The 44,849-nt window shown below is 42.6% G+C and carries 22 protein-coding genes and 1 pseudogene (1 of these 23 running past the window's edge); 9 read left to right on the top strand and 14 right to left on the bottom strand.

Annotated elements, in window-relative coordinates; all coding sequences use genetic code 11:
* Nucleotides 1-82 precede the first annotated feature (82 nt).
* Together IEY67_RS16220 and IEY67_RS16215 are read right to left on the bottom strand one after the other, a co-directional pair.
* Nucleotides 83-2,083, bottom strand: coding sequence for a fructose-1,6-bisphosphatase (locus IEY67_RS16220; RefSeq protein ID WP_122354631.1), 2,001 nt, complete (start codon nucleotides 2,081-2,083; stop codon nucleotides 83-85).
* Nucleotides 2,084-2,392: 309 nt separating this feature from the next.
* Nucleotides 2,393-6,226, bottom strand: a complete 3,834-nt coding sequence (locus IEY67_RS16215; protein ID WP_183668762.1) for a DUF6383 domain-containing protein — start codon at nucleotides 6,224-6,226, stop codon at nucleotides 2,393-2,395.
* 627 nt (nucleotides 6,227-6,853) lie between these two features.
* Between IEY67_RS16215 and IEY67_RS16210 the strand changes: the two genes are divergently transcribed.
* Nucleotides 6,854-10,876 carry a hybrid sensor histidine kinase/response regulator transcription factor gene (locus IEY67_RS16210; RefSeq protein ID WP_183668760.1) on the top strand — a complete coding sequence of 1,341 codons (4,023 nt, stop codon included), beginning with the start codon at nucleotides 6,854-6,856 and terminating at the stop codon, nucleotides 10,874-10,876.
* Nucleotides 10,877-10,909: 33 nt separating this feature from the next.
* Here IEY67_RS16210 and IEY67_RS16205 read toward each other — a convergent pair whose 3' ends face one another.
* Both IEY67_RS16205 and IEY67_RS16200 read right to left on the bottom strand, forming a co-directional pair.
* Nucleotides 10,910-12,115, bottom strand: coding sequence for a glycoside hydrolase family 88 protein (locus IEY67_RS16205; protein ID WP_183668758.1), 1,206 nt, complete (start codon nucleotides 12,113-12,115; stop codon nucleotides 10,910-10,912).
* A gap of 7 nt (nucleotides 12,116-12,122) precedes the next feature.
* Nucleotides 12,123-14,063, bottom strand: coding sequence for a heparinase II/III family protein (locus IEY67_RS16200; protein ID WP_183668756.1), 1,941 nt, complete (start codon nucleotides 14,061-14,063; stop codon nucleotides 12,123-12,125).
* A 716-nt stretch (nucleotides 14,064-14,779) separates the two neighbouring features.
* Here IEY67_RS16200 and IEY67_RS16195 point away from each other — a divergent pair.
* Nucleotides 14,780-17,983, top strand: coding sequence for a SusC/RagA family TonB-linked outer membrane protein (locus tag IEY67_RS16195; RefSeq protein WP_122373585.1), 3,204 nt, complete (start codon nucleotides 14,780-14,782; stop codon nucleotides 17,981-17,983).
* Between the two features lie 33 nt (nucleotides 17,984-18,016).
* A complete protein-coding gene (locus tag IEY67_RS16190; RefSeq protein ID WP_007655028.1) occupies nucleotides 18,017-19,732 on the top strand; it encodes a RagB/SusD family nutrient uptake outer membrane protein in 1,716 nt (571 codons plus the stop codon).
* 157 nt (nucleotides 19,733-19,889) lie between these two features.
* On the opposite strand, the gene IEY67_RS16185 is transcribed toward IEY67_RS16190, so the two are convergent.
* Both IEY67_RS16185 and IEY67_RS25485 read right to left on the bottom strand, forming a co-directional pair.
* Entirely contained in the window at nucleotides 19,890-20,078 is a 189-nt protein-coding gene (locus tag IEY67_RS16185) for a hypothetical protein (protein ID WP_044214806.1), read from the bottom strand.
* Between the two features lie 50 nt (nucleotides 20,079-20,128).
* A pseudogene (locus IEY67_RS25485) lies at nucleotides 20,129-20,470 on the bottom strand (IS1634 family transposase); the annotation flags it as partial.
* Nucleotides 20,471-20,541: 71 nt separating this feature from the next.
* Here IEY67_RS25485 and IEY67_RS16175 point away from each other — a divergent pair.
* The 3 genes from IEY67_RS16175 (at nucleotide 20,542) to IEY67_RS25440 (ending at nucleotide 21,879) form a co-directional block, all read left to right on the top strand.
* Nucleotides 20,542-20,787, top strand: a complete 246-nt coding sequence (locus IEY67_RS16175; protein ID WP_183668754.1) for a DUF6808 domain-containing protein — start codon at nucleotides 20,542-20,544, stop codon at nucleotides 20,785-20,787.
* 165 nt (nucleotides 20,788-20,952) lie between these two features.
* Nucleotides 20,953-21,714, top strand: coding sequence for a hypothetical protein (locus tag IEY67_RS16170; RefSeq protein WP_007655034.1), 762 nt, complete (start codon nucleotides 20,953-20,955; stop codon nucleotides 21,712-21,714).
* A gap of 54 nt (nucleotides 21,715-21,768) precedes the next feature.
* Complete coding sequence (locus IEY67_RS25440; protein WP_349177040.1) at nucleotides 21,769-21,879, top strand: RagB/SusD family nutrient uptake outer membrane protein; 111 nt, start codon at nucleotides 21,769-21,771, stop codon at nucleotides 21,877-21,879.
* Between the two features lie 210 nt (nucleotides 21,880-22,089).
* On the opposite strand, the gene IEY67_RS16160 is transcribed toward IEY67_RS25440, so the two are convergent.
* From IEY67_RS16160 to IEY67_RS16135, 6 genes are all read right to left on the bottom strand, one after another.
* Nucleotides 22,090-23,994, bottom strand: a complete 1,905-nt coding sequence (locus IEY67_RS16160; protein ID WP_183668752.1) for a RagB/SusD family nutrient uptake outer membrane protein — start codon at nucleotides 23,992-23,994, stop codon at nucleotides 22,090-22,092.
* A 16-nt stretch (nucleotides 23,995-24,010) separates the two neighbouring features.
* A complete protein-coding gene (locus IEY67_RS16155; RefSeq protein ID WP_122373588.1) occupies nucleotides 24,011-27,442 on the bottom strand; it encodes a SusC/RagA family TonB-linked outer membrane protein in 3,432 nt (1,143 codons plus the stop codon).
* A gap of 688 nt (nucleotides 27,443-28,130) precedes the next feature.
* Nucleotides 28,131-29,924, bottom strand: a complete 1,794-nt coding sequence (locus IEY67_RS16150) for a RagB/SusD family nutrient uptake outer membrane protein (RefSeq protein WP_007655038.1) — start codon at nucleotides 29,922-29,924, stop codon at nucleotides 28,131-28,133.
* Between the two features lie 15 nt (nucleotides 29,925-29,939).
* Nucleotides 29,940-33,290 (bottom strand): SusC/RagA family TonB-linked outer membrane protein, encoded by a 3,351-nt coding sequence (locus IEY67_RS16145; RefSeq protein ID WP_122373589.1) that lies wholly within the window; start codon nucleotides 33,288-33,290, stop codon nucleotides 29,940-29,942.
* Between the two features lie 735 nt (nucleotides 33,291-34,025).
* Complete coding sequence (gene lacZ4 / locus IEY67_RS16140) at nucleotides 34,026-36,062, bottom strand: beta-glucuronidase LacZ4 (RefSeq protein ID WP_183668750.1); 2,037 nt, start codon at nucleotides 36,060-36,062, stop codon at nucleotides 34,026-34,028.
* Between the two features lie 414 nt (nucleotides 36,063-36,476).
* A complete protein-coding gene (locus IEY67_RS16135; RefSeq protein WP_183668749.1) occupies nucleotides 36,477-39,011 on the bottom strand; it encodes a TonB-dependent receptor in 2,535 nt (844 codons plus the stop codon).
* A 202-nt stretch (nucleotides 39,012-39,213) separates the two neighbouring features.
* Between IEY67_RS16135 and IEY67_RS16130 the strand changes: the two genes are divergently transcribed.
* From IEY67_RS16130 to IEY67_RS16120, 3 genes are all read left to right on the top strand, one after another.
* The gene (locus IEY67_RS16130) at nucleotides 39,214-39,846 is read left to right on the top strand and encodes a SagB/ThcOx family dehydrogenase (protein ID WP_122354615.1); all 633 of its coding nucleotides are present in this window, start codon (nucleotides 39,214-39,216) and stop codon (nucleotides 39,844-39,846) included.
* An 85-nt stretch (nucleotides 39,847-39,931) separates the two neighbouring features.
* The gene (locus IEY67_RS16125) at nucleotides 39,932-41,023 is read left to right on the top strand and encodes a metallophosphoesterase (protein ID WP_183668747.1); all 1,092 of its coding nucleotides are present in this window, start codon (nucleotides 39,932-39,934) and stop codon (nucleotides 41,021-41,023) included.
* Nucleotides 41,024-41,035: 12 nt separating this feature from the next.
* A complete protein-coding gene (locus tag IEY67_RS16120) occupies nucleotides 41,036-42,160 on the top strand; it encodes a metallophosphoesterase (RefSeq protein ID WP_122354611.1) in 1,125 nt (374 codons plus the stop codon).
* Between the two features lie 71 nt (nucleotides 42,161-42,231).
* On the opposite strand, the gene IEY67_RS16115 is transcribed toward IEY67_RS16120, so the two are convergent.
* A complete protein-coding gene (locus tag IEY67_RS16115; protein ID WP_183668745.1) occupies nucleotides 42,232-43,989 on the bottom strand; it encodes a S41 family peptidase in 1,758 nt (585 codons plus the stop codon).
* A 47-nt stretch (nucleotides 43,990-44,036) separates the two neighbouring features.
* Nucleotides 44,037-44,849 carry the 3' portion of an adenosine kinase gene (locus tag IEY67_RS16110; protein ID WP_183668743.1) on the bottom strand. It continues 165 nt past the right edge of the window, so the window shows 813 of its 978 coding nt (coding positions 166-978); the start codon falls outside the window, past its right edge — the gene reads right to left on this strand; its stop codon occupies nucleotides 44,037-44,039.

Here is a 44,849-nt window from a genome sequence, read left to right as displayed (position 1 = left end):
TTAAAACCGACGGCAAATGGACCTGTAACTATACCAGCCCTATTGATGACTGATGGTTTATAGATGAATAGTTCAAATCTTTCTAATACTCACTGCGTTCCTTCTCTTTGATGAAGCCATTGCGGTAAGCATATAATAGCTTTTCCAGATCATGGATCTGACGTTGCAGGTCGGCTCCCTTGTCGGTATCTTTTACCATCTGACGGTGGGAACTCAGCTCAACCACAATAGTCGTGGAACGGATATCACGGCCTTCTTTGATGGCTTGGTCGGTAGACAGGAACGGTTCGTGCTGTACCAGCTGAAACCCGCGGGAATGGTACACCAACGTATAACCGGCAATACCTGTTTCCGGGTGATAAGCCTTGGAAAAGCCGCCGTCGATGACCAACAATTTCCCGTTCGCCTTAATCGGATTCTCTCCCTGGATGGAACGTACCGGCACATGACCATTGATGATGTGGCGATGTACACCCGTCACTCCGAACTCATCCAGCAGCCTGTCACATATCTTCTCTTCTTCACGTAACGTATAATAAGCGCCTTTTTCCTCCTTCTGCACCCCTTTATCGTCGATAAAACAGCGCTCGAAGGTAGCCATCTTGCTCTTATCGAATAACGGAGAGTCTTTTCCTCCCCAGAGATACCAGATATAATCCAGCGCAAAATCTTTCTCCGGAGAATCCTCCGAATCGAAATAGGCCGTACGGATCAGCTGATCTACCTTATCCAGCAAAGCCTTTCCCTTATATTCCTGTCCTTCGATGCTGACGCTTTTCAGCGAACCGTCAGCGTTCATCGGCACAGAGGCATGAAACAAAAGGTTTGAATTACAAACCTGATACATACTTCCATGACGGAAAAGGCAACGCATATGTTTCTTCAACTTCTCACTGTATTCGAACGAGTGTTGTATCCGGCGGATCAGATCTTCCTCTTCGATCGACAAGGCATAGGGATCTTTCGGATTGAGCGTAGGCCAGTTCTTGTCTTTCAACTCGTATTCCTTTCCGTCCAGATTGATGATCCCACGCTTCAGGTCGATATGGTGAAGCAACAGGCGGTCGTCCATCTCGAACTCCGGACGACGGCGGATAATCTCCCCTTCCAGCTTGAACTGGATAATGGTAATAGCCTTATGCATCTGCGAAATCAGGCGGATTGTCTTCTCATCGAAAGTCGAATCAGATGCATTGGTCTTCGGCATGAACAGTTCGCAGGGATCGTCTCCATATACATCCATCGCAAAGGTAGCGAGCGGTAACAGATTGATGCCGTAACCGTCTTCCAGGGTTGCCAGGTTACCGAAACGCAGGCACATACGGATCACATTGGCAATACTACCCAGATTCCCCGAAGCAGCCCCCATCCATAAGACATCGTGGTTCCCCCACTGGATATCGAAATGGTGGTAGTCGCAAAGCGTATCCATTATGATATGGGCACCCGGACCGCGATCGTAAATATCACCGATCACATGTAACAGGTCGATCGTCAACCGCTGTATCAGATTACACATAGCAATGATGAAATCATTCGCCCGTCCGGTCGATATGATCGTTTTGATGATCTGGTCTACATAAGCTGATTTATTAGGCTCGTCCGACGACTCATGCAATAACTCCTGAATGATATAAGAGAACTCCTTCGGAAGCGCCTTACGCACTTTCGAACGGGTATATTTGGATGATACATTCCGGCATACCCGTACCAGTTGGTTCAGTGTGATCAGGAACCAGTCATCCAGATCCTGTTCCTTACATTTGACCAACTCCAGCTTTTGCTCCGGATAATAGATCAGTGTACACAATTCTTTCTTTTCATAATCGCGCAGCGTATTGCTGAATATCTCATTCACTTTACGCTTGATCGCCCCGGAAGCATTTTTCAGGACATGGTTAAAGGCCTGGTGCTCACCATGAATATCGGACATAAAATGTTCCGTCCCTTTCGGCAAGTTCAGGATCGCCTCCAGATTGATGATCTCTGTACTTGCATCTGCAATGGTAGGAAAACTACGTGCCAGCAATTGCAGATAACGCAGATCACCAAACACATATTCGGGTGTTATATCTTTCGTCATAAATGTTTACAAACTTTTTCCGTGCAAAGATAAACAAATACAAGCAGACAAGCTATCCCAATCCTATTATTAGGCACCACCCGGAAAATAAAAATCGATAGTTACGAATCATTTAAATACAAAGCCCCGAAAGAGAGATCTTCCGGGGCTTGTTTTTTGTCTGTCTTCACTCTTCACAGAGGTAGAACAGAAGAACTTTATTTTCATTACTTTAGTATTAATAAATATCACTTGTTCACCTGTCACAGGATAATTAACGCCGTTGCGCTGCGTGATACTCTATCAGAATTATTTGATTACAAATAATTTTTATTTTACGATTGCAGGTACTGCAGCTTCACCTTCAACCTTTACATAAACTACACCGGCAGGAACTGCGATAGTAGCTTCACTTGAAGTAATCACTGTGTTTACCAATATCTGACCAAGAACATTGCTGATAACAACCTTCTTACCATCAGCACCCTTAACTACTACAGAACCGTTGATAGTCGAAACTTCTACTGTAGAAGTAGAGATAGATTCATTATCCGTTGCTACTTTGTCAACAGTGCCTAAAGTCAGAATAGCAGCCTGGTTCAATACCTGACCAAAGTCAGTAACACCAGTCGAACCATTACCGTCAATGATATCACCTGTATTATGGTTCCCGTTAGTGTTGAAGAACTTAGCAAGTACAGGTGTACCATTTACAAAGCGTAACCAAGCACCTTCGAATGAACCAACCGATGAGAATTGACCGTCGTTTGATTCCAGTAAGAAACCTTCTTCTTCTGTATCACCTACATAACGCAAAGAGAAAGCAACATTGTTATGAGTTCCATCCAATACAACTGCGTCATAAACAATACCTTCCTGATCTTTAGCCAGATAGTCAGGGATAATCAGGATATTTCCGTCAGCATCCGCACCTGTAATAGCATTTTCGCCTTTCAATGTATAAGGAGCTTTCAATACAAACAGTGAATCACCACGGTGTACTGCTTCAACAAAAGCAAGACGAGTGTAATTGTCATACTGGAATTTGCTTGCAGCTTCTACCTTGTTGATAGAGTTCTGGATAGAGTCGTTCAGGTTAACCAGGAAGCGGCCGCTTACATAACCCGGATACGATACTTTATGATCACAGCCAGGATTCAATCCGTGAGTTGCACCATGAGCATTTTCACCACAATAGTAGTATGCCTTTACGCTATCGGCTGCTACAGCAAACAGATACTGAGGCATACGATCTTTTGATTTAGCAACGTAATCAACGTACAGACCTTCATGTTTTGTCTGAACTGACTTGTTTTCAACAGCCAGATAGTTCAGGATACCAGATCTTGAATCTTCATACAAAAATTCGTTTCCAGAGAGAGAAGACAATGTAACAGACTTCGCCAGGTTATTTACATATTCAGCTGTAGCTGCATCTGCGCTCAAAGATTTATACAAAGGACGAGGATCAACAGTCAAAGCAAATACATCAGAAGTTGTTCCACATAACTGATCGATATAACTTTCGTTAGTACCTTGTTTGATAGCCATCTTACCGGCTGTCTGGTTATTGTTCAGAACGATTTCCTTTTTATCAGCTCCGATCTTTGACCATTCGCTAGTTTCATTTACCAATGCATAATAAGGAGTACTGTCTACATTGTTATTTTCTTTCAGATAGAAGATAGCCCATGTCAGACCATTCTTTCCTGCCTGAATATCAGCTTCGTCAGCAACGATATAACGATGCATATGGTCAAGAGCAATATATTTATGGTCATTGTCGATCTTGTTTGCATCCTTTACTTTCACTGCATATACATCACGGCTCAACTGAGTTGCACCGGCTTTAGCGCTAGTATAACCATAAGCCTGAGCACCCTTGATCAGATGCAATTCATAGTAAGTCGGATCACCCGGAATACCCTTGATATAATTATCTGTTGCACTGATGCCCAGGAACAAATTATTTACGTTAGCATTATAATGCTGCAATGCATATACATTTTCAGCCAATACATCGCTGGCAATTACAGAATAACCGGCTGTATTTGGAGTTTCAATCTTTTCAAAATAAATAGTATCACCACAAGAGAAGAAGTTATTTTCAGCTGTTGCATGAACTGTACCGCTGGTAGTCATACCTTTTGCATATTCATGGTTGATAATATAATATTTACCATTTCCAGCATCATAAAGTTGTCCTTCGAAGCCAACTACACCATATTCACGGTTTGTAATTTTAACTCTCGGAGTTTTGTTATAAGTAGGATCTGCATTTTCCTTTTTAACAACATCACAACCTAACTGTTCAATAACCCATTGAGTTGCAGGCATACGTTTGAAATCCTGATCAGCTTCCAATACATCATATACCAGGTGACCACCCATATCGGCAACGATATAAGAACCGTCAGCACGTTTTTGAGTCAGCGTTACATCGTTTGCATTCGGATTAGCTGTAGACAGACGAACCAGATATACGCCATTATCAACTGTAGTGCGAACTAATGCTTTGTAAGTATTATCGAAAGTAACCTTCATCTTCATATCTGCATTATACTCAACAGCGCCTGTACCGTCACCATTATGATTGTCGCAATTGAATGTTACATAAGCAGGGTTACCAGGATATCCAACTATTCCCAATGCATGGCTGCTGGCAGAACATTTATAACCTTCTTTAGAAATAGCCATGAATTTAGCTTCATCAGCATTGATTCCGTAAGGAACGCTAACCGTCAACACCTGAGATTGGTTACCCGGAGTAGCAAAGTTTATTGCAGCCAAAGCAACCGGAACGCCTGCAGCCTTATTAGACAGACAGTTTGCAAAATCAGAACCAGCAGTTCCATAAGCGACACCAGCATTGATTGTGTTCAGATATTGAGCCGGAGTCAATGCAGCCAAAGCAGCCAGGTTAGCAGTAACATCAGCAGGAAGAAGGCTCTTGTTCGGCATAGAAGCATTCAACGGTTCGATAACCAAACTATCGTTTGTCGGATAGTAAGTTACTTTGAAGTGGAAACGAGCACTTGTAGCATCAATCTTTGCTGTGTTTACGAAAGTAGCATCTTCCAGCTTCAAGCCATTGTAATTGCTGGTAGTTGCACCTTCATGATAAGTCGTAGAAACGCGTAAATACTTGTCTGTAGTCTGATCTTTTCTGAACAGAATGCCATAACCTGCATATACAGAAGGCTGACCTGCAGTAATAATATTACTACCTTCAGCATTACTATAATTATCACGGCTTAAAGCGGCAACCTGAGTATCTTCTGCAACATAATCAGAAGCATCCAACGGATTGCTTGTCATGTTAACGTTGAATAAGAACTTCGCTAACTTTCCGGCAAGGTTTGATGCATTATTTCCAGCAGCAGGAGGGAATGTTTTATAAGAATCGTCCGCATCAATCATAGAATTGATTTCAGCAGCGCTCAATACCTTTGCTCCGGCAATTACCGGCTGGAAAGAGATAATATTCTGCAAACCACTAGCATCGACTTTAGCCAGGCTCTGAGGAGCACTTACTAAAACGACTTCATTGTTTGCATTCAAAGCCATTGCCATGACTTTTTTAGTTTTATGATAGTAAGAATAAACCAAGTGATTATCAAAACGAGTATCACCGTTATCATCATTAGAATACCAGGTCCACATATCATTGCAGCCATCCAAGATAGTTGCCTCTGCATTAAGAACAGCAGCTGCTGCATCTGCAGCAGTTAAGTTTACAGCTCTGGTATGATCGAAAGTCAGTGCATAACCTGTTTCCTTATTAATAAAGGTATAGTTATGACCGCTTACGGCATCTTCATCAAATTTGATTTTCCAAAGAGAGTGAGTCAAAGCAGCATCTTCAATTTTTTTTGCTTCCAGATGTAATGCTCCGGTAGAATAATCACGTTCCATAGTCAGAACAGTAGTGGCAGAGCCTAATGGAGCTTTTGCCTGTTCATCTGTACCGTGTTCTATTACCAACTGGTACCATTTTGTAGAGTCAATTTTGTTTACTCCGTCACAATGCACAGAAGTGACTGCACTTCTAACCATGTCAGTACGATAAGGAATTTCCCCGTTTCCAGCATGATTTTGTTGAGCAGTGACCCCTACTGCGGCTAGCATGAAGCCAGCCATCAAAGTAGAAAACTTTTTGTTCATAATCAATAAATTTAATATTAATAATAGTGTTATCTAAAACCTGTTTACACAACTCGTTCGCTTGCTCTTAAATGTTAAATGACGAGTTTAAATGTTCCTTTTTTCTAGTCATTCTTTTGTGTATGTTTTGAGTTTATACTGAAAAGGACTAATTTTGTACTAACATTGTTATTCTGTTGATAAGAAAGGATATAGAGAAAGAAAAAAATATTGCTAAAAAGAATGGTGGTTAAAAAGATTGTTGTAATTTTGTGACTAGAAAAAAGGAACCTTTAATTTAGTCAGTCATTTTTCTTACCCAAAGTATTAATTATCAACATATAAACAATGGTTATTATTCTTTTCTTCTTAGGTAAGAATGAGACTTCCTATAAATAATGTACATGTGCGTACATTTATATTATTAGTTTCCCGAAGAGAAAAAAGTCTATTTTTTAGCGACAACCGTTATAAATGAAGAAAAAGAGTAGAAATGTCACCCCAAACTACCTCTAGTACAGCCCCGGTTTCATTATATCCAGTAGCTTATTGTTCACATGATTTACAAAGAGACCGTTTTATATAACTCTCAGTGTAAAATTGTTTCGGATTTTATCTGTATCTTCGTAGGCAAATAGTGATAAAGCCATGAGAAAAACAATCATCCTTTTCATCTTCCTGCATGTCCTTTCTTACGCCTTCCCTATCTATTTTAAACATATCGGGATGAAAGAAGGGCTTTCTCAACTTTCCGTTATGTCTATCTATCAGGACGAGCTAGGGCGTATGTGGTTCGGGACGGAGGAAGGATTAAGCGTTTTCGATGGCGTTCATGTAACGACACATAAACCGACTCTGAAAAACGAAACAAATAAAGAGACTACAGTCGGCAACAGTATTGATTTCATAACAGGAGATAATCAGGGGAATATCTATTTCAATTCTGATAATTCCCTCGTACGATACAATTTGCATACACAACAATTCAGCTGCCTGAAACAATCGGGAGTCACAGCTGTCGCTTTCGGTAACGACCGGCTTTGGGTCGGAGTCGCTGATTCTGTTTTTATCTGGGACCCGCAAATAAAAGAATTGCAGTTTTGTTTTAAACTGGAATACACTTACCAACATGCCACCTGCATCTTTGTCGATTCCCAAAAACAATGCTGGATCGGCACGAATGCCGGATTATACATGAAGGAAGAGAATAAACCGTTGGCCTCCATCATTCTGAACGAAGATATTTACGGTCTGTTTGAAGACTCCCACGCAAATCTTTGGATTTCAGCCAGAATGAACGGACTTTATAAAAGAGAAACGTCCGGCAACTTTAAACGCTTCCGTTATGATCCGCAAAAAGCCGACAATATATCCAGCAACCAGGTCAGAGGCATCGTGGAAGACAACTTCGGAAATCTCTGGATAGGGACTTTTACCGGACTGAATAAATATAATCCGCATAACGATCATTTCCAGGTCTATACCCGGGATAACCTTCCGGGCAGTCTCGCCCACTCCTCCGTTTTCCCGGTTTATAAAGACCGTCAGGGAAGTATCTGGCTGGGGACTTATTACGGAGGTGTTCATTATTTCAATCCCGAAATGGACCTTTTCACCTTCTACACGGCGGATAAGTCCAGAAACGATTGCGTCAGTTTCCCCTTTGTCGGCCACATGGCAGAAGATAAGGACGAGAATATCTGGATTTGCACCGAGGGAGGAGGCTTGAACCTATTCGACCGGCAAAAGAAAACATTTACCTATTTCATGGCGGATCCCGACAAAAACTCCATAGCCCATGACAATCTGAAAGACATAGCCTACAGCGCCAAGCGCAACAAGCTTTACATAGGAACCCATACCGGCGGATTATCTATCTTCGATATTCCCCGGAAGCAATTCCGAAATCCTTATTTTGAAGATCCTTCGTATGCGGTCAAAGCCGGCGACCGTATCAACCAAATGACAATCTGGAAAGACAAATATCTGGTATTCCTGACCCAATGGGGAAGTGTCAAAATGGATCTCGACACGGAACATATCAGCCCGGTTTTCCCCAGCGGGAAACAATATGGGAATCATTGCTTCGCCATCGATTCGAACGATTATATCTGGATAACCAGCGGAAGAGTGATTTATAAGATCAACATGGAGGATGAGGAAGACAAGACAATCTTCCGTTGTGGCGAGAACGGCCTCGGGGATCAAACCGTTACCACGATCTATGAAGACAAGAAAGGACGGCTCTTTTTCGGTACCTCCGGTGCCGGATTATACCTCTATGACAAAAAGAATAACTCTTTCAAAGGATACACAACCGAAAACAGCATGATCCTCAGTAACTATTGTTATGAAATTGAAGAATCCCTGCAAGGCTACCTGATCATTTCGGGTGATAAGGGACTCTCATTCTTCGATCCGGAACAGTCGATGTTCAAAGTGGTGGAACTGGGTACCGCTCTTCCCGTATCGGGTATCAATAAAGGATGCGGACTGCTTGTCTGTAAAAACGGCGAGATCTTTGTCGGAGGAATAGACGGTTTAAGTGCCTTTTTCGAACAGGACCTGTTCCGTCCTTCCAAAGACTATCAGTTATATTTCTCAGATCTGTATATTAACAACGAGCCGGTTTACCCTAAGGATCAATCCCGCATATTATCCGAAGCACTTCCTTATACGCAGGAAATCCATTTGAACCATAACCAGAACAATCTCATTCTGAATTTTAATTCGAATAACTATATCAATACGTTAAAGGAAACGGCCTATGAATACAAGCTGGAAGGTTTCGATACCAAATGGATCAGTAACAGCGACAACAGCATTCAATATACCAACCTTAACCCCGGCGAATACACACTGATCGTACGGGAAAAACAGTACGATACCAAAATCGAACCGCAGACGATCCGGATGGGAATAACTATTCATTCTCCTTTCTATGCGACACCGTTATTCTACCTGTTGTATGTATTGGTAGGCGGAGGACTGATTTATGGCTTCTTCCGTTTCAAACAATCACAGTTGCTTTTAAGGACCTCATTACAATATGAACGAAAAGAGAAAGAGCGGATCGAGGAACTGAACCAGGCAAAGCTCCAGTTCTTCTCCAACATCTCACATGAGTTCCGCACACCGCTGACGCTGATCATTTCACAGATCGAGCTATTGCTTCAAAGTAGTTCGCTGGCGCCTTCTACCTATAATAAGTTATTGAAGATATACAGGAACACCCACAGTATGAGGGCTTTGATCAGTGAGTTACTGGACTTCCGCAAACTGGAGCAGGGACATGTCAAACTAAAAGTGTATGAACAAAATATTGTCCCGTTCCTGAAAGAAATTTATCTTTCTTTTTATGAGTATGCTTCCAGCCGGTCGATAACCTATCTTTTTACCTCTGAAAAGGAAAATATCAACTGCTGGTTCGACCCTAAACAGATGCAGAAAGTATTTTACAATCTGCTTTCAAACGCATTCAAATACACCAAACCAAGAGCGAGTATCGAGATGGTGATCGAAGAGAATGAGAACACGATCATCATTAAAATAATAGATAACGGCATCGGTATCAACAAAGAAGATATCAACAAGATATTCGACCGCTTTTACCAGGCAGGTAACCAGACATCGGATACGGCACAACCCAGTACCGGCATCGGCCTGTCGCTCACGAAGAGCATTATCGAATTGCATCATGGTAAAATACAAGTAGAGAGCACACCCGGATACGGCAGTATTTTCATCGTCCTCCTGCCTAAAGACCGGACGCATTTCAAAGAAGAAGAATGCCAGTTTGTCGAACCTGACAATGAAACCATACGCAACGAGATCCTTCCGGAAAGTATCATCAAAGAACTACCCGAAAGCACTTCCGAATTATCATTTGCAGATACAGACACGACATACACCGTCTTACTGGTCGATGATAACGAAGAGTTACTTCAGATCCTCAACTCCTTATTTTCACCGGTGTACAAAGTTTTACTGGCACACAACGGAAAGGAAGGACTCGAAATCGCACGCAACGAAAGACCGGATATTATCATAAGCGATATTATGATGCCTGAAATGTCCGGCACGGAAATGTGCCTGAAAATCAAGAATGATTTTGACATCTGTCATATTCCGGTCATTCTTCTTACAGCACTCAGTTCAACGGAACAGAGCATAGAAGGTTTGCAGCGCGGGGCTGACGATTATATCAGCAAGCCGTTCAATGCCAAAGTGCTGCTTGCACGCTGCAACAACCTGGTTCGCAACCGCATTATCCTGCAAAAGAAATTCAACGAACAAAAGGATTTCGATACGCAATCGCTTGCCAGCAATCCGATCGACCAGAAGTTTATGGATACCATAAACAAGATCATCGAAGAGAATCTGAACAATATGGAGTTCGATATGAATACACTGGCTAAAGAACTGGGATTAAGCCGCAGTTCCCTGTATGCCAAATTCAAGGCGTTGACAGGAATGACTCCGAATGATTTCGTGCTGAATTGTAAACTAAAACGGGCTGCTACCTTATTGACCGGACGGCCAGACCTGCAAATCGCAGAGATATCGGATATGTTAGGCTTCGGTTCTCCCCGTTATTTCACCCGTTGCTTCAAAGCACAATTCGATACAACACCGGCTGAATACAGAAAAAAAACAGGGAAAATGGAGTAAATCCATCTTCCCTGTTTGTAATTATCTTCACATTTACATCTTTTCGATGTCCTTTTTACGTTTCAATGCTTCGATGAAATAGTAATCGGCATAGTTCAACGGTACATCGATCTCCGAATTATGAGGAATACTGCCGACTGAATGCATCAGGATAAAGTTTCCGTTCGTGCCTAACGCAGCACGATAAGCCGGGGAAGCCAACGACGTCATTATGCTGTCGGCATAGGCTTTATACTCTGAGGCATTTTCAACATCCATCGTACTGATCTCATACAAAGCGGAAGCGATACAGGAAGCAGCAGAAGCATCCCGAGGTTCATTCGGTATATTCGGAGCATCCATATCCCAATAAGGAATAAGATCTGTCGGCATTGCTTTATGATTTTTCATGAAATTGAATGTTTTCAAAGCCTGATCCAGATACTTACGGTCGCCAGTTTCACGGTAGCAAACAACGAATCCGTAAATAGCCCACGCCTGTCCACGACTCCAGGCCGACTCATGTGCATATCCCTGTGCCGTATGACGGTTACGAACGGAACCATCTTTCAGACTATAATCGATGACATGGTAACAGCTGCCGTCCGGACGGAAATGTTCCTGCAACGTACGGTCTGCATGAGCAATCGCTATGTTATAAAAAGAGGAATCACCGGATAGACGGGTCGCTTCGAACATCAGCTCCAGGTTCATCATATTGTCGATAATCACCGGACATTCCCAACCGCGTTCCGACTGCCATCCTTTATCTACATTCCATGACTGGATTACCTGGGGAGCCTCACGAAAACGGGTTGATAATGACTTGGCAGCCTGTACCATCACATCTTTATAAGACGGATCGGCCGTCAGACGCAAACCGTTACCGAAGCTGCAATTAACAATGAACCCGATGTCATGATGCCAGGTCAGGTTCTTGGCTTCTTCTATGGCCCATGTATATTTCTGAGCGAGTGGAAGCAAGGCCGTATCGCCCGTCAATTCATACAGATACCACACCGAGCCAGGGAAGAACCCACTGCGCCAGTCTCCATAGCCGCAATAATAAACTGAGCTATCCTTTTTCAAAGTCACAGGATTCAGGCATTTGCCACTGGCTTCAATGACTTCTATCTCGTTACCGAGCTGTGCACGGGCGAAATCGATATTCTCGTCAATAAAACTCTTTTCTAATGTTTTAGGTGTTCCCCCGCAAGAGATCAGGAATGCGGAGAAAGCTAAAGCGATCCAATTTTTCATTCTTCTTTTATTTATTGTTTTGTTTAATTGTAAATGTGTAAGTACCGGATTTTACCATTTTTCCGGCATTCAAAGAGAGACGATAGATTTCTTTTCCCCATACGTTGGATAAACGCGGGTCATCCAACGCGACTGTCTCTACAGACGGGGTGAAAGTATTTTTATCATACAGCAATTCTACCTTTTCTCCGTTTACATCTATCCGGACGATTCCTTCCGAAGAGACATCGATCTTACCCCAGGTCAGGAAATTGACTTGATTCGGTTCTTTCAACTCTTTCAGGGTAAATGAATCCTGAATCTTCACTTCGCCCTTATTCTTATTTAATGTATACGAACGAACCCATTTGTCCACCCCGGCTTCTTCAGGATAAGCGGTAGCAATATTAGCGGTAAAAGTCATCCGCTTCGGGTCGAAAGAAGTCGCAGTCGCTTTATATCGGGAACCAAACGACTGGGGCACTCCGTTTATCATCGGCAGATTATGGTAGTTGCTCTGCATTGTCCAGATCGTATACCGTTCGTTACTGAATGTCTGGCGGGTATAAGTGCCGACACCTGCATCGATAAATACCGGAGTCGTATTTGAATACAAAGAGAAAGTACCGGCATCATTATGATTATGGCTTTCATTGTTATATCCACCTTTCGCAGCCAGGAAGAAACCTGCTTTATTCGTCATATAACAAAATTCCGTTTCCGGATACCAGGTATAAGCCGGAGACTGATAAGAAGGTTCCACCTCTCCCATCTCCTTTGCATACAGGAGACTTTGTAAGGTGCGGAACATATCTCTCCCGGAAGAAAGTGATTTTCTGGTTGACAGGCTGTTCAGATAAGCGGCATACTGCATCATCACATCACTGCCTACCGCCTTTCCGTAGCGGAAAATAATCGGGGCATCTCCGCCACCTTTCGCCGAGGCATCCGCGAAGTTAACCACCCAGCCATTCCCTACATAGGAGCGGGCAATATATTCACCCATATTTTTGATAATCGGCTGATCGAACAGACTGATCTTTCCACCGGTCCCGTCGTACAATAATTGCAGATAATCATACATCTTTCCCGCAGCATGTCCCCAATAAGAAGGACCTTCTTCGCAGGCACCGTCCGAATGAGTATAGTTGATGAATTTATCGACCGAGACCATTGTACGATGAACGGCTTCCGCCAGTTTCTCTTTATCGTTTTCCAACAGTAGGAAACATTGCAGTACATTAAAGTTACACCACGGATTCCAGTTGTTGACCAAAGTCCCGGGTTTGTAATTGAAGGCCATCCACCAGAAACGGTCTTCCTTCATATAAGTATCCAGTATTCTTTTCTGTAACTCATGGCGCAGGCGTTCGGAAATAACAGGATTTACTTTATCAAATTCGGTATGGAAGAAATAATAAGTCCAGGACAATAAGGAACCCAGGTCGCCGGCAGTCAGGTCGATCACATCTTCTTTATAATCGGGTAAAGAACGTTTTGAATGTTGTGCGCTCAAATGTGCCGACAATACCCAGGAAGTCATCTCACAGGACTGAAAAACACCATTGATCAGCTGATTGATAAAGCGGCCCTTTCCTTCTGCCAGTTCGGCCATTACCAGGTCGGCTATGGCTCCGTTGTTACTGCCGAAAGGATCTTCCATGATCCGCCGGTTTCCGCTACGTTCGTATTCGATATAGTCGGTTGCTTTAACAACTTTCCATTCATAATCCAAACGTTTTTCTCCTTGTTTGATGTAATCATTCCTGTAATCTCCCAGAAATTGCTCCCAGGCAGTGCGATCGGTATAATCCGGATAAGGAACCCATTGCCGGTCCATCAATAAAACGGATTTCAATTCAGGTATATCTGCCGCCTTTTGCAGCAGATCACGTTCGACATAAGCATTTGCTGATGCTATTATTCCGAATAGCAAACAAAATAAGGTTAAACATTTCTGTGTTCTCATGGTACTACTTTTTTGCTTTGATCACAAAAGTAGAAAGATTGTCTATAACAGAGGCGTCTATTTATCCATTTCATATGCACTTATCGTCCAAAGGCATGGATAAAAATAAGTCAAAAGGTTCTTTTTATTTCATTGTAAATAAAGGTATGTCTTAGTCTGTTAAGGTATTTGATACCACCTTTGAAGCAAGCTGTTTTCACATATATTAAAATATAACTTAGTCCTAATGGAACTCCAATCATACCGATGCAAATATATATGTTATTAATGTTAACGAGTGTATTAATTTATCCATTTAATATGCACTAATAGTCCAGCGCTTATTTATAAAAAACGATAATCTCCCTATTTTAAAGCCTTTGTATATTTAGCCTCCGGATAAGAATGTTAACGATATTCAATAATAATAACAGTGATGATTTAATCATTCCAAACATCTTTTCAGTATCTGCAACGCAAATACCAATGATTTGTCTTTCTCCGCTCTCCATTTATTTATCAGTGCCTTACCTAAAGTTACCCTAAAATCCACACCGTTTTCAACAGTCATTATATACTAATTGATCTTCAATCCTTTCGCCATCCAAATCAAAAAAACAGCGTAGTTCCATTAGAACTATGTGGTTTTTGCCAAATACCCAGGCTGAAACTCACGGAAAAAGAATCAGTAAACCGGGTAAACAATTAATTAATCATTAACTAAATCTGGTGTTATTATGACAAAGGATTTTAATCGTTTTTACTTATCAAAACAGATGTTCCTGGGAGCAACCCTGCTTCTAGCATCTGTAGGATTGGCAACGGCCAGTCCGGCAACAGGAACTACGGGTACAGCCTTACCGAACCCTGTTGCTGCTTCTCCTCAACAAGCCAAATACATTATTAATGGAGTAGTCGAAGATCAGTTCGGTCCGATAGCAGGCGCCAATGTAGTTGAGAAGGGAACCACAAACGGGACAATTACCGATATGGACGGTAACTTTACCCTGGAAGTATCACCTAATTCCGTACTGGTCGTTTCATTTATCGGATTCAAGGAACAACAGATTCCGGTGAATAACCAGAAATCATTACGGATTAAATTATCGGAAGACTCCCAGGCACTGGACGAAGTCGTTGTAGTAGGTTACGGTACGCAGAAGAAGGTGAACCTGTCCGGCTCCGTTACCTCCGTAAATGTCAGCGAGATGGCCGAAAGCCGCCCGTTAACTAACATCTCTACGGCTTTGGCCGGAACTGCACCGGGGGTACAGATCACATCCAGCAACAATATCCCCTCCAACAACGGAGATGCGGATATTAAGGTACGCGGACAGGGAACATTGAACAACTCCTCTCCCCTGGTTATTATTGATGGTGTGGAAGGTAATTTGAACAGCGTCAGCCCGCAGGATGTGGAAACAGTCAGCGTATTGAAGGATGCTGCCTCATCGGCCATCTACGGTTCACGTGCAGCAAACGGTGTTATCCTGATTACCACCAAGTCAGGTAAGGCCGGCAGGATGAAAATCGACTATACCGGTTATGTTTCTTTCCAGAGCCTGAACAAGCCATACGACGTAGTCACCGACTATGCCAGCTACATGGAGTATATGAATGAAGGGATGCGCAACAGCAATAAACCCGAGCCTTTCTCCCAGAACGTGATAAATTTGTGGCGTGAGAAGTCGAAAGACCCGAACGGTCTGAATGAGCATGGTATTCCGAACTATCTGGCATATCCTAACAGCGACATCTTCGATGTGTATGAAACCGGTGTTTCCCATCAACACAGCCTGTCAGCAACCGGAGGTTCCGAAAAAGTGACTTATTATACATCTTTCAATTATCTGAATAACCCGGGTATCCTGGAAAATTGCGGATACGAACGTTTCAGCCTCCGTGCCAATATCGATTCGCAGGTAAAAGACTGGTTGAAAATCGGTGTAAACCTGAGCGGATATACAGCCAATACAACTCCGGTCAGCGAGAACATCAACGATATCTATACCTACGGCTTAACCGGTGGAAACCCGGGTATCGCCTATCTGGACGACCAGAACCGGTTGGGTATCAATGCCAATAATGAAGATGACCCTCAGAACGCTACAAACAATCCATATAATCGTTTAAGGAATGTGAGCGGTAACATCGGAATAAACACGCTGAAAACCCGTATGTATGCGATTTTGACTCCGTTAAAAGGTCTGACTATCCAGGGTTCTTATACCTATGATTATTATGACAAACAAAAGGATTCGAAACCGAACTTCGTCCCGATGTATAATTTCCAAACAAATACGTTATATACGGATGGTGTGGGCCAGACAAGCATCTATAATTACAATGAAAAGACCTACAGGAATTTCATGGATGCCATCGCCCGCTACGAACGTAACTATCTGAATAACCGCCTGAGCACAAATATCATGATTGGTGCCAGCCAGGAACAATACAAACGTTCTTACTTCAGTGCCACCCGTAAGGATTTGCTCGACCCGTCACTGGGTGTAATCGGAGGAGCTATCGGTGAATCTTCCTCAACCGGTAATGTTACGGAATGGGCGATGCGCTCTTTCTTCGGACGTATCAACCTGGGTTGGGATGACAAATACTTATTGGAAGCCAACCTTCGTGCCGACGGTTCTTCCCGTTTCCAGAAAGATAACCGCTGGGGTTATTTCCCATCGTTCTCTGCTGCCTGGCGTATTTCGGAAGAAAACTTCATGAAAGACTTCACCTGGCTGGACAACCTGAAGATACGCGGTTCTTACGGTTCGCTGGGTAACAACACCCTGGGAAGCAACAGAGATAACGACGGCAACTACCTCTCGCAATCGCTGTATGCACAGACCAACTACGTATTAGGCCGTACCGTGGCAATGGGACTTTCTCAAACTGCCATCGCCAATGCCAATCTGTCTTGGGAAACGACCTATATCACCAACCTGGGGGTTGACTATAATATGTTTAGCAATCGCTTGAGCGGTAGTCTCGAATTCTTCAATAAGAAAACAGACGGCATTTTGATTGACCTTCCGGCTCCTATGGTTCACGGTAACGCGACAATTCCTAAGCAGAATGCCGCCCAGGTAACCAATAAGGGGGTTGAGTTCTCTGTGAACTGGTCCGACAGAGTCGGTAAGGATTTCGACTATAATGTAGGCTTCAACTTCACTTACATCAAAAACAATGTCGATAAATTTAAAGGAGACGAACCTTCGTACGACGGAGCCAGAATGTTGAAGGAAGGACTTCCTATCTGGTCTTTGTATGTCCGCGAAATTGACCGTATCATCCAGACAGATGCAGACCTGGCACTGGTTGAAACGATGTTGAATAACCCGGAAGTAGAAGGTAAGGTCGTATTCCCTTACGGAGTTCCTCAAAAAGGTGATATCCTGTACAAAGACCTGAATGGCGACGGACTGGTAAACGATGATGACCGTACCGTTATCGGAAATGGCAAGAACCCGACCTTCACGTATGGAGTGAACCTGGGATTCAACTGGAAAGGCATTGACTTCTCTACATTGATTCAGGGTGTAGCCGGCATTAAAGACGTATATCTGAGCAACCTGTATAAAAGTGGTGTCCGCCAGGGTTACCAGATGAACCAGGAAGTTATCGACGGACGTTGGTACGAAGGCCGTACGGATGCCAGTTATCCACGTCTGCTGGACTATAGCGATACCCGTAACGAACAGTATTCCGACTTCTGGGTTGCCAGCAAGGCGTACCTGAAAATTCGTAACATCACATTAGGTTATACCCTGCCCAGTCAATGGACCAAGGTTGCCTATATGGACAGAGTCAGAGTATACGGCAGTTTGGAAAACTTCTTCACTTTCTCGAAGTGGAAAGGATACGACCCTGAAGTGAGCGGCGTTACCTATCCGACCATGCGTCAAGCTGTAATCGGTATTAATGTTACTTTCTAATCAGAATGTCTAACTAATAAACAGAATTATAAAATGAAAAAATATATCATGTCTTTTTTAGCAGCCTTATTTACATTGACAGGCTGTTACGACCTGGACAGGGCTCCATACGACCAGTTGAGTTCCAGTACTTTCTGGCAGACGGAAGACCAGTGTAAGCAAGGTCTGATGGGAGTTTACGCCTCCCTGAAAAACACCGACCTGTACGGTAAAATGTTTATGATAGACGTCAACTCCGATGTCGCAGCCGGATATGACCAGTATGAAGCCCTTCAGCTGGGAACCTGTACCCCGCGTACCGGATTCCTGAACGGCAAATGGCAAAACGGATACAACGCCATTCAGCGTGCCAATCTGGCTATCCGCAGCATTGGCGAAGCTCCTATCGACGAAGTACCTAAAAACCAGATGTTGGGTGAAGCTCGTTTTCTCCGTGCATTAATCTATTTCCACCTGCTGGACTATTTCGGAGGACTTCCCATATACGACGAAACGACCGATCTGGAAAAAGAGTTCAACAACCTACTGAAACCCAGAAGTTCTGCAGAAGAAACACGTGCTTTTATCCTTGCCGACCTGGAAAAGGCATTGGGCGCCGGACTTCCCGACCAATGGAACGATGCAAACTACGGACGTGTTACATTGTCAGCAGCCCAGGCCCTGTTGGGTAAGGTTTACTTGTACGACAAACAATACGACAAAGCCATCGAAAACCTGGAAAAATCCCAAGCTGGACATGCATTACATGATGACTTCGCTGAGTTATTCACTCCGACGGGCCATACCAGTTCCGAAATGATTTTCTCCATCATCAACCTGGGAGGAACAGGAAACAGCTACGGTATGCCTTTATGTTTCTATGCCGGAACCCGTAACTCCTATGGCAGTTGCTGGAACAATACGGTACCTTCCACCAACCTGGTCGACATGTATGAATACAAGGACGGACGCCCGTTCGACTGGGACGAAGTATTCCCCGGCTTCAACTCCGACAACCAGGTTAAGGAACGTGTATTCAGATGCACGGTCAACAGCGACGGTTCGGAAGTACTGGATATCCCGGCTGAATCGGAAAAAGTAAAAGAGATGTACGAACAGCGTGACCCGCGTTTATCGGCCACCGTTATCGCTCCTTACACAACTTATCTGGGATGGAACCGTAACCAAGAACGTCTGATGACTTTCATCTTCGCGAAAAACGAAAAAGGTGACGTTGTTGCCGTAAACGAAAATAACGGTTTCATGCGAAACAATAAGGGGGGATGGGAAACCTATTTCTGGAGAAAATTTGTACCGGAAGGCGACTGGAACGGACAAATTACCGACCGTGCCCATACCCCTGTTAACTTCCCGATTCTTCGTCTGGCAGATGTTTATCTGATGTTGGCAGAATGTTATAATGAAACGGGCAACCAGTCAAAGGCTGTCGAATACATCAACAAAGTTCGTGCCCGTGCCGGAATCGCCCTGCTGAACAGCGGTCCTTCTTATCTGGCCGCCAATACAAAGGATGAAGTATTCCAGCGTATTTTCCGTGAGAGAGCATTCGAGTTGGCTGGCGAAGGTATCCGCGACAGTGACCTGCGTCGCTGGAAATTATCCCATACTCTATTGAACGGAGATGAATTCGGCATCACAGGAAAACGTATGCTAACCCGTGTATTCCGCGAAAACCGCGATTACCTGTGGCCAATACCCGCTACAGAAATCGAAATCAATCCGGATTTGACACAGAATCCGAACTGGTAATAACCCATCTATTTCAAAAAAAGAGGAGGTGTGTCAAAACATCCAAAATATAAAAATCCCCCCTGCTACAGCTATGTGTGACAGGGGGGATTTTGTTGAAAAGAGAGTTTTGGCACACCCTCCTCTTTTTCCTGACTTCGTCAATGCGCCACCCAAATCATTTCGGTTCATCGGCGAAGTCAAATAGTGAGCGTATCGCCCGATGTTTATCAGTCAGGAATAGGGTCTTAGTATAAATTTCTTCATTTTCAGGCATCTTCACTCTGATGGTAGTAATAGTTTTGACGGCATCAAGTACCTTTCCTACGCTCAGGTCAATGTTCTTTTCTTTGATAATTCGCTCCAATTCCTTATATATTTTATAGGCGACAAAGCAAATGCAAACATGTGTGCTTCTATTCTTCGCGCAGGCTGAGATACACGTGCGATCACAAGATGTCGCAAGATCTCGTCCGGTATGCGATTGAAGCCAATATTATCATAGATACAATCAAGCAGCAACTGAGTTCCGTTGATCAATACAGCATCCATATTGCCGACTACTCGCTTGGTCTCTTCGAGTTCTCGCTGACCTGCATAGCTGTTAATCCATCTTTAGGCGGCATCACACAAATTTTCCGTGTCTTCTATTGAGTCCGCGGTGCCAAAGCTCTTTATTTCCTCATACTTACCGGAGGATTTGCTTACTACAACGACACTGATAGTGCCAGAGCGGTTCTTTTTCTTGCGCACATACATGCCGCAAAATTACGTTTTTTAGCTTGCGCCACCTAAAACAAAAGATAACTCGTTGATAATCAATTCACGCCGTGGTAGCGCAGAAAAGTGATGAAGTCAGGAAAGAGTACGTCACACAAAATTACAGGGCGTGGGTGAGCAGATATAATGTCGCCCTGGATAGTATAGATATTTTTCCGAAGACCGTCTATATAACAAAGAAAATACCTGCCCGCCTTTGGGGATTGGGCTGTCTGTCGGTTATGAGGCAGGACGATCCGGACTGTCGCCATATGTCGAAGTGGGGGTGTATTACAGGATTTGGTAATTTGATTTGATATTAATACTAAAGTTAGCCGTCTTGCTTGTGAGAGTAGGGTGTTTTTTGTGTTTAATAACATAATATTTAGCTTTGTGGTATGTAGATAAAATAATAAATTTAAAGCATTTATTAACTCTTTGTAGTTCTATAATCCATTTGTTTAACTTATTAAATTATTATTATGAAAAATCTATTATTTGCATCAGTGGCTTTTATGTTGTTTTTTGCGTGTAGCAACGAAACAGTATTTGATGAAAAGGATGATTCTACCATAGATGTCGTTACAAAAAGCATTAACGATAACGGCCCCTTTAATTTACATGATTGGAGAATAGAGGTTATTGGGGCTATTATGTATCATGGCTTTGATATGGGTCCATATTGGTCGGATTATGAGAGTAAAGGGAAAACTACATTCTTGACCGGACCTCTAACAATCGAAGAAACAATAGCACAATTTGGAGGATGTGTAGGATATAATATTTTAGGTCTTACGGATATTTCAAACTGGCTATATTCTTATAATATGCGTTATAATATTATATCTTTTCCTGGTCCACCTGATGATTCTAACACAGAATCTGATGGCTCTAAAAAGGAAGAAAAGACTGCGTGGGAGAAGCTTAAGGATAGGTATGAAGGAGCAGCATTTATAGAAGAGAACAATTGTCCTCCAGGATCTTCTTTTACTTATGCACAAGCTGCAGCTATTATGGCTCGAATGGATAAGCAAAAAGACGATGAGTTTCTGCCTTTTGTTTATATTAAAGCATATCCCTCCACCTCTAGTTTCAGTATTATATGCTGGAGTCTTTACGGGGCAGTAAACAACAAGACGACAGGACTTATTTATAGCAATCCTTATACTAGGATAGCTAGTGGCATTTTAGAAGCTTACAATAATCATATATACTCTGGGGTTACGTGTAGCGACCTTAATTAAGAAAGAGGCAGTCTCAAGATTTGAGCAAATTATGGGTTTAAAGGTGCAAATGAAATACCAAACAGAAGTTATTCGCCAATTGATATACCATTAATTCGTTATGCGGATATAGTCCTTTCTTTAGCTGAATGTTTGAATGAACAGGGAAAAACAGATTTGGGGTGAACCTCAATATTCTTATACTTGGGGAGGTAACCATTTATACAACTGGGTTATTCCTAGGTCTGAAATTCTGATGAATGAAAACCTAAAACAAAATGAGGGTTGGATAGACTAATCCATTCTTATAAATTTCTATTTCATGAGGGTGTCAGATTACTTTGACACCCTCTTTCTATTATTCTATACAATCAACAAAGTGCGTGCTCGTATCGATTAGTATTCCCAACCCGGTGTAGGTATCAAATTCGGATTAAGCTCTGTTTCACTTTTGGGAACAGGCCAAGTATACCACTGGTCACCAATCCAATCATAAACAGTACCTCCGGTACTCTCTGTTCCGCCCCATGCATGCTGGGCAACCTTTTCACTGAATTTTGTTTCTTTCAACGTACGCCAACGCATTTCATCAAAAAAGTTTATACCTTCGTTCACAAACTCACGACGACGTTCGTCACGCACATAGTTACGTGCAGTTGTCTGATCTGAGAAGCTAGAAGCCATAGTCGGTATACCGGCACGGTCACGGACCTCTTTCACCTTGGCCATAGCACCTGCCAAGTCATTCTTTTCAACAAGTGCTTCGGCCCACATCAACAGTACATCTGCATAACGAATGATAGGTTCATCTACCGGATTCTGCTCACGACGCAGGTATTCCAACCCCTCACCGATAAATTTACGATGAATATATTTAAATTCAGCCTGTGCATTCATAAAACCGGAAGCATAATAATCGTTCGGTAACTCCGGATTGGCATTCGGTTCGGCATTTGCCTGATCTGCATAATATTTACCAGCAACAGGCCAACGAAACGTGTACCACGCTTCTGCCGTAGAATTACTATTTACCCCCAAATAATTGGCATAAGGTGTCACAACATTGTAAGCCAAGCGCGGGTCACGATTGGCATATGCTGTTTTTAAACGAGCCTCATTACCTTCCGGCAAATAAATAGCCTGAATTTCTGCGGGCAATTTGGCCAGTTCCGTATCAACTGCCTTCGTAACCGTAGAATGGATTTCCTTTCCATTCACGAACTTATCGCGAATAAAGAATACTTTGCGATATTTCGTGTGTCCTTTGGCTGTCTCCATGTCAGTCACTTTCTTCCAATCAGACAAATAGTCCTCCCAAGCAAACTTTTTAACAGTCTGCCCATTCACCTCTTCATAAAGGTTTACCAACGCAGGAGTCACCTGCAAGTCACCCCAACAGCCACGGCTATCTTTAGCTCCCTGGGTAAATGCCGCACAATACTTTTGTATTCCCGTACCATATCCCGTAGGATCTTCTATATACTGCACTGCCAAAATAATCTCTTCACAACGCTCGTTAGCAACCTTGAACAGTTGTTTGTAGTCGGGGAACAATTTGTAACCACACTCACCTACCTTAGCAAAGTCTGCTATTGCTTTATCATACTCCTTTGTCAACAGATATGCCTTACCACGCAAAGCATAAGCAGCCCCTTTACTTACTCGTCCTTCTCCTTGGATTTGATTGTCAGGTAAATTAGGCTCAGCTATAGCATCGCTTAAATCCTTAATAACTTGAGCCCATATCTCCTGTTCCGAACTTTGAGGCTTGTCACATTCAGACGGGTTCACCGGTTCCGTATACAAAGGTACCCCTATTCCGCCATTACCGAAAAGAATGTTCAAACGATCGTAAAAGAATGCACGAAGTACTTTACACTCAGCAATCAAACGAGCTTTTTTAGCTTCATTGATAGGAGCATTTTCAATACCAGCTATAGCGGCATTAGCCCGATGCACACCGTCATACATCCATTGCCATGTTTTTAAGAAAAACCCGTTACTGGGATTGACCGATTTAGTAAACAAGTTTTGCATGCCATACTCTCCCTGTCCGGTCATACCAAACGCATCATACCCATAATAACCAATCATGGCATCGGCACCAATAATTTGATTTCCATGGAAAGGTCTCTGCAAGGAGTAATACACGCCAATAACGCCCTGGTCAACGCTTTCTTCGGTAGTCCACATAGTACCACTGGAAAGCTTATCATTAGGTGCCGTATCCAAAATATCCGTACAGGATGTTGCGACTCCGAAAACAGCCGCCAATGTTAACAAATTAAATATCTTTTTCATCTTTATGTGCTTTTAATTAAAAGGTTACAGACAGACCTCCTGAGAACATACGTGCAATCGGGTATGCGGCAAGCGAGCCACCCAATTCAGGGTCTACGCCTGGGAATCTATCGGATTTGAAAGTCAACAAATTTTCACCGGATACAAATACTCTCAAATTATTGATCTTTGCAGGTGCAACCCACTTCTTAGGCAATGTATATCCGATTTGTAATGATTTCAGCTTAACAAACGACGTATTATACAAATAGAATGTATTTGAAGGGGTAGTACCACCGGAAGTAAGCAGACGAGGATACTCGTTAGAGATTCGGGCATTCGGGTCAGCTGCAGGATCGTAGGAAGAACCGATGACAACGCCCTGCTCATTTTTAATGATGCCAGCATGTGAAGCTTCCGAATCGTAGAAATAATATCTGTTCCAAGCATCGCCAGGCAAAGCATCACCGGTATTAGTAATCATAGATCCATTTGCTCCTTTTGAATTAATGTAATGATAACCTCCAAAGCGTCCTGACCACATCATATTCAAATCAAAACCACGCCAAGAGGCATTGATATTAAAGCCCAAAGTAACCTTCGGAGTCGAGCTCTTACCGGTAAATTCGCGGTCATCATCATTTCCATATTTACCATCACCATTCAAGTCGGCCATGATCAAGTCGCCATACCATAAATTGGAACCATTCGAATTAATTTGTTTCAAATTATTATTGAAAGTATATCCGGCAGCCAACATCGCAGCCACCCAATCCAAATCGGCCTTCGTACGAATCATACCGTCACGAGGTCCTCCATTCGGATTAACACTACCGTCGGCCAACTTATAAGAACCGTCACCGGAATAAGGACGACGCAAGAAAAACTCATCTATCATGTGTCCTTCTACACGACGGGTATCACCTCCGGTAGAAACATCTGCCAAATTAGTATAACGCATTGTCGGATTACCCCAGATATCTTTGACATCTTCATCCAACTCATACCGCAATTCGCCTTTAAAATCGGTTACTTTATTCTTATTGAAAGCCAAGTTGATCCCTACGCCATAACGGAAATCTTTAATCTGATCGTTCCAACCCAAGTTCAGTTCAAGACCACGGTTAGACAAACTGGCTGTGTTTGACATAGGAGCACTGATACTACCCATTGTTTTATACATAATGGAATTAGTAAGAATATCCGAAGTCTTTCGCAAATAGAAATCAGCTTCCAAACTTAAACGTTGGTTAAGGAAAGAGGCATCCAAACCGATGTTATAAGTGGTCACTTTTTCCCAAGAAAGTGCCAGGTTTTGAATAGAAGATTGTATCAAACCATTTTGTACTCTTTCGTCAAACACATTGTTCACTTTCTTATACAAAGCTTGCCAGTCATAATTACCCCCTACGGTGTTACCCAACGAACCATAAGAAGCACGAAGTTTCAAATTGTTAACTGCATTTTTGACGGGTTCGAAGAAAGATTCTTCACTGATACGCCAAGCAGCAGACCCGGATGGGAAAAAACTGCTACGATGTCCGGGAGCAAACTTGGAAGAAGCATCTGACCGGAAACTGAATTCAAACAAATAACGGTTATCATAAGCATAGTTTGCACGTCCGAAATAAGATAATATAGCATTCACCGACTTGGCACTACCACCAATGGATTGCATTTCCGCACCAGATGTTATATCAGTAATACTCCAATCTATCAAACCTTTCTTTGTTGCACTGAATCCTGTAGTTTCACCACGATACTGCTCATAACCGAACAAACCTGCCACATCGTGTTTCCCGAATGTATTGTTATAGCGTAACATCAAGTCAGCCGTATAACTGGTCGATTCATACGAATAACGATAAGTCGTAGCCTGGTCCAAGACACCCAATCCTTCTTTCGGTGTTTCAAAACTCTCGCGAAAACTATAACGAGGCAGGTTTTGAGAGTAATGTTCGTCTTGGCGGCTGTACTGGCTCCAGTTGAATTTGGCTTCGGCTACCAAACCTTTCAAAGGTAACTCGACGTTGGCATACCATGTCGTATTGAGGCGTGTATATGTATTCTGTCCTCCATTGGCTGCCACTCCTTGCAAAATATTATCCTTCTGGGTTACTTCCGGATGTTCGCTACATCCATACTTGCCATCATAGATAGGAGTCTGCCCGGGCCATGCCTGAAGCAAATAAGTCATAGACGTACTTCCCGGATCCTTGAACTCTTTGGTTCCATAGGTTTGTGTTCCGAAAGTAATGATATCTGCTATTTTTGTTTCTATATTGGCACGGATATTGAAACGTTCCATGCTTGTATTATCCAATGTACCCGGATTATTCTGATAACCCAGCGAAAGCAGATAAGTGGTATTCTTGCTACCTCCCGACACATTGACACCATATTTCTGATAAAAGGCGGGTTCAAACAAAATTTGTGCCCAGTCTGTATTCGGGTATGCCAACCAGTTTGGAATCTGTTGCCCTGTAACAGGATTCGTATAGATTCCGTTCGGATTCAAATCAGCTTGACGCCATTCTTCAATACTTTCAAGGCTATAGTCTGGTGTATTGGCAGTCGGGTTGGCATTCAGCTTAGCAATATTGTGCAACTCCATGAAATCGGCCGTACTTGACATCAATTTAAAATCGGTAATCGGCTTTTCCTGTGCAAACATAGCATTGAAAGTCACTCTTGGGCTTTCGTCTTTTTTCCCTTTTTTGGTTGTTACCAAAATAACACCGTTGGCTGCACGTGAACCATAGATTGCCGCCGCACTGGCATCTTTCAAGATTGAGATGCTTTCAACGTCATCCGTATTCAGCGGAGCCATATCAGCAGCAACACCATCGACCAATACCAATGGGCTACTATTGTTGAATGAACCTTGGCCACGCACCTGGATACCGATACTTTCGTCACCAGGGTTACCACTTCCTTGAGTAACGCGTACACCTGGAGCCGCGCCCACCAAAGCCTGTCCGAGGTTCATCACCGGGCGGTTGGCTATTTTTTCCGCACTAACGGATGCTACCGAACCTGTCAGGTTCACTTTTTTCTGTGTACCATACCCCACCACAACAACTTCGTCTAACGCCTGTGAGTCTTCCTTTAGTTTAATAGTAAATGACGTTTGACTACCTACGGAAACTTGCTGTTCCGTATAGCCGATAAAAGTTATAACCAAAACAGCATTAGGAGAAACTTCCAGATTGAATTTACCGTCCATATCGGTGATCGTTCCGTTAGTTGTGCCCTTTTCGACAACATTGGCTCCGGCAATCGGTCCTAAAGCGTCCTCAACTGTTCCTGTTACTTTTTTCTTCGCTTGTTGAGGAGAAGCAACAAGCGCATCGGAAACGGGAATCTCTATTCCCGGATTGGCTGAAGCCAACCCCACAGATGTCAAAAGCATAGTTACTCCTAAAAACATCCGTTTTGATAAATAAAAACGATTAAAATCCTTCGTCATAATAACACCAGATTTAGTTAATGAATAAATTGTGTTTGCGCACACCAAATCACTACAACTTGTTGTGCAAGAATTTTAGCCCGTTCGTTTCACATAAAAAGGAAATAGTCCTAGCTGGACTGTGTCCATTTATTCATTAACTAATCATTAGATTTTGGCTCATCAGTAATTTTTTACAAATAAGAAAACAACTGAGAATAAAGCTCTGTCTCTTTTTGTTTTTCAATAGCAGAACAAAAGTAGTTTAGAAAAGTCGTTAGAATTCTATTATTTAATATTAACAGAAAAACAGTAATTGATATAACCTAATTTTGAGAAATGAATGTTCTATTTCTACCTGTCAGAACTTCAATAGTTAGTGCAAATTGACCATAATCTATGCACTATATTCATATACAGCCCATTACTATTGTGTTAATTTTTTATTTTTGGACAATAAATGCACCAATATTAGACAAAAATGTATGTTAACAGATCATACGATGTGTTACTTTTGTGCCGTACAGTTTTGTTTCATGATATGGACACAGTCCAGCTAGAACTACACTCTCCACAAAAAAAAGGATAAGGCATTAATCAATAACACCTTATCCCATAAACATTTCCTCATCAAAAGAACTTCTTACAATTCCTGTTTAAGGATTATTCTTTTAACAGAGTAACTATTCGGTAGAACAGATCTCGATAATTAGTTTATCCAACCATCATTCTGAACCAGATTGCTATTTCTTTCACATTCCGTGCTTGGAATAGCCCAGGTATAAAGATAATCTCCACCCCATGAGAACGGATTTACGACAGTACCCCAGATTTCTTTGGAACCATCACCAGTTTTACACCAGTCACCGATCGTTCTCCAACGAATTTCGTCATACAGGTTAACACCTTCCAAAGATAATTCCCAACGACGTTCGTTACGGATACGGGTACGCATATTTTCCTGGCCACTTACATAAGTAGGTTTACCGGCATCTGTTGTCTGCAATAATGCAGCACCGGCTCTCTCACGTACAGAGTTTACCAAATCAACAGCTTCCTGCTTAAAGCCTTGTTCATTGATAGCTTCTGCCAACATTAAGACTACGTCTGCATAACGGATCAACGGATAATCCCAGGGGCAATATTCACGATTAGGAGTTTCAGACGATCCTTCCGCAACAAATTTGCGATACAGATAGTAGAACAAAGTCTGGCTATCCGTTCTCAGGTCATACGGTTCGACTTCATCCGAGTTGGTTGCCGGCCAACGCAAGGTATAAGTATATTCTTTTGAACCGATTGCCCCGTTATATTCAGCATACGGAGTAATGACAGTCGCTTCCAGACGAGGATCGCGATTTTCGTAGGCTTTACGCAAACGGGCTTCATTTCCGGAAGGTAGATATTTAGACATATCAGCTCCATTTTTCACGGCCAGTTCAAAACCTGCACGCAGTTTTGATTTTATATCTTCCGAATAAGTATCCCACTCACCGACAGTATCGCGGAGGAAGAAAACCACACGTTCTTTAGGAGTCATCTCATTATATCCCGGTAGGAAGTCATTCCAGTTAAACGGCTTACCGTCTGCACATTCAAATGATTCCACCCAGTTTACACTCGGCAGATAACTATTCCAGCAAGAACCAAAAGAAACACGTGAACCTAACCAGAATTGTGTTTTGGAACCATAATCTTTGATACCAATATTCTGTTCCGAGAAAATCATCTCATCACATTGTTCATTATCTGTTTTGAAGAGTTGTTTGTAATCCCCCTGAAACAATGCAAAACCGACATCTCCGACTTTACGCAAAGCAGCTTCCGCTTTTGCATAATCTTTCATCCACATATATGTCTGTCCCAGCAAAGCATATGCCGCACCTTTCGTTGCACGACCATAATTGGCATCACCTTTCGCATACTTATTCGGCAAATTAGCACTGTTGATGCAGTCGTTCAAGTCGGAGATAATAACTTCCCATACTTTGTCAGCCGTTTCACGTCCATTGGTACACTCGCTGTCTTCCACCGGTTCCAGATAAACAGGAACACCCTGGAATACACGGTTCAAACGGAAATAATAGTAAGCACGCAAGAATTTGGATTCAGCGATCAAACGATCTTTCTTTGCATCATCCAATGGAGCTTCCGGTAAATGGGCTATGGCATCATTTGCACGGTGAATTCCTTCATACAACTGTTTCCAGGTATCAGAGAACAAACTATTGCCGGCAGTAATTGTTCCATTCAACAAATCCTGAGGATCACGGGCCTGACCGGCAAATCCCATAGCGTCTTGTGTAAACATTTCATGTGCAACCTTTGCCTCGCGCAATGTGGCATAGATACCATTCACACCCATATCACACATCGTTTCATTTCCCCACATGGCTCCGGAACCTACCTTATCGTATGGATTCGTATCCAACAAATCAGGTTTACAAGCTGTCATAACCGAAGCAACAGCTGTAACAACTAATATTTTATTTACTAATTTCATTGTCTTTTCTCTTTTTTAGAATGTAACACTAATACCCGCAGCAAACTGGCGCAAAGAGGGATAATTTGTAGTTGCCCCCATTTCAGGATCCTGACCGGGGAATGATGTTATGGTAAACAAGTTTTCACCAGACAGATATACACGAACTCTTTCCGCAGAAACTTTTTCTGTCAAAGAGACGGGCAATGTATAACCGATTGTCAGATTCTTCAATTTCATATAAGTACCGTTGTACAAATAATAGTTGCTGGTTTGCCGACTCTGTTTTGAATTTTCCACCAAACGAGGGATGTAGCCATTCAGATTGGTTCTCGAATCAGTCGGATTTTCCGGATCATAGAAATAATGATCGTTTGCAACCCGTTCAGATGTAGCAAAACCATTTCTAATAGCGACACTATTATACGGATCTTCTTCCCAATACAGTTTGTAGCCACCGTTACCGGCCCACAACATACTCAAATCAAAGTTTTTCCAACTGGCACTGATATTTATACCATAACCGAATTTAGGCATAGCGGAGGAGCCCTGAAAATCATAGTCATAAGAACTGCCATAAATACCGTCGCCATTCAAATCGGCATAAATCAAATCACCGTAATAGATATTATTCTTACCCACACTCTGGTTGGGCATAAATTTGTAACCAGCGTCTATCATGGCATTCAACCATTTCATATCATCTTCCGTACGGATCATACCATCTTTCGGACCTCCTTTAATATCTACGGAACCATCGCTGTTGAAGTGAGAACCACTACCGGAATAGGTATTCAAGGTGTAGTATTCTTTGATCGGATGCCCTTCAACAATACGTCCTTTATCTTTATCGACTGATACATCACCGATGTTAGACTGCCATACTTTCTTTCCGTCTTTCTCTACCCAACCGGCCTCATATTTACCCAGGTATTTTGTTACCTCATTATGATTATAAGAGAAATTGGTAGAAACAGCATAATTGAAGTCGCCTACATGATCTTTCCAACCTACTGTCAATTCGAAACCACGGTTTGTAACCTCAGCTGTATTCATAGTCGGCGGAGTCTTAATACCCATTGTCAGATGCAGGTTCGGAGTTGTCAAGATACCGTCCGTTACCTTATTATATACGTCCAACTCTGCTGTCAAACGATTATTGAGGAAACCGGCATCCACACCAAAGTTCGTAACGGTTGTACTTTCCCATTCCAGACGGGAGTTGCCTATCCTGTTCTGCGCCAAGGCAGCGGCCTGAGCCCCTCCGAAAGAATAATTATAAGTCTTATAGGTAGCCTGATAACCGTAATAATCCTGATAGCCATCTTTATCTGTAATACGGTTGTTACCGATCTGTCCCCATGAAGCACGGATCTTCAGATTAGACAACCAGTCGATATTCTTCATAAATTCTTCTTCCGACAAACGCCATGCTGCAGAGAATGACGGGAAGATACCCCAACGCGAATCGGAATTGAAACGGGAAGAACCATCATAACGGAAGTTTGCCTCAAACAGATATTTGGACAGATAAGCATAGTTTAAACGGCCAAATACAGAACGAAGCGCTTCATCTTTTGCTGTACCAGTACTGGTCTGCATTTCTGTGGCAGCATCGGGGACGTTGATACTCGGGTCTATCAATCCTTTTTTCTGTTGCTTATGCTCATATTGTTTATAGAAATATTCGTTGTATCCCACCATTACATTCAAATCGTGACCGCCTTTGAAGCTCTTGTCATAACGCAAAATATTTTCCAGCGTATATGTTTCTTCTGCATACGACTTCCAGGTTGTTGTCATCTGGTCAGGAGTCGTTGCCGTAGAAGCAATCTCACCATTACTGAATGTATAGCGAGCCTGCGGGACTGTATGTGAGTTATATTCGTCGAAACGACGTCCGTAGTTGAAATTGAAGTCCCAGCTCAAACCTTCCATGAACTTGATCTTACTGTACATCGTCGTATTAAAACGGGAAGAACGGTTCTGCCCATCAGTCTGTTTCAGATATGCCCAGATATTATTAGCTGTAGAACTTTCTTCGGCAGCTTCCTTATACCCCATTTTACCATCATACATACCGATCAAACCCGGCGTAGTCTGACGGATAAAGTTCAACATACCGGTATCGGCGTAATTACCCTGCTCTTTATCGTTCATAATAGCATAGGTACGGGTTCCCAAGGTCAGCCATTTGTTTACATTTGCTTCAACATTGGCACGCAATGTGTAACGTTTTAAACCTGTATTTTCAACCAGACCCGGGTTGTCCATATAACCGGCTGACAATAAAAATGTAACTTTTTCGCTACCACCGTTCACCGAAACAACATGATCCTGAACCAGATTATTCTTATACATTTCTTTGTTCCAGTCTGTATTCGGATAAGCCAGCCAGTTAGGAACACCGTTTGCATTCAAACCGTTCGGATCAGCGTTGGCTGCTTCCCAGGCTTCGATCGTTGCAGCCGAGAATACATCATTGTAACCCTCATTGAATTTTGCTTCATTGATCAAACGCATATGCGTAGGATAATCCGTTACAAAATCCAGCAGATTGGAAGGTTGAGCCATAGAGAAAGTACCCGAATAAGTTACGCGGATCTTTTCACGGTTACCTTTCTTTGTCGTAATCAGAATGACACCGTTAGCAGCACGCGAACCATAAATAGCAGCAGATGCAGCATCTTTCAATACTGAAATAGTCTCGATATCCTGTGGATTAACGGCATCCATCGAGGCCTCCATACCGTCGACCAATACCAGCGGACTGGCATTATTCAATGTACCTGTACCACGAACACGGATCGTTGCGCCATCGTCGGTCGGATTACCTTTACTCTGCATAACCTGCAAACCGGCAGACAAACCACCCAAAGCCGATGAAACATTAGTAATAGGACGACTTGCGGCTTGTTCCGTAAAGTCGACGGAAGAAACAGAACCTGTCAAATTCACTTTTTTCTGTGTGCCGTAACCTACAACGACCACCTCATCCAAAGCCTGAGAATCTTCCTTCATCTGAATAGTAAATGAAGTTTGATTGCCTACGGGAATTTGCTGCTCTGTATAACCGATAAAAGAAACGACCAGAATAGCATTAGGAGAAACGTTCAACGTAAATTTACCTTCCATATCGGTAATGGTTCCGTTAGTGGTTCCTTTTTCTACAACATTTGCTCCTGCAACCGGGCCAAATTGATCTTCCACTACTCCACTCACCGTTTTCTGCGCTTGCTGTGGAGATGCAAGCGAAACATTGGTACCTGAAGTACCAGGTCCATAAATAGACGAACTGGCAGATGCCACTCCAACCGATGCCAGGAACATTGTCGCTCCAACAAACACCGCCCTGGGTAAATAAAAACAATTAAAATCCTTCGTCATAATAACACCAGATTTAGTTAATGAATTAATAATTATGTACGCCAAAACACCTTTTGTTTTTGAAGTACAAAGGATAATTAGTTTTGTTCGCTTAACTTAAATGCAATAGTTCTTGATGGACTATGGAGATTATTTATTAAAAAAATCCGGAGTTACTTTCAAGTTGGTATATTTCATCGAGTTCATTAAAGTTTTGGTATTTACCTGTTTATTAAATAATGTTGCCATCCGGCATGTATTTTGTTTGGATTTGCCGGGGAAACTTTCAAATAAAAAGACTCTTTTTCTATCAGAGGGAAATATTTTACCACAATAAACGGAATATAACACAAAACACTTATATATCAATTGCTCTCTGACAGATCAAAAGGTAAGACTCTGAATAGAAACTGCATTACAAAATGCAAATGCGAAAAAAGAACTAAGTTACATGTAATCAAGACATACAGCCATTGTTAATTTTCTCTTTGTGGACAATTTGTGCACTTCAATCAGACGAATTTATGTGTTCGCAAACAAAACATTCGATTACATTTGCGCCCATAATGTTTGCCTTTTAAATCTCCATAGTCCATCAAGAACTACATTCAAAACATAAAAAAAGAGATAAGGCATTAATCACTAACACCCTATCCCTTAAAGACTTTCCTACTAAAATTATTCCCAATAACCTTTATCCAATTATCATTCTTTTTGCAAGAACCACAATTTAGTAGAAAAAAACCATCTATTATATTACTTACAAGTCCAGTTCACGCTATCCGTTATACTGTTTTTCTTTTGAACGGCACGAGCTTCTATCGTATTTTCTCCATCCGCCAGATTTATTCCTTTCCACACAAAAGTTGCATAATTATCCGGTGTCTGTTTTCCCATGCTTTTGCCGTTCACAAACAGTTCTACCTCCGGCAAATTTGAGAAAACCATTACATCCGCCACTTGTGTAGTGCGATCGCGATGGCGGCGGTTAGCGATGTAAACGAATTTATCGTCTTTATTCCAGTTTGCTTTATAGTAATAGAAAGCATCCTTCTTCACTTTACGATCGAATGTAACCAATCCTTTGTCATTGATACCCGGGCGGTCGCCTTCCGTACGATGGGCAGCTCCGAAATCGAACAGGTTCCAGATAAAAGATCCCCAAACGAACGGACGTTCAGCTATTGCCTCCCAGTTTCCCATATGATAGAAAGTCTGGAAATTCTCCGGATGCCACCAACCGGAAGCTACGCCCGGCTTAATTGAATCCTGCTGATGATAAATACTGGCTCCGGCACCGTATTCACTGATAGCGATCTTATAGTCCGGATGGGCTTTATGATTGGCATCCAGCCATTTCCCCATATCAGAAGGAGAACCTCCATACCAGCCGAAATACTGGTTCCAGGCAATCACATCGGTAATTTTGCTGATATCGCTGTCATACGACAGGAAGCTGGCAGCCGTTGTCGGGCGCGTCGGATCTTCCTGATGAGCCAGTTCATTCAGTTCCTTAATATATTCTATCGGGTTATCCCCGTGTGTTTTCAATTCGTTGAACAATCCCCAGAAACAGATAGACGGATGATTATAATGCTGGCGGATCAATTCTTTCAATTGTTCTTTCCCATTCTCACGGAAAGAAGGCAGATCGTTGAATCCTCTGTCCAGATAACCGCCCGGCCCGATAAACGGGATCTCAGCCCAAGCCACGATACCATATTTGTCCATCAAATTATAAAAATAAGTAGCTTGCGGATAATGTGCCAGACGGATGGCATTCGTACCCATCTCTGCGATAATGGCAGCATCTTCTTCATGGTGTTCTTTATATAAGGCATTTCCCCTCTCCGCACGATCCTGGTGGCGGCATACGCCACGTAACTTCAGATGTTCGCCGTTCAGGAAAAAACCTTGCTCTGCATCCACATGGTAAAAACGAAGCCCCAACGGCTGAACCACTCTGTCTATTTCTTTACCGTCTGCCAGCAAAGTCACTTCCGTACGATATATAAACGGATCTTTCCGGCCATTCCACAAATGAGGGTTCTTAATGGAAAACTCCAAACCTGCCGTATGTACCTGACCGGCATCCACCGTCAGATTCAGATCCTGTTGCTGCACAATCTTGTTTCCATCCCATATCTTTACATTCACCTGTACCGGCACGTTTTCAGACGAACTATTCGATACAAGTACTTTTGCCTTTACATCGGCCTGTTCTTTTGTCACCTTGTTTTGGATCAGATAGACACCGGGGGAAGCATAATCGGTCAATGAAATATTAACCGGATCGGTAATGATCAGATTCACATCCCGATAAATACCACCATAGAAATTAAAATCGCCGACCAATGGCATTATATCCAGCTGTAAGGCATTATTGACTTTTACCAATATCTCATTTTCAGCCCCATATTTTACCTTATCTGTTATTTCGAATACAAAAGCACCGTAACCACCTCTGTGTTCACCCAGACAAACAGAATTGACAAATACCGTTGCAACGGTATTGACACCTTCAAAACGAAGGAAAAGTCGTTTACCTTTCCACTCGGGTTTTACAAAAAGTTTTTTTTCATAATTTCCCATTCCGCGATAATAATCCTGTTTTCCGGAAAGGGCATCTCCACTGTTCCAGGTATGTGGCAAATTGACTCTCTCTGCACTGTTTTTCTGCACCTGGTGAGAAAAACGGAACATCCAGTCGTTATTCAGAAGTATCTCCTTGCGGGAGGCATAAGTTAATGTACTGCACAATACCAGCAGTAAACCGATAAGAATGTGTTTCATGTTATTTATTTCTTTATTCCGATAGCAAAGATAAAACGATCCTTTCAGGAAGAAAGGCACTTTTTGTCTAAGAAAAGGTACTTTTTTGTCCAAGTATGGCTTTTTATGAGTAACTGAGAGAAAAAAATCAGTAGCTTTATACCGAATCTTCATATCGTTCTTCATTGCTCATCTATACGATGTTAGAAGATTTTTCCACCTATCTATTTAGCGGCCGATAATTGTCAGCCGTTCGGTTGATGATTATGAGCCAATCGGCCGATAATTATGAGCCGTTCGGTTGATGGTTGTCAACCATTGATTAGTAGCCGTAGTAATTTGAATTAGTAAGGCAGGTAAATGAACACAGATCGCATAGAAACAAAAAAAGGCCCGGACAAAAAATCCGGACCTTTCAGATATTATAATTAAAAATTACATCGACTGTTCTCCACCGCCTTGATTATTTTCACCACCGCCTTTTGAGTCGTCATTGCTGATACCACGGCGTACTTTCTTGATCTGTCCTTTCATCGTACCGAAACGGTAGGATATACTGAAACGGAATTCACGGGCACTGCGCCAGTTAGTCGATACATCATGGAAACCATTTCCAGTAGTAGTCATTTCCATCTTCATCGTCTTCCAGAACGGATTGTTAGCACCCACAGAAACAGACAATTTCTTTTTCAAGAAATCTTTACTAACATTCAGACCTGCAAAATAGAAAGGCGACTGCTCACCTTGTAACATGATCCACGGACTGAAATAACCACCATTCAGGTTAATACGGAAGTCTTTCGGCAGCGTAAACTGGGTACCGGCAAACACACGTCCGCTAACACCGTCTTTCTTCAAATCCAAAGTAGGAGCTTTCAGATCTGTATAATCCAGTCCACCATTCATATAAATACGGAACCAAGTTGTAGGTGACCAGTTTCCATACAAGAACATACCCACCTGCTGTTTCTTTCCTATATTATCATAGGTATTCCACATAGCACCATTATATTGCGAACGAGGATCGTCTGTCGGAAAATCTGCTGTAAAAGAATAACGTTCAATCGGATTATTTACAAATGTATAGCTCAGACTGGCATTAATACTGAATTTTTGAGTAAACTTACTAAAGTTCAGATTCACATTATTACTCTTCTCCGAATCCAGGTTTGGATTACCCTGAGAAATATTTTGTGGGTTGACATCGTTGATATACGGATTCAGATACCAAATACCCGGTCGTTGAATACGCATATTATATCCCAAACGGATTTGAGTAGACATGTCTATCTGATAAGTTAAGGTAGCATTCGGTACTACATCAAAATAATCGGTACTGAAATCCATATCCGGTTTACGTGCAAACTCAGCCTTTAAGCTTGTTCCCTCAGCACGTACACCTGCTTTGATTCCAAATTTATTTAAACGTATCAAATAACCGAGATAGGCAGAATAAATATGTTGCGTATGACGGAACTGACTATTATCCCGTGAATGATCCTCCCAAATTTTGGTTGAATCATTATAAATCTGTTCCAACGTATTACTCTTATTCTGACGATTGATATATTTCACACCGGCTTCTAATGTTTGCTTATTAAAAATTGGAGTTGTATAATCGACTTGTCCTGTATGCTCCATTGTAGATGCATCGTTAATATTCCATTTCGGATATTCATTAGACAGATAATAGTTAACAACATCAGACAGTTCCGTATTACTTTCATTGTCATTGGGTGATTGGCTGAAACGATAAGAGACAGTCAACAACTCATCCTTTTTGCTGGTTGAATGCTGATAATCCACATTCAAATCGGTAGAGCCGAAAGTTCCTTCAGAAACGCTGTTACGATGGAATTTATAAACCGGAGATGAATTGAATTCGTTTCCCAAAGGATTCAATACAGCATCCAGCTCCGATAAGTTTTTAGATTTTCCGCGGAACAAATTAGCACCGACGCTTATCAGATTCAATGTATCGATTTCATAACTTGCTTCTAAATAACCATATTGGAATGGTCCTTTATATTTACTACGTCCGTTTTCTATCAATTTTGTCGGTTGACCATCTGCCAATAAATCTTTTTCAGTAGTACGTTCACTATATGAATCATTCCAGGGAGAGTTACGGTTGTTGTATCCATAGTTTGCCGTAAGTCCCAAATTACCAACCTTCAAAGACACATAACCACCGCCGCCAAAGCTACCTAAAGAACTGGCATTGGCACGAACCGTACCCGTATATCCCTGCATGGCATTTTTGGCCGTAATAATATTGATAATACCACCAACACCTTCTGCATCGTATTTTGATCCCGGGTCAGTAATAACTTCGATATTCTTGATCGAACTTGCCGGCATGCTCTTCAATACGTCTGAAGCATTTTCACCGCTCAACAGGTTCGAAGGTTTACCATTCATATAAATCTTATAGTTTGAAGAACCCTTCAGCTGGATCTTGTCTTCACCGTCAACAGTTACCATCGGCACTTTACGGAACATTTCCAATGCATTATTGGTCTTAGCTTCCGGGTCATCCTCCAGGCTATACGTGATTTTATCCACTTCCACCGTTACCAACGGTTTCTGGGCAACGACAGTTACTTCATTCAACTGCTGAGAATCGTCATTCATATACAACTTTCCCAGATCCAGGCTTTTCTTGTTTTCAGACAAGGTAAAATGTTTTACTGCAGGGACTTTTCCCAGCGATTGCATGGATATGATGTATTTTCCGGGTTGTTTCAGGGTAGTGGTAAACTTACCGTCATCATCACAAGCCAACAATTTAATCGCTTTCTGAGGGGCATTTGCCAAAGCGATGTTTAACGTAGCATAAGGAACTGTTTCATTAGACAGGGAATCAACGACCTGTCCCTTGATCGTGTAGTCAGCGGCATTTTGGCTTTGTGCACGGAAAGGCACAACCATCATCAACACCAACACTAAGTAGAGCAGTTTTTCTTTCATCAAATTTAAAGAATTTAGAGGTTATCGATTGATTTATTATTCAAATAACAATTTAATTTAAGTGTAAACCCGATGCAAATGTAGAAGATTCTACGAAACGTTCGTATTTAACAGGATTAAAGATTTGTAAAAGATGTATTTTGCTGTTTGTTTAGATGAATTTCTTTTAAATTTGTAAGAGTTACTATTAATAAATATAGATATGAGAAAGATTTCATTCCTTTTAACCGCTTTATTATTCATTTCAGTTATGAGTGCACAAGATCTTAAAGTCATTAAACTCAATGCTCCGGACAAGACACGGGGAACAGCAGTCATGAAAGCTTTTTCCGACCGTCATTCCGACCGCGAATTCGCATCCAAAGAATTAAGCGCCCAGGACCTTTCAGACTTGTTATGGGCAGCCAACGGCATTAACCGGACAGATGGAAAGCGTACGGCTCCTTCCGCTTTAAACAAACAAGATATCGACGTTTATGTGATCATGAAAGACGGTGCTTATCTGTATGACGCTAAAGCACATGCTCTAAACCCGATTGCTAAAGGCGATCATCGCGGGGCTGTAGGTGCCGGACAGGATTTTGTGAAAGAGGCTCCGGTTTCTCTTGTTTTGGTATCCGATCTTTCCCGTTTCGGAAATGTAGGTGATCATACAAAACTAATGGCAGCCATGGATGCAGGGATTGTATCGCAGAATATCAATTTATGCTGTGCCGGGATCGGGTTATCGACAGTTCCCAGAGCGACCATGGATCAGGCTGCCCTGAAAAAGATCCTTAAATTATCCGACAGCCAGGTTTTGATGATGAACAATCCGGTGGGATACCCGAAATAAGAACGGACACCGACTAAAATAGCCAAAACCTTTTTTCACAAATGAATTGAAGATTATTATGTACATTTGCCGAAAATTTGACAAAATGCCTACAATTTTCATTGCCCTCTTTTGCGCTTATTTCGCAGGGAATATCTATATATTTACGAGGGGGGCACAAGCTCTCGTGGCCCAACCCTTTGGTGTGAAAGTACTTCTGACAGTTCTGTTTTGGAGTTGTGCGCTTTCATTTGCCGTCAGTATGCTGGCCAGGAATGTAAAATATCCGGATGTATTGGCGCATACGATCCATGAAGTGGGTACCGGCTGGCTGGTATTTACCTTATATATGGTGCTGTTCCTGGTTGCATTCGATATATTCAAACTTTTCAACGGGAGTTTCAAATATGGGTTCTATATCTCTTTACTACTGACTTTAAGCCTGTTAAGCTACGGATATTATCATTATCAACACCCAAAGACAGAAGTTTTCAACATAGTTATCAACAAGGTTGTCAACAACAATTCATCCCCGATAAAAGTGGTTGCTATCAGCGACGTTCACCTGGGTTATGGAACGAACAAGGCACAGTTGAAGAAATATGTAAACATGATCAATGCAGAAAAACCGGATTTAATTCTGATCGGCGGCGATTTGATCGATAACAGCGTGACGCCTCTTTACGCAGAGAATATGCAGGAAGAGTTATCGCAACTACAGGCTCCGCAAGGTATCTATATGGTTCCCGGAAATCATGAATATATCAGCGGAATAAAGAAAAGCGCCGAATTCATCCGGTCGACACCGATCAAACTTTTACGCGACACCGTGATCACACTTCCCAACGGATTACAGATTGCCGGACGCGATGACCGCCATAATCCGTCGCGCTTGTCTCTCCGGACATTATCACAAAACATTGACCCGGCCAAACCTGTTATTCTTTTGGATCATCAGCCGTATGACCTCCAGGAAACGGAAAAGGCCAGTATAGACCTCCAGTTCAGCGGGCATACACACCGCGGACAGATCTGGCCGATGAGTTTACTGACCGACCGCCTGTTCCAGCAAAGTTACGGATACAAACAATGGGGAAACAGCCATATTTATGTATCTTCAGGCTTATCACTTTGGGGACCGCCTTTCCGCATCGGGACAAACAGCGAAATGGTGGTATTCAATATTGCATTCAAGTAAGGCAAGCAAAATATGAAAGTCTTTATTCAATCGATCGTAGCACAACTGTTGTTGAATCCCTACATCTTTTGGCGGGGTTATCAGGCAATACCGGCAAAAAAGAGCTGGCGTATTCCTTATACGTTATTCTTTGTACTTGAACTGGCTCTCTATTTCTTCGGATTTATTTTCCGCAAAGAATTGCCGGATAATATCATGACGCCTATTCAATATATCTGTAATTCATGGTATATAGCGTCTGTCTATATCACGCTTTCCTTATTGACGCTGGAAGTGATCAGATTGTCGAACCGTCTTTTCCATTGGTTCCCCCAGTGGCTTACCCGACACTGGAAACAAACCAAACTGACATTGTTTTTTGTGATCATCATCGGAGTTACCGGACTGATGATCAAAGCCTATCTGACTGTCGCCCATCCGATCGTGAAAGAGGTATATGTGACTCTTCCGAAAGGTAGCAGCGAACGTGACAGCCTTACAGTTGTGATGATGAGCGACCTGCATATCGGAGAAGTGATAGGGAAAAAGATGGTACAGCGATATGTCTCTTTGAGCAATGCACAGCATCCGGACATGGTCGTATTAGTAGGCGATATAATGGATTACGAATCACGTTTTGCAGAAATGGAACATATCGAGGATGACCTGCAACAGCTAAAGGCTCCTTTAGGCGTATATGTCGTCAATGGCAACCATGAATACCGTGCCAACCGTTTCGCCAAATACCGCTGGCTGGCAAAAACCGGGACAACGCTCCTGATAGACTCGGTCGTACAACCGGATTCATCTTTTTACCTGATCGGAAGGGACGATTATGTCAATAAAAAGAGAAAAGCCTTACACACTTTAATGGCAGACATCGATACAACCAAACCGATCATCGTATTGGATCATCAGCCCTGGTCATTCGCCGAAATGGCAATGAACGGTGTCGATCTCGGCCTTCATGGTCATACCCACAACGGGCAGCTCTGGCCTTATCCCCTGTTAATGAAACTGATCTATGAATGTCCTTACGGGTATCATAAAAAAGGACCTACCCAGTTCTATGTCTCTTCGGGTATCGGTATAGCCGGGCCTCCTTACCGGGTGGGAACCGTCTCAGAGTTGGTTGTCCTGCATATTAAATTCAAATAAAACACTTTCGACATCATAAAAAAGGGAGTAAACTGTTCAGCTTACTCCCTTCTGTTATTCTCTTATAAGTATTATCCTATCGTCTGGTCGAACACATATGCAATATCACCACCTCCGGTCGAAGCTTTCGTTTTTTCTTCAGCCGGAGCAACACCTTCTTCCGGTGTACTCAATGTCTTATTATAAAGCTCCTGATCACCTAAAACTTCAATGGCTTTATCCAACACTTCATCCTCTTTCAGGCTTTCCAGCAACTCCCCTTTCTGATAATAATAACGTTTCACGATCTCCGATGCCATAAGCTTCTTGATCTGATCTTTATAATGGTTGAAGTCACGGTCCAAATCAGGAGTTAGACGTGCCTCCAAAGCATTGAAGATAGTCGAATCGCTATCCATATAGCCTTCAAACTTAGCGACCTCTTTCAGATTCTTGAGAACCTTTTCGCTCTGACGGTCGTATGTAAAGTTCTTTTCTTTCGCATAGCTCTTGAAAGCTTCGAAATCTTCGTCGGAAACGATAAACTCTTCGACAGGAGGGATCGTTTTATGTTTCTGTGCCCAGTCCGTAACAAAATCCATCAGGACAAAATCGGTTGCCAGATAATACATCATGGTCGGCATTTCTTCCTCTTCTATCTCAAATTCCGGACGTACGCCACCACCGTCACGAACCGGACGGCCTTTGGAAGTATAGAACACAGAGGTCAGACTATCCGGTATGGCATCCACACTGCCATCCGCCTTTCTATGCGTATAGTCCATCTGCTGGATACAACGTCCGCTGGGGATATAATATTTACTCATAGTGACTTTCAGACGTCCTTCATAAGGCAGTTCGCGGGTAGATTGTACCAATCCTTTCCCATAAGAACGCTGTCCCACCAATACGGCACGGTCCATATCCTGCAAGGCGCCGGAAACAATCTCTGCTGCTGAAGCCGAATTACCGTTGATCAGGACCGCCATCGGCATAACCGTATCGATCGGTTCGTTAGAGGTACGATAGGTACGGTCCCACTGGCTGATCTTGCCTTTAGTAGATACCACCTCTTTTCCTTTGGGAACGAACATACCGACAATCTGTGTGGCACTTTCCAGCAAACCACCGCCATTGTTCCGTAAATCGAGGATCAATGATTTTATCTGATGATTCTTTTTCAAGTCTTCCAAAGCAGCTTTCACCTCCTGGGCACTCTTATCGGTAAATCCCTTCAGATAGATATAGCCGACACCATCGCCACGTACACCGTAATAAGTAACCTGGTCGACCAGGATCTGCTTACGTATCAACTCCACTTCACGCGGTTTCTTTTCGTTCGGACGCTGTATTTTCAGAATCATTTTAGTATTGGGTACACCTTTCAGCAACTCGCTTACCTCGCTGGATGTTTTATTGCTCGTATCTACCGTGTCGATAGCCAAAATACGGTCTCCCGCTTTCAGCCCCGCCAAAGCAGCAGGCATTCCTTCAAAAGGTTCGGTCACATATACACCGCCGTCTTTCCGTTCCCGGATATAAGAACCGATACCGCCATACTCACCCGTAGTCATTATTTTCAGTTCATCCATATCCTGTTCAGGATAATAAACGGTATAAGGGTCCAGACCGCCCAACATGGCATTGATCCCTCTGCGAACTGTTTTCTCTACATCGACCGAGTCTACATAAAACATTTCAACCTCTTTCACCAGGGCATTGAAAATGTCCAGGTTCTTACTCACTTCAAAACGATTATCTTTCTGAGCTTGTGCGGGTATAATACTCCCAGCCAGGAGCAGTAAACAAAACAAACCTATCAATCTTTCTCGTCGTATCTTCTTAAACATAGAATATTTAGTTAATTAACGATGTAAATGTATACATAAAACCTATTTCAGGATAATATCGCATCTACTTTTAACTTTATTTGTTCCCATTTATCATCCGGTATCTGCGCTCCTATTACATCTATAATATAGCCTGCCAGCAGTGAGCCGATACGGGCCGATTGTTCTAAAGAAGCGCCGACGGATTGTCCGTACAGGAATCCGGCAGCGAAATGATCGCCTGCCCCTGTCGTATCGACAGGTTTACCTCCTTCTGCCGGAACTGCGATGATCTGTCCGTTGCTACCAATCAAAGCCCCCTCTTTCCCCAAAGTGACCAGAGAGACCTCAACCATTCCGGAAAGGGCTTTTACAGCCTCCTGTGCTTTTAATCCGGTAAATGCTTCCGCTTCACTTTCGTTGGAGAAAAGAATATCTACATATTTAGGAATAATATCATCCAACAATCCTCTAAAGGCATTGACGATATTAAAATTAGATAAATCGAGAGCTACTTTCAGCCCCAACGCTTTGGCTTTTTGCATGGTCGTACGGACCAAATCCTCATTTACCAGCAAATACCCTTCTATATAGATGCAATCATATCGGCTAAGGATCTCTTCCCCGATCTCATCCGGGGTAATTGTCGGAGCCGGGCCCAGAAATGTTCCCATCGAGCGTTCGCCGTCTTTAGAGATAAGCACCGTACAACTACCGGAAATTCCGTCGGTTTTTATAAAGTAAGGAGCTACATTTGCGTCTTTCAATGCTTTCTCATAGTATTCGCCGACAGTATCCGTTCCGATCTTTCCGATAAAGCCTGTATTTGCCCCCAGGCAAGCCATTGCACGCATCGTATTACAAACGGAGCCTCCCGGAGC

The organism is Parabacteroides faecis (assembly GCF_014647375.1).
Lineage (GTDB): Bacteria > Bacteroidota > Bacteroidia > Bacteroidales > Tannerellaceae > Parabacteroides > Parabacteroides faecis.
The sequence above is the reverse complement of the archived record's forward strand: the minus strand, read 5'-3'. Positions and strand labels throughout refer to the sequence as shown.

Bases quoted from the DNA above. Each gene is read 5' to 3' on its own strand.
- IEY67_RS16220 (WP_122354631.1), bottom strand. From the start codon at position 2,083: ATGACGAAAGATATAACACCCGAATATGTGTTTGGTGATCTGCGTTAT.
- IEY67_RS16215 (WP_183668762.1), bottom strand. From the start codon at position 6,226: ATGAACAAAAAGTTTTCTACTTTGATGGCTGGCTTCATGCTAGCCGCA.
- IEY67_RS16210 (WP_183668760.1), top strand. From the start codon at position 6,854: ATGAGAAAAACAATCATCCTTTTCATCTTCCTGCATGTCCTTTCTTAC.
- IEY67_RS16205 (WP_183668758.1), bottom strand. From the start codon at position 12,115: ATGAAAAATTGGATCGCTTTAGCTTTCTCCGCATTCCTGATCTCTTGC.
- IEY67_RS16200 (WP_183668756.1), bottom strand. From the start codon at position 14,063: ATGAGAACACAGAAATGTTTAACCTTATTTTGTTTGCTATTCGGAATA.
- IEY67_RS16195 (WP_122373585.1), top strand. From the start codon at position 14,780: ATGACAAAGGATTTTAATCGTTTTTACTTATCAAAACAGATGTTCCTG.
- IEY67_RS16190 (WP_007655028.1), top strand. From the start codon at position 18,017: ATGAAAAAATATATCATGTCTTTTTTAGCAGCCTTATTTACATTGACA.
- IEY67_RS16170 (WP_007655034.1), top strand. From the start codon at position 20,953: ATGAAAAATCTATTATTTGCATCAGTGGCTTTTATGTTGTTTTTTGCG.
- IEY67_RS16160 (WP_183668752.1), bottom strand. From the start codon at position 23,994: ATGAAAAAGATATTTAATTTGTTAACATTGGCGGCTGTTTTCGGAGTC.
- IEY67_RS16155 (WP_122373588.1), bottom strand. From the start codon at position 27,442: ATGACGAAGGATTTTAATCGTTTTTATTTATCAAAACGGATGTTTTTA.
- IEY67_RS16150 (WP_007655038.1), bottom strand. From the start codon at position 29,924: ATGAAATTAGTAAATAAAATATTAGTTGTTACAGCTGTTGCTTCGGTT.
- IEY67_RS16145 (WP_122373589.1), bottom strand. From the start codon at position 33,290: ATGACGAAGGATTTTAATTGTTTTTATTTACCCAGGGCGGTGTTTGTT.
- lacZ4 (WP_183668750.1), bottom strand. From the start codon at position 36,062: ATGAAACACATTCTTATCGGTTTACTGCTGGTATTGTGCAGTACATTA.
- IEY67_RS16135 (WP_183668749.1), bottom strand. From the start codon at position 39,011: ATGAAAGAAAAACTGCTCTACTTAGTGTTGGTGTTGATGATGGTTGTG.
- IEY67_RS16130 (WP_122354615.1), top strand. From the start codon at position 39,214: ATGAGAAAGATTTCATTCCTTTTAACCGCTTTATTATTCATTTCAGTT.
- IEY67_RS16125 (WP_183668747.1), top strand. From the start codon at position 39,932: ATGCCTACAATTTTCATTGCCCTCTTTTGCGCTTATTTCGCAGGGAAT.
- IEY67_RS16120 (WP_122354611.1), top strand. From the start codon at position 41,036: ATGAAAGTCTTTATTCAATCGATCGTAGCACAACTGTTGTTGAATCCC.
- IEY67_RS16115 (WP_183668745.1), bottom strand. From the start codon at position 43,989: ATGTTTAAGAAGATACGACGAGAAAGATTGATAGGTTTGTTTTGTTTA.